Genomic DNA, 57,671 nt, shown 5'->3' on the forward strand with positions numbered 1-57,671 from the left:
GTAATAATGATAACTTCATAATTGAAGACTAGCAACATGCAGACTTTAAGTCTGACAACCAAATCTATGGACTTTAAGTCCATAGTGGTTTAGTTGTTTCAGGGTTTCTAAAAGAAAAATAAAGATACCATTCTTTAGACAGAGCTTCTTTTTGTTCAGCTTTAGAGAGTTTGTTCCATCGTAAAATGTCAACTCCTCCAGTGTAGAATTTAGGTTTGTTATGGTTAGGTTTCATAGGCAAATCGTGTACGGAAACGTGTACGGCACGTAAAAGTAGTGAAATTGATTGCATAAAAAAAGCGGCTTAGTGTACACTAAGCCGCTTTTCCATTGAGTTTAATCTTGTAGCGAGAACGAGATTTGAACTCGTGACCTCAGGGTTATGAATCCTGCGCTCTAACCGACTGAGCTACCTCGCCAAATGCAAAGAACGACTGTTGTTCGTTGCGGGTGCAAAGATAAAACTTTTATTAAAACACACAAGCAAAAAATGAAAAAAATAAAATAAATTTAAAAACGTTTTTTTTTCGCACATATAATGTATATATTCGAAAAAAATTAAATTACCTCATGGATCAGAAAGTACGTTACGAAATTGAGTTCCCAATTAATTCATCTCCACAGTTATTGTACCAATATATCTCTACACCTTCTGGATTGTCAGAGTGGTTTGCAGACAATGTGAATTCTCGTGGTGAGTTTTTTACTTTTATTTGGAATGATTCAGAAGAAAAAGCTAGATTAGCATCAAAGAAGTCTGGAGAAAAAGTAAAATTCAAATGGGTAGATGATAATAATAAAGATACCGATACCTTTTTTGAAATTCATATACTTGTAGATGAATTGACAAAAGACGTTTCTTTGATGGTCGTAGATTTTGCTGAAGCAGATGAAGTGGATGAAGCAAAGTTATTGTGGGAAAATCAAATATCAGATTTAAAACATCTATTAGGTTCTGTCTAGTATAGTACTATATTAAAACTTATATTTGCCCTGAACAAAATTCAGGGCTTTTTTTATGATTAATTTTAATGGAACGATTGTGGCAGAGGATGCCAATATTTTAACGCAAAACCGTGCTTTCTTATATGGTGATGCAGTTTTTGAGACAGTAAAAATAGTAAAAGGTGTAGTTCTTTTTCTAGAAGATCACTATTTTCGATTAATGGCTTCTATGCGTGTGGTGCGTATGGAGATTCCTATGAATTTTACCATGGAACATCTCGAAGAGCAGTTGCTTTCTGTTGCGTCTGTCAATAATATGTTGACTTCTGCTAGAGTGAGAATAACCGTGTTTAGAAACGATGGTGGCTATTATTTACCTACAACCAATGACGTGTCCTATCTTATTCATGCTAGTGTATTGGAGCAGCAGCTCTATAGTGTAGCATCAGGCGACTATGAGGTTGATCTATTTAAAGACTTTTATATCACGAAGCAATTGTTGTCTTCAATAAAAACGACCAATAGAATCCTTAATACAACGGCTAGTATTTTTGCTTTCGAAAATGAACTCGATAATTGTTTGTTATTGAACGATAGTAAAAATGTTGTTGAGGCTATTCAAGGAAATATTTTCATGCGAATAGGTGATAAATTGATTACGCCTCCTATCTCAGAAGGGTGTTTGAATGGTGTGATGCGAAAGCAAATTTTGGCTTTAGCCAAAAAGACTGCCAATATAGAAGTTGTAGAAGATATTATTTCGCCTTTTGATCTTCAAAAAGCAGATGAATTATTTATTACAAATGTGATTAAAGGAGTTCAATCTATAACAAAGTATCGTAAGAAGAATTTTAGTTCTGATTTAGCTACTGCATTAGTTGAAAGGCTAAATGATCAAATCATGCCAAGCTAGTCTAGGTTTATTAAATTATTTATTTTTGAATTAAAATAGAAAATAACTAATTCACTGATAATACTGTAGGAGGTTTTTGGTGATTGATTATAAATAAAAAAAGGTTAAACAGCAATTGTCGTATGCAATTGAGTTTAACTTTTTTTTGTATATAAAATAAATTTGTTAATTCAAATATGGGTTTTCTGGAGCATTGGACCAAATGAGGTAGTCGCCACCAAGCTCTTTAATTTGATCTTTCCAAAAATGAGTAGGAGATTTACCAATAATCTTGTTCTTATAAGTATTGGTAGTTATGATCCAAGAATTAGTACTCATTTCTGTTTCCAGTTGATTTTCATGCCAACCAGAATATCCTAGAAAAAATCGAATGTTATTTTTTGTAATAGTTCCTTCATTGATCAGGTTTTTGGCAGAATCAAAATCACCTCCCCAATATATTCCATTTGAAATTTCTACACTATTTGGTATCAATTCTGGAACATTGTGAATGAAGTAAAGGTTGTCCTGTTCAACTGGTCCACCGTTGTAAATTCTAAATTTAGAATCTATCTCGGGTACAAGATCATTAATGGTATATTTTAATGGTTTATTGATGATAAATCCTACTGATCCTTCTTTGTCATGATCTGCTAATAAAATCACAGATCTATTGAATGATAAATCTCCAATTATAGAAGGCTCAGATATAAGCAGTTGTCCTTTTATTAATTTTTCTGAAATCATAGCGCTGTAATTTTTTATTAAATTTAAGAAAAAAAACAAAAAAAAACCAAGTTTTTACGAATAAATGAAAAAAAAACCCTCCATAAGGAAGGTTTTGTTTCTATAAGAGGGAAACGTGTATTAGTTTACAGCTCCTTCTAATTCTGCACCAGCTTTGAATTTTACAACATTCTTAGCAGCGATTTGGATAGTTTTTCCTGTTTGAGGATTTCTACCGTCTCTAGCAGCTCTAGCTGATACTGACCATGATCCAAAACCTACTAGAGATACTTTACCTCCTTTTTTTAAGGTATCACCTACGTTTCCTAAAAATGATTCTAAAGCTAATTTTGCAGCTGCTTTAGTGATTCCTGCGTCTGCAGCGATAGCATCGATTAATTCTGACTTGTTCATAATTTAAAGTTATTAATTGTTGGTTAATGTTTTCTTACTATACAAATTTAGCAGGAAATCCCTAGCACGCAAGTGTTTTGCTTAAATTAGGACAGTTTTGTTGATAACTTAGTTTTTTTGTTCATAAATAAGCTTGTTTTTATTGGGAAAACTATAATAACCAGTGTTTTTGGGGGTTAAAAAGCTTTTGCGTCTTCAGAAAATGTGATTCCATTCAGTAAGTCCGCCGTTGTCATTCTCTTTTTACCTGGGAATTGTAAGCTTATTATCTGTATAAATCCATTTGCTACTGCAATTTTCATTTCTTTCTTTGTACAAACAATGGAACCTACATTTAGTTTGTGCTCCTCATTAATAATTTGAGATTCATAAATTTTAACATTCAATTCTTCATTCTTGTCTGCGATAATTCCCCACGCAGCAGGATATGGACTCAAGCCTCTTATGTGGTCATGAATTTCTTTTGGAGATTTTGTCCAGTCTATTTTACAGTTCTCTTTGTTTAGTTTATAAGCTGTTTTAATTTCAATTGAATCAGTTTGAATGGTTGTGCTTGGGTTTCCTTTTTCGATTAAAGCTAGGGTATCAATTACGGTACTGCTCCCTATGGTCATTAGCCGGTCGTGTAGTTGACCTGCACTTTCATTTGGATCGATTGTTATTTCACTATTTAAAATCATAGCTCCAGTATCAATCTTGTCGTCTATGAAGAAGGTTGTGACCCCCGTTTTTTCTTCACCATTGATGATAGCCCAGTTAATAGGTGCGGCTCCACGATAATTGGGTAATAAGGAAGCATGAAGGTTAAAGGTTCCTAAGGCAGGTATTTCCCATACTACTTTTGGTAACATTCTAAAAGCAACTACTATTTGCAAGTTGGCATTCAAAGCTTTTAATTCGGCCAAGAAACCTTCGTCTTTTAGGTTAGTAGGTTGTAATAGGTTGAGGTGGTGTTCTAAAGCATATTCCTTAACGGCAGAATATTTTAATTTTTGTCCACGACCAGCAGGTTTGTCGGCTGCGGTAATGACACCCACTACTGTATAGTTGTTTTGGATGATGGTGTCCAGAATCCCTACTGCAAATTCAGGAGTTCCCATAAAAACAATTCGTAAATTTTCCATTATAATTTTAAAGTATAGGTGTTGTTGGGTTGTATTTGAATCTCTTCATTGGTCAAGAGTTCTTGTAAGGCAAAGATAAGCGTGTCTGGACTTGTATTTGTACTATTTTGCAAATCTCTTGAAGTTAAATCTTGATTTCGCAATAAATCTTTTATGTTTTGACTAACAGATTTAAGGTCTTTTGATTTTGGTTTCTTGCTAATACAATAAGAACAAATTCCACAATTATCGGCCTCTTTTTCTCCAAAATAAGATAGGATGAGTTTGCTTTTGCAAATATTGTCTTCTTTTACATAGTGTAAAACGGACTCTAGTTGGGCTTTCTTTAAGTTGTTTTGTTTTTCAAGATATTTGGCAACACGACTTATTGTGCGTTCGTCTTCTCTTATTTCGTTAAATGTAAGTGAAGCGTCATTGTTTTTAGAATGGTAGTCAATTACTTGTTTTTCATGTAGTTTCTCTAAAATAGTAACTACTTGTTTTTCTGTTTTTTTTGATTTTTTTGCAATGAGTGAACAATTAAAAGCAGTTTCTATTTCGTAAACCCCAGGGTAGGTTCTTAAAATGGCCAAAATAATTTCTTCGTCATTAGGATTTAGACTCAGGTAGCGTAACACTTCCTTGGAAGAAATTATAAACTGTAGGCTAATTTTTTGAGAGGATTCTTGTGCTAAAGTCAAAATCCCTTGTTGGTCTAGAAACTGAATCGCATTATAGGTCTTGAGAACAGGATAATTGTATTTTACACAAAAATGGTTCAGGTTGAAGCTAAATTTTTCATCGATACCTTCTCCGTATGCAATTTGAAAATAGGTATTTAACTTTCGGTAAATTATGTTGAGATACTCTTTGTCGGGTAAATTTTTGATAAATTGATTTTCTGCTTGCTTTGTGTCTGAAGGACTAGTTAGTAAAACAGCAAAAGCTTTTTCTTCATTTCGTCCTGCTCTCCCAGCTTCTTGGTAGTAATTTTCAATGTTTTCGGGAAGCTGAATGTGGATGACTGTTTTTACATTTGCTTTGTCAATTCCCATTCCAAAGGCATTTGTAGCAACAATTACTTGCACTTTCTCATCCATCCAGAGTTGCATATTTTTATCCTTTTCTCTCGAGGGTAGGCCACCATGATAATAAGTGGCTTTAAAACCTAAAGATTGTAATTGTGACGAAATATCTAAGCAGGATTTTCTATTGCGAACATATATAATGGAAGGTTGTGGATTTTTCTTTAAAATTTGTCCAATTTTAAAAAGCTTGTCTTCTGCTTCAAAAACCATGTACGCAATGTTTTTTCTAGCGAATGATTGCTGATAAAGGACAGGATTTTCTAATGCTAGTTCTTTTATAATATCCTCTTTTACGCGAGCGGTTGCCGAGGCAGTCAGTGCCAAAAAAGGGACCTTTGGGAAGAGTGTCTTTAAATTCGAAATTTTCAAATAGGCAGGTCGGAAATCATGTCCCCATTGAGAAACACAATGCGCTTCGTCAATAGCAATCAAATTGATATCGAGATTTTTTATGCGTTCTATGATCCAGTCAGACTGTAATCGTTCGGGGGAAAGGTATAAAAATTTATAATTTCCAAACTCACAATTATCCAAGAGATCTATCATCTCGTTGGATTTTATTCCTCCCGTCAAAGCAATAGCTTTGATGTCTCGCTTTTGCAAATTGGCTACTTGGTCTTTCATCAAAGCGACTAAAGGAGAGATAACCAAGCAAATTCCTTTGTTCATCAAAGTAGGAACCTGAAAACAAATTGATTTTCCACCGCCGGTAGGTAATAAAGCAAAAGCATCCTTTCCGCTCAAAACGGTATCGATGATATCGTTTTGAAGAGGTCTGAAACGATCGTGTTTCCAGTATTTTTTTAGGATTTCTAATGCTTCAGACATAGGCAGTGGGTTTTATAGTTCGTGTTTAAGGGCATTTAAGATAAAAGCAGTGCGGTTTTCAATCGTATCTTTTGGAACTTCGATTGGGGTATAGCCAAATGATTTGTAGGTATCTACAATATGTTGGTGTACTTCTTGAGCTTGCTCGTAGGTCTCATAACGAGCATCATCAATTTTGTAAATGGCTTCCCAAGGGGGTAGCATGAAAATTTTGGTGTACTTGTGTTTTTGACAAGAGGTAGTAAAATGTACTGGGTATTCTTGTTTAGCAAAATGCATATAAGCAAGAATATCAGGCAGACCACGATCTATAAAGACATTGAGGTGAGGTTCTTGATTTGCTGCATCAAATTGTTTTTGACGTCCTTCGAGTAATAATTGACTAAAAAGAAGCGGATCCTCCAAAAAAAGTTGATCTATTCCATTTTTTTTTGCTTCTAGAGTTATTTCTCTCGAAATTTCGGGGTAGCAACAAAAGCCTTTGTCTGTCAATTCGTTAATGATTGATGATTTTCCTGTTCCAGGTCCTCCTATGAGTACGATAATGTTTTTTTGCACGATTTTGAAATAAGATTCAAAATTAAGGAAACTATTTGGTATTAGAAAAAAAATGAGCGCCGTTATTATGTTAGTTTTGACAAAAAATCAGATAGGATAGTTATTATTTTCCATTTGAAAACGTATATTTGCTAATATTTTAGAAACAAGGATGGAAAAGAAGTCAGAAGAATTCTATGAAAGGTTACAAGCAGAGTTAGAAAGAAGTAGTTCATGGCCTGCCTTGTATTTATACAAATTTATAGTCCCTACGGATGCCGCTAAAATTGGCAAAATTGAAGAAGCCTTTGATTGTATGGGTGCTGTAATCAAAACGACACAATCAAAAACTGCAAAATTCACAAGTATTTCTATTGATGTACAAATGAAAAATCCTCAAGAAGTTATTGAGAAATACATAGAACTATCTGCAATCGAGGGAATTGTTTCTTTGTAGAAACAAATCATAATGCCTTGGTTTGCTTTATACCTCAGATAAGCTTTTTTACCAATAATGGCCAGCGCTTTAGATTCAAAATTTAATTCACTTATGAATTCAAAATACCAAAAAGAAAATGCAAATGATGTGGTGTACCACCTAGAGTACAACGCCGAAAGATCGCATTTGATTATTCCAGAGTATGGTCGTCATTTACAAAAATTGATCGATCAAGCAACGGCAATAGTAGACGTAGAAGAACGTAACAAAGCAGCAAAATACATTATTCAAGTAATGGGAACTTTAAATCCTCATTTGCGTGATGTACTTGACTTTCAACACAAACTATGGGATCAATTATTTATTATGTCCGATTTTAAATTGGATGTAGAATCACCTTATCCTATTCCGTCAAGAGAGGTTTTACAATTAAGACCAGATATTCTTGAATACCCACAAAACTACCCAAAGTACAGATATTATGGAAATAATATAAAGTACATGATTGATGTAGCCAACAAATGGGAAGATGGTGATATGAAAAGTGCCTTGGTGAAAGTTATCGCCAATCACATGAAAAAATCATATTTAAGTTGGAATAAAGACACGGTTAAGGATGATGTCATTTTTGAACATTTATACGAATTATCAGACGGTAAATTGAATTTAATTCAAAGCGATGAGGAATTACTTAATACGACTGATTTATTGCGAACCAATAAAAGAATGTCCAATAAAATCAATACCGGAATAGTGCCAAAAATTCAAACCAATAAGAAGAATCAAAGCATTAAAAAAACGTATAACAAAAATAACAATCAAAAATAGGAATATATTTTCAAATTTTTTGAGGGGAGAAAAAACTAAAAACAAACAAACTATAAATTTAACGCATACCACAAATGGGAGTATTCAAAATTGAAGGAGGAATTCGTCTTAAAGGTGAAATCACGCCACAAGGAGCAAAAAATGAAGCATTACAAATATTGTGTGCCGTATTGTTAACTCCCGAAAAAGTAACGATAAATAACATTCCGGATATTATTGATATTAATAAATTGATAAAACTTCTAGGGAATTTAGGTGTGAAAATTCATAAAAACGGAAAAGGTTCTTATGATTTTCAGGCGGACGAAGTAAATATGGGGTACCTAGAAACGGAAGCTTTCAAAAAAGAAGGTGGTTCGTTAAGAGGTTCAATCATGATCGTTGGGCCACTTTTAGCTCGTTTTGGAAAAGGATATATTCCAAAGCCAGGTGGAGATAAGATCGGTAGAAGAAGACTAGATACACACTTTGAGGGGTTTATCAACCTTGGAGCAAAATTCCGTTATAACAGAGAAGATCATTTTTATGGTGTTGAAGCCCCAGAAGGATTGATTGGAACAGATATGCTACTAGACGAAGCATCTGTAACAGGAACTGCAAACATTGTAATGGCTGCTGTACTTGCCAAAGGAGTTACTACAGTTTATAATGCCGCTTGTGAGCCTTACTTGCAACAGTTGTGTAAAATGTTGAATTCTATGGGAGCCAAAATTACGGGTGTAGGTTCTAATTTATTGACTATAGAAGGAGTTAAAAGTCTAGGTGGATGTACACATAGAATTCTACCAGATATGATCGAGATAGGTTCTTGGATTGGACTTGCTGCCATGACAAGAAGCGAAATTACAATCAAAAATGTAAGTTGGGATAATTTAGGTTTGATCCCAAATACCTTCAGAAAATTAGGGATTACCATAGAACGTAGAGGCGATGATATTTACATCCCAACTCATGAAAATGGTTACGAAGTAAAAACAGATATCGACGGTTCAATTTTAACTATTGCAGATGCGCCATGGCCAGGATTTACCCCCGATTTATTGAGTATTCTTCTTGTAGTTGCTACCCAAGCTAGAGGTGATGTTTTAATTCACCAAAAAATGTTTGAAAGTCGCTTGTTCTTCGTTGATAAATTAATCGATATGGGGGCAAAAATTATGTTATGTGACCCGCATAGAGCAGTAGTTATGGGACATGATTTCAAATCTACCCTAAAAGCAACAACAATGTCTTCACCAGATATTAGAGCGGGAATCTCTTTGTTAATAGCAGCACTTTCTGCAAAAGGAACTAGTACGATTCAAAATATTGAACAAATAGACCGTGGATACGAAAATATCGATGAAAGATTAAGAGCTATCGGTGCAAAAATTATTAGAGAAGAATAAAATCATATAAATAGTATACAATCGTTTAAATAATCTTTATGAGTTTCAAAGAGGTTATTTAAACGATTTTTTTTTGAATAAAAATGTCAAATCAAGACCAAGCCATACAAGCTACCTATTTTAGTATTATAGGAAATACCATTTTGTCTATCCTCAAGGGGTTGGCTGGGTTTTTTGGAAATTCCTATGCCTTGATTGCAGATGCAATTGAATCTACCACAGATATTTTTGCTTCTTTTTTGGTGCTATTTGGTATCAAATATGCTAGTAGGCCAGCCGACAAAAATCACCCTTATGGCCACGGTAGAGCCGAGCCTTTAATTACTTTTCTAGTAGTTGGTTTTCTCATCGCATCAGCCGTTGTTATTGCCTACGAGAGTATAATCAATATCAAAACACCACATGAATTACCCAAACCTTGGACTCTAATCGTTTTGGGAGTCATCATAGTATGGAAGGAATATTCTTTTCGATTAGTGATGAAAAAGGCTATTCAGACCAACAGTTCTTCTCTTCGCGCAGATGCTTGGCATCATCGCAGTGATGCTGTTACATCAATAGCCGCATTTATTGGAATTACGATAGCTTTGATTTTAGGAAAAGGGTACGAAGCAGCCGATGATTGGGCAGCTCTTTTGGCTTCGGGATTTATTGTGTACAATAGTTATATGATCTTCAGACCTGCATTAGGCGAAATCATGGACGAGCATTTTTATGATGATTTAGTCCTAGAAATTAGAGAAATATCCAGTCAAGTTAATGGTATCTTGGGGACCGAAAAATGCTACATTCGAAAAGCCGGAATGGTCTACCACGTGGATTTGCATGCGAGGGTGAGCTCCGAAATTACCGTGAGAGAAGGCCACGATTTAGCCCATCAATTAAAAGACCATTTAAAACACGAAATTCCAAAATTAGGGAATATATTGATTCATATTGAGCCGGATTAATTAAAGATAGGATTAGAACTTGGGCGTGCCCCGCTGAAAAACGCGGGTCAGGCTTTCCGTTTCAATCTTTTTTGGAGCAGAAAAAGCTCCAAAAAAGGATTTTCACTACAATCCTTCACGCAAAACATTCAGGATTGCAAAAAAAATAGTATAATATAGGTTAATATCGTTTTATAATTGCAACGCCAGCTTAGTTTGTCCTTCTGAAAATCTTACGTATAGTCACTGGAAAATAAAAAGCCTAGATGAAAGTAAATCACTTTTTAATGTCCTGTAAAATCCAATCCAATTCAGGGTCTTTTTCAGTAAGAATTTCATTAAGTTTAAGATTAATTTCTTTGTCAGGATAAATCCCGTGTCCTTTGATAGGAGTGGAGAAATAGGGTTTCATGTCCATAATACCTATTCGGATTTTTAAATGCGAGTTGGGCAATTGATATATAGGCATAAAACCAGCAACGGTTCCGTTATAGGAACCACCTGTTTCTGTTCCAACAAAGGTAGCTCTTTTGGACCCTTTTAAATTTGATGAAAGAATACTAGCGGCAGAAAAACTTCCACCGTTGGTTATTACATATATTTTTCCTTTAAATACATTTTTGCTGGCTTTGTGTTTGCTAGTTTCAGTAGCATAATAGTTTTTACCATTTTTGTTTTTATGAACGGTAGCCAAAATATAAGAATACACTATCGGTGTAAGTAGTACTTTTAATACTTTTATCGGTAAAGAACCACCATGCCAGTAAGCACCTTTGAATAAACTACCTCTAGATACAACTTCCGATTTTTGTAAGAACACAAATGAAGAATCAGATAAATAGGAATATAAATATGCTACTTCACTTAGGCGTCCACCGCCATTGTCTCTTAAATCTATGATTAGTGTCTTTGTTTGATATTTTTTGAGTGCTTCAAAACTTTGTTTATAAAAGCGTTTATAATTTCCATTAGTAAATGTTCTTATTTTCAATAGCGCAATAGTACTGTCTTTACCGATGAAATCTAAATTTCGATTATAGTCTTCACTTTCTTTATTATAACCGTTGGTCTTTTTCTTTTTCTTCAAAGCTTTGAGCGCTTTTCTTTCGACTGCTGTTATTTTTGGTTGTTTTTTTGAGGGAGTAATTGATGCAAATTTCTTTTCGGGAGTTACTGTTTTGAGTCTACTTATTGTGATTTTTTTTAAACTGTCTTTGTATTGAAATTGGTATTCCAAACTGTCGTGAATCCCATTTTCAATGGTGAAAAAAGTATTAAATCGTTTGCTCGATTGTAGTTTTTTTAATGTAGTATTATAGCCGTCAGACGTATAGAAATTATTGTATTCTGTAATTAAATCAATGGGTTTTATGTGGTTTATACCAATAACTTCTGTACCTGGTTGAATGCTTCTAGTAGTAGATTTATTTTTTATAACGTATAGTTTGTCGTTAAGGTAACTGAATTCAAATTGTGAAAGTGGTCCTATCCCTCTTTTGAGTATTGCTTTGGTTTCTCTTTTTGTAAAAAGAGTAGTAGGACCATAGACTACAGAATGTCCTTGTTTTACGGCTGCAACGATGGGACTTAACTTTTTGTAGAAATCAAGTGGTTTTAGAGGAGTATTGATTGTATTTTTTAGGCTATCAAATTTGTGATCCAAAACAACTTTATCAATGTACTCATATAAATTTGGGTGTAGTTGCTGTAGTTTTCTATAAGTGAAATCAACGTCTGAGTGTAGTTTGTCAATAGGGATAAATTCTTGTAAAAGTTCGTTTTTCTTTTTGACGGAAGTGCATTGAGTAAAAAACAGAATGCTAAAAAACAGTAATATTAATTTTCTCATTGACCGTATTTCTTTTTATGTAGAGTATAAGTAATAAGTGTTTTGAAATTATATTTAGAGTAACGAAGTTCGCTTTTGTCGAAAATAATTGAAGGGCTGTGTGCGAATTTACTAAAATAAAAAAAAACAGCTAGAACATCTTATTGCCCCTGATGGCAGTGACAGCCCCGATTGAAAAAAGGCTATTTTTTGCGGGAAGTACAGAGCGACCGAAGGAAGCTCCTGTACTGACCTAATAAAAAAAGCCTTTTGAAGGAGGGCTATAACGAACAGCTGGATTAGGCACAAAAAAAAACGAGCTTAAAATATTTTCGAACTCGTTTTGTCTAGTTGTATGATGATTTACAAAAAGGATTGGATAGCCAAATCGTAACTTTTTAATCCAAAACCAAGTACTACTCCTTTTGCATTACCCGAAATATAGGATTGGTGTCTGAAGCTTTCTCTTGAAAATGTGTTTGATATATGAACCTCGATCACTGGAGTGGTGATAGCCTTGATGGCGTCTCCAATGCCAATGGAAGTATGTGTGTAAGCTCCAGCGTTCAAAATAATACCGTCATAAGTAAAGCCAAATTCTTGAATTTTGTTGATTAATTCGCCTTCGATATTGCTTTGGTAATAAGCAAAATCAATATTTGGATATTTGGCTTGTAGACCTGCGAAGTATTCTTCAAAAGTAAGACTGCCATAGACTTCGGGTTCTCGTTTACCTAAAAGGTTTAAGTTTGGTCCGTTAATGATGCAAATTTTCATGTGTAATGTTTTTGTAAAAATAAAAAAACCGTTCCAATTACAGAACGGTTTTTCATTATTTTGTTGGGTTTCTTTTTAGAAAAGAATACCAGCGGAAAGTTGAAAGGTAGAATTTTTAGTTTGAGCATCTTTACTAGCTTCTGTAAGTCCTAAACCATAACGAGCTTGTAAAAATAGGTTTTTAGTAAGGTTGAGTCCCAAACCTACAACACCAGCAAATTCAAAAGTTTTTGAATCTTTGTAGTCAAATTTATTTCTTTCACTCATTAAGAAGGAAGCTTGCGGACCTGCTTCTAAAGTTAGGCTTTTATTCAAAAATATTTTGGCAACAACAGGAATAGAAATGTAACCTAGTTCATTTTTGAATTCTTGGGTAGCATTTTTGTAAGTTGCTCCTTGAGTAGAATACAAAAGCTCTGGCTGAATAGCGAAATTTTCAAATAATTTTACTTCAGCAACCAATCCAGCATGGTAGCTAGTAATAGCATCTGTTGAATTATAGTTTTGATTATTCAATGTGATATTAGTACCGTTTTGATTGGCATAATTAATCCCCCCTTTAATACCAAATCGGATAGATTGTGCTTGTGTAATTGTAGCCATTCCTAATAGTACTGCAGCGAATAAAATAGTCTTTTTCATGTTTGTAAATTTGAAGTTTTATATCGTGCAATTTAAAACTCTTTATTTTGATAGTTGTTGTATAATTATTAAAATATTTTATAGAATACCAATGTTTACGGTGTAGTAAATTTTGATATTATAGAATCATACAGTGTTATAATCGCTCCTTTACTAAGACAATCCTTTAATGTTAATTATTAAAACATTAAACTTATGTAAGAATTAACAAAAATTGTGTAAGAGCAAACTTGGACGTATATTTTATTTTTGTAGAACAATTAATTTATAGAAAACATCAACAATTAAGGTAGGCTATTTATCTAAAGAAATGTCAGAATAAGTGATAGTAGATTTTAAAAGCAGAAGTGTTATTTATAAATAAAAGAACCCTAATTATTTTATAAATTTAAATTCAACAACATGAAGAAAATTATCACAATTTGTGCGTTGGCATATTTTGGAATCAACGCAAATGCTCAGATGAAAGATGTAACAGTTACATTGCAACCAACTGCAAGTTACAATTGGTTTGATAAAAATTCAGCAATTGAGGATGGTGTTTTGTACGGAGCGAGATTAGGTTTTGGTTTTGGAGAGTCAATCGAATTAAGAGGAGTTTATGAAAAATCTGCTGATATAAAAAATACGGTACGTAATTTTGATATATTTTCTAATGATTTTGTTAACAATTTTAATTCACGTTCCGTAGGTATTGAACGTTATGGTGCTGAATTTAAAGCTAATATTCCTACTAGAGGAACATTTGTACCCTATTTTACTCTAGGTGCAGGGGTTCAAAAATTAACTGTAGACATTAATGCAGATAGTGCTCCACAGACAAAGTTAAAATCGGATCAAACTTATGTAAATGTAGGTTTAGGTACTCAAATTAAATTAGGAACAAGATTATTTCTAAACTTGGAGGCTAAAAATACGGTGTTTAATCTAAACCCAAATTCTATTTTATACCAAGATGGACCAAATCAAAGTGAATTTGAGGGATTATTAGGAAGTAATAATAACACTAGAATGTCAAACTGGTCAGCCTTGGCTGGATTACAGCTTTACTTAGGAGGTCGTGTTCCAGAAGAATTAAGTCCATTAGATAGAGCTTATCGCAATAAGTATTCAGGAGGATTAGGAGGTTTTAAATTGGTAGTTGAGCCTGCTGGGGCGTATATTAATTTTGATAATTCTACTAATTTAAGAGATACTTACTTACTTGGGGGTAAAGTTGGTTTTGATTTGAATCAATATGTTGGAATTAGAGGGTATTATTACAGAGCAACTAATAATAAACAATTATCATTTGACTTTGATAATTTAGAAATGTATGGTGGTGATTTTGTTGCCAAATTAAATGTTTCTCGTGGAGTAGTACCTTACATAACAGTTGGTGGTGGTTACTTAAATGTAAATCAAAATAGCTATATAGGTAAAGATGGTTTAACAGGAGCAAACTCAGGTTATTTTGCAAAAGGTGGAGCAGGTTTAAATATACCAGTAGGAAGAAATGTTGAGTTATTTGGGGATGCTAGTTTAATGTTCACATCCGACCGTACAGGTAATGATTTGGTAAATACTATTTCTCCGGATGAATTGAAAAAACATGTTATGTATACAGCAGGAATTCGTTTTCAGTTAGGAAAGAAAGCTGATGATACTGATGAAATTTTAAGAAATGAAATTGATCAGAAAGTTAAAGCAGAAACGAAAGTTTACGAAGATAGAATCAATGATCTTGAATCTGAATTGGCTAAAGCTTATAAAAATAATGATACTAAGAAAGCGGTAGAAATAATTGAAGAAAAGAAAGAACTTGAAAGATCTATAGAAGCACAACAACGTAAAAGTAATGACAAGGATTTAGACAAAAATAAAATGAAAGATTCTAAATCTAACTCCGAAGAAGATAAAAAAACTCAAGAATCTAGAGTTGAAATGACACCGAAAGAATTAGAAAATATGATTGAAAAAGTAATTCAAGGTGTGGATGAAGATTCTCGTAAAGCGCAAAGTACGGATCAACGTATGGATCGTTTAGAAAAATTATTACTAGAGATTAATACTGGTACTTACAGAGAGAATTTATCTCCTGCAACTCAAGATGAAGCTTCTCAAAAAATTCTTGATAAATTAAACCAACTTAATTCTAAAATAGATGCTAATACTGAAAAAATCAACAACCTTGGTGCAATGAATAACCAAGGTCAAGATAAAACAGTGGTAATCTCTGCAGGTCAACAATCACCAGTTTTGCCGCAAACAATTCAACAATCACCTAATAGAATTGAAACTGATGTAAATGGTAATTCTACAGTTAAAGCAGATAATAGTAGTCAAGGTGTTGTAACTGGATTAGTGGTTAACGAAGGAATGTCATTGTTTACTGGGGCAGTTATTGCTGATAAAGCAGCTATGATTGTTGGGATTAGAGGAAATTACAATTTCACTAATTCAAATTTTAGATTTATGCCAGATTTATATATTGCTCCTGGTAAAGACACAGGATTTGGTATTAATGCAAACGTTGTTATGCCGTTTGCAGTAAATAGGGGAGCTATTGCGGAGCCATATTTAGGATTAGGATTAGGGTATAATCATGCAGTGGGAGAAAGCACTTTTAGTCCCAATGTAGTTTTAGGAACAACTTTCAATGTGCTTGGTGGTAAACTATATGCAGATTATACAGCGCATAATTTTATCAGAATACACCAAATATCTGTAGGGTATAAATTTAATTTTTAATAATATGATGATATCTAGTATAGTAATAAAGATGAAGACAATGGTACCCTGCATTTGCATCTTATTTTCATGTAGTCTTTTCGCACAAAGCGATACTACTTCTACAGAAAAAAGTACCATCGTTATGACAAAAACAGAATTGAGCTCATTTTTGAGTACGGTTGCTGAAGCAAGACGATCTCAATTGAAAGAGAGAGAAAATAGACAAGTGAAACAAGATTTAGCAGATTTGAGACTTAAGTACCAACAAAATAATCAATTTGAAAGTTATACTAATAACTCAATCTCAAATCAACAACTAGTTAGAGAGTTAAATTATTTAAATCAGAGAATTGATAATCTAAGTTCTTCGAATCGAACATTACCCACTACTGGTAGAAATAGTTCTACTATAATTTTACCTAGTCAATCTAACAGTAGTCCTATGTACGCACAAAAACCTGTTGAAACTAGAACGGTAGTAGCTAGCCCAAATACTTCTAGAATTAAAGAGTTGGAGGCAAAAATTGACTCCCTTAGAAATGTAAAACCGGTAGTTTCTAAAAGTAGAATCAGTAGAATGACAAATGATAGTTTAAATACAATGCGAAATCAATTGTCAGAAGCTAAAAGTCAAAAGGCAAATGATAGTTTAAATGCAATGAGAAATCAATTGTCAAAAATTAAAAAGCAAATGAATGACTTGCAAGCAAAAATTAAGGCTTCAGAAAATAAAGTTTCTACTGTGAATGTGTCAAATAAAGAGAAAACCTATTGGAAACAGCAAGTTTATTTTGCTAATAACTCTGAAACGTTAGCTAATGAATACTATAAATACATTCAAGATTTAACTCAAATATTAAATGAATATCCAGAAGCAAATATTTTATTAGAAGGTTGGGCAAGTCCAAGTGGTAATTCAGCATATAATAAACAACTTTCTATGCGCAGAGCAGATGCTGTGAAAAATGCATTTGTGAATAATAGAATTGATGCTTCTAGAATTTTAGCTACTTTCAAAGGTGAAGATAAGACCTCTACTGCGCAACATGCTAGACGTGTTGATATGTCTATAACAGTTAAATAATAATGATGAAGAAGGGTAGGGTACAGTTGCAAATTGTATTCATATCTCTTACAATGCGTGCTGAATTGTTGTTAATGATTAAAAGATAATTCATTAAAATTCAATTGCAGTAGATAATTGTGTTTCACAATGTTTCAAATAGTTTTATAAAGACTGTACATTTTTAAATCCCAGATCAATAATTGATCTGGGATTTTTTTTATAAAAGAGGGTTTAGCTTTTGTGATTCTCAAAATAAGATAGAATTAATTCTCATTTCTAAAGTAATTTAAAGACGCTTCATTATTCATTGACTTGAGGAAAGAATTCTTAAATGTTTAAAAATGAATTCAATACTAATTTAAATTATAGAAAGTTATGATGACGATAGCTAATCATTTGGTAGATGATTCTTTTAAAATAAGAGCCAAATAATATCTTTTACGAATCAAATTCAATATTCTATGTAGATGGTTAAGTATCTTTTAGTTATAAAATTGTTAATGCAATTATTTAATGTTTGTGGAAATTATTGAGCTATAGCTTTTTACATTTAAGAGATGTTTTTCTTAAAGTTAAATAAGTGTTTAATTTAATTTCGGCAGGTATCTCCTTGAGTAAATAGTTATAATTTTGCTTTAAAAATATAATAATCATGAAAAAAGTAATTTTATTAGCCATTGCATTACTGGCAATTTCATTCGCAAACGCACAAGATTCAAGTGCCAAAGAGTATGGTTTCTCAAAAGGAAATGTACTTGTTGAAGGGAATTTAGGTTTCAATTCGTCCAATAACAATAATACGGAGGTGAAAACTAATTCTTTTAATTTCGCTCCAAAAGTTGGTTATTTCCTATCAGATAAATTTGCTATTGGTGCAGAATTAGGTTTAGGAACAAATAAAAAAGAAACAGCTGGAGTAGATACTTCAAAAAACACTACTATGTCAGCAGGTGTTTTCGGTCGTTATTATTTCTTAGAACTAGGACAAAGATTTAAAACGTATGCAGATGCTAATGTGGCGTATGGACATTCAAAAGATGGTATTGGATCTGCAGCATCAAAAGCAAATGGTCTTGGAGCAGGTATTGGTTTAGGGATAAACTACTTTGTAACTAAGCGTTTGGTTTTGAATTTTGCATTAAAAAACATATTGAGCTACAGTACTGCTAAGGTGGATGCTCCTGGACAAAAAAGTGTTTCAAACTTTGGTTTTGACTTAAGCGGAAATATCGCAAACCCTTTCGCTACAGGAAGTTTTGGTATTGGATACATTTTTTAGTCAATTACTTATCATTATAAAGAAACCTCTCTAATCGAGAGGTTTTTTTATGCCTTAAAATGTCGTTAATTTGTAATATGAATTGGAATATCGATATTAAAAATTACCAATCTTATCTACGTATAGAAAGAGGTCTGTCAAAGAATACAATTGATAACTATACTTTTGATATTGAAAGATTGTGTCTGTTCTTGGATGCCAACCAAATTGTTGTTTCTCCTATAAAAATTACAGAAGAAACGATTCAGCAATTTATTTATGATGTTTCCTCTCAAGTTAATGCGCGCTCTCAGGCGAGAATAATTTCGGGTTTAAAAAGCTTTTTTAGTTATTTAATTTTTGAGGACTATCGTACAGATAATCCTTTGGAATTGATTGAAAGTCCAAAAACAGGTCGGAAACTACCAGGTACTTTGGCAATCCAAGAAATTGATGCTTTGATCGCTGCAATTGATTTGAGTACGCAAGAAGGTGAGCGTAATCGTGCGATGTTGGAACTGCTATATGGTTGTGGTTTGCGCGTTTCAGAATTGGTTGCACTTAAGATTTCAGACTTGTTTTTTGAGGAGGGATTTATCAAAGTTACTGGAAAAGGGAATAAGCAAAGGTTTGTCCCTATTGGAGAATTGGCACAAAAGTACATTCATATTTATAGAACTTCTATTCGCTCTCATATCACGATAAAGAAAGGATTTGAAGATACATTATTTCTCAATAGGAGAGGAGGGCAGTTATCACGTGCCATGATTTTTACTATCATCAAAAACTTAGCTGCTGAAATCGGATTGCAAAAAAAAATTAGTCCACATACGTTTAGACATTCCTTTGCGACGCATTTACTAGAGAATGGTGCAGATCTTCGCTCGATACAATTAATGTTGGGTCATGAATCAATTACGACTACAGAGGTCTATTTACACTTGGACAGAAAATATTTGGCTGAGGTAATGAATGCTTGTCATCCTAGGAAATAGTTTATTTATAGTTTTTGATTGAATAGAATAGACTCTTTCTATTAGTTTTAAGAAGAAATTTTTAACAAAAATACATCTGCAAGAATTGACTCTTTTGTGATTTTAGATCAATAAAAAAGACCTATTGAATATAAGATTCAATAGGTCCTGTCAATTATTTACTTCCTTTGGAGGGGTTAGGTGAGGACTATTTAGCGATATTTACCGCTCTAGTTTCTCTAATTACTGTTACTTTAACCTGACCTGGATATGTCATCTCTGTTTGAATTTTTTGTGAAATTTCAAAAGATAGATTTGCAGCGTTATCATCGGATACTTTTTCGCTTTCTACAATTACACGTAGTTCTCTACCTGCTTGAATAGCATAAGCATTTTTAACACCATTGAATCCGTATGCTACTTCTTCAAGGTCTTTTAAACGCTGAATGTATGAATCTAGTACTTGTCTTCTAGCACCTGGTCGTGCACCTGATATAGCATCACACACTTGGATAATTGGAGAAAGTAATGATTTCATTTCGATTTCGTCGTGATGCGCTCCAATGGCATTACATACTTCTTCTTTTTCCCCATATTTCTCAGCCCATTGCATTCCTAGTAATGCGTGAGGTAGGTCACTTTCTGCATCTGGCACTTTACCAATATCGTGAAGTAAACCAGCTCTTTTAGCCAATTTAACATTCAGTCCTAGTTCAGCAGCCATTATTCCACAAAGCTTTGATACTTCTCTAGAGTGTTGTAATAAGTTCTGCCCATAAGAAGAACGGTATTTCATACGACCAACTACTTTGATTAATTCTGGGTGTAAACCATGAATTCCAAGATCAATAACGGTACGTTTTCCAACTTCAATAATTTCGTCATCGATTTGTTTGGCTGTTTTAGCAACTACTTCTTCAATACGAGCTGGGTGAATACGACCATCTGTAACCAATTTATGAAGTGCTAAACGAGCAATTTCTCTACGTACAGGATCAAAACAAGAAAGGATGATAGCTTCGGGTGTATCATCAACAATGATTTCTACTCCTGTAGCTGCTTCTAGTGCACGTATGTTACGACCTTCACGTCCAATAATTCTACCTTTTACATCATCAGATTCAATGTTAAAAACAGATACACAGTTTTCAACAGCTTCTTCTGTTCCAACTCTTTGGATCGTATTGATGATAATTTTCTTAGCTTCTTGTTGTGCAGTAAGTTTAGCCTCTTCAATTGTGTCTTGTATATGAGACATCGCTTTTGATTTTGCTTCGGCTTTTAATCCTTCTACCAATTGGTTTTTAGCATCTTCTGCAGATAAGCCAGAGATTACTTCTAATTGTTGTAGTTGGCTTTTGTGTAGTTTTTCAACTTCAGTTTGTTTTTTCTCTAAAAGGTCAATTTTAGAGCTTAATTCTACTGTTTTGCTTTCAAAATCATCGTTGATTTTTTTAGCTTTTGATAATTCATTTGATATTTGAGACTCTTTGTCTCGTGTTCTTTTCTCTACTTCGGCAACTTTTTTGTCTCTAGACAAAATTACTTGTTCGTGTTCTGATTTTAATTCGATAAATTTCTCTTTTGCTTGAAGAATTTTATCTTTTTTTATGTTTTCAGCTTCTAAATTTGCATCTTTTAATATAGAGGAAGCTTCTTTTTTAGCGTTTTTAATTAGGTTAGAAATATTGCTTTTTTCTATCAATTTGGCAATGCTAAAACCCACTGCAATACCTATAATCCCTGAGATGACGATTGTTACTATGTCCATGTTTGTTTAAAATTTATATATAAAAAAAGCCTACATTAATTGCTTGAATAAACTCGAATATGACAAGTTTTGAGCTAACTCACTGTTCAAGTTTTCCTGACGAATCAGGACGTACTCTAGTAGCGATGACTTGCTCATTCTAATTTGTTAGTGTTGAGTTTACCAATTGTGAACTAATGTAGGCAGTATCTTAGTTAATGTAAAGAACGTCTTTTAATCGAGATATTCGTCTAGTAACGCATTGATTTTATTTAATCTATCTATGGTTTCGTCTCCGTTGATAGTTTTGTCAATTTGTTTCTGTTCTACTTGTGAGGCAAATTGCAAGGCACACATGGCCAATACGTCTTGCTTATCACGAACAGCATAATTTTCTTCAAATTGCTTAATCATGGTATCAATTTTTTTTGAAGCACTCCTAAGGCCTTCTTCCTGAGAGAATTCTACCGTTAGCGGGTAGACTCTGTCTGCAATTGATATCTTTATTTTAAGCTTTTCGTCCATATGTATTATTAGTCTGCTAGCTGTGCTATGCAATAATCAATTTCGCGAATTAATGAATTTATTTTAAGCTTTGTATCTCTTTTGTTTTCGTCGCTGCCGAGTAATGAGTTGGCAATCTTGAGTGTTTCATATTGCGCTTTTAACGCTTCAATCTCAGTACTTTGAGCTTGTATGGTTTGTGCAGATTTTTTTAATTCGATATGTAAATCTTGAGTATTTTTTTCTAAATTTTTTATTTTTAGAACCAGTTTTCCAACTTTATTTTCAAGAGTATCAATTATTGCTGCAATTACACTCATTCGATTTCCTAATTCATTACTTAATATTACAAATTTAGTATTAGTTTTTATTATTACAATATTTTATTGGTTTTTTTATTATAAAAAAGACAATTTGTTGTAATGTAAATGGTTACGATTTCTATTTTTTTTATTTAGCAATCCGAATTACTTTTTTTATCTTAGCAAAAATGTAAAGGATGAAATTTTATAATTTATTGTTGTTGTTTTCCACTGTATTGCTAGCTCAGACGGATTATCCAAAAGATTATTTTGGGGTTCCAGTTGATATTCCGATCTATCTTTCGGGTAATTTTGCAGAGTTGAGGCCCAATCACTTTCATGCTGGTTTTGATATAAAAACCAAGGGAAGAGAAGGTGTTGAGGTACACTCTGTAGCAGATGGATTTGTTTCTCGTATAAAAATATCTCCGTATGGTAATGGAAACGCAATCTATATTGACCATCCCAATGGTTATACTTCGGTGTATTGCCATTTGCAACAAGCAGAAGGACCTATTGCCGATTATATAAAAAATACGCAGTACAAAGAACATTCATTTGAAATTGAATTATTTTTGAAACCCAACGATTTACCGATTAAAAAAGGTCAATTAATTGCCTTGACTGGTAATACAGGTTCTTCTCAAGGTCCTCATTTGCATTTTGAATTTCGTGATACCAAAACCGAGAAAATTATTAATCCATTGCATTTTGGATATGATAAATTCTTTAATGATACTAGAAAACCAACTGTTGCAGCTTTATATGTTTATCCTTTGGATGATAAAACGACAGTTAACAATTCTAAACGTCCCATTTTACTCAATCTTTCTTTGCAAAAAGATGGTACCTACTTAGCAAATAAAGTGAGCGCCAATGGTAGAATAGGTTTTGGTGTAACTGCAGAGGATTATGATGCAGCATCGTACAGCAAAAATGGAGTCTATAAAATACAATCTTTTCTTAACGGGAAAGCTAGTTTTGGATATCAAATGGACACCTACTCTTTTGACGAAATGAGGTATATTAATGCCTTAATTGATTATCCAAAATACAGAAAGACGGGACAACGTGTTCAAAAATTATTTATGACTACTGCTTATCCATTGAGTATTATTAAGGCAGATGTAAATAATGGAATAATTGACGTAAAACCAAATTTGTCGAATGTATATCAGTTAGATGTTTCCGACTTTTTTGGAAATACAACAACGATTAATGTTCCTATAAGTTACGACATGACAACTACGATTATTGATAAAGAAGTCGTGGAGTCCAATTATTATGTAAAAGTGAATCGCGAAAATATTTTTACTAAAGGAAATTGGACGGTTACTTTTCCTGCAGGAACATTTTATGATAATTTTGATATGAATTTTAATGTTCGTGGAGATAGTTTGTATTTACACGATGAGATGACACCTGTACACTCTAGTTTTACGATAGCAGTTGATGATGCTAAATATTCTGATGCCGATAGTGAGCAAGTTTATATCGCTGATGTAGATTCGAGAGGAAGATTAGGGTATAATTATACTACCAAAAAAGGTACTGTATACACAGCTAGAGTAAAATCATTAGGTAAATATACCTTGGCTAGAGATACTACAAAACCAAGTGTATCAATAGGGAAATCAATTGAGGGCAAATGGATAAGTTCTCAAAAATCTGTGCAGTTATCTATAAGTGATTCTGGAAGCGGAATCAAATCATACAACGGATATTTGAATGGTGTTTGGGCATTGTTTGAATATGATTATAAAACAAGAAAAATAACTCATAACTTTAATGAAGGGATTGTTGTTGAAGGGGCAAATGAGTTAAAAGTAGTAGTTGTAGATAATGTAGGGAATTCAACTACCTTTGAAACTCATTTTTTTAGAAGTCAAAAATAAATAGATATACTTTGAGCATTAGTAAAATATTTTTTGTTGTTATCGCATTTGCGATGAGTCTAAGTACTTACGCTCAATTGGCTATAGTAAAAGGTTTTATTTTAGATAAGGATAATCAACCCGTGAGTAATGTAAATGTTTCTTGTTCGAATGCCAAAACCAATTCAAAAGCAGATGGTTTTTATTCGATTAGGATTGCTGCCAATCAAAAAGTGATTCTTTCTTTTACCCATGTATCCTTCAAGAAAACAGTGGTAACTGTAAATTTAAAAACAAACGAAGTCTATGAGTTTAATGTGGTAATAAGTGACCGACAGGAGCAAATGGGTGAAATTATTGTTACCAATAATAAGAGGCAAGTGCAAGGTGTGGTTACTATTGAGCCAGAGTTAATTAGGAAAATGGCTGGTGCCAATGCAGGAATCGAAAACATTTTGAAAACCTTGCCGGGCGTCAATTCCAATAACGAACTAAGTACTCAGTATGCTGTACGAGGTGGGAATTATGACGAAAATTTAGTGTATGTTAATGAAATAGAAGTGTATCGTCCCTTTTTGATTCGTTCGGGTCAACAAGAAGGTTTAAGTTTTACGAATACTGATCTTGTGCAGAATGTCGAATTTTCAGCTGGTGGTTTTCAAGCTAAATTTGGTGATAAATTATCTTCAGTTTTGGATATAACGTATCGAAAACCTACCAAATTAGCGGGGACTTTTGAAGCAAGTTTTTTGGGAGGAAGCGCTTCCTTAGATGCTATTTCGAAAAATAAAAAATGGACTGCTGTTACTGGAGTGCGTTATCGCAATAACAGTTTGCTAGTGAATAGCCAAGATACGCAAACCAACTACAAACCAACTTTTGTAGACGTACAGACCAATGTGAATTTTAACGCATCAGATAAATGGAATTTTAATTTTTTAGGGAATATTTCTCAAAATAATTACTATTACCAACCTTTATCGCGTCAAACAAAATTTGGTACTATAGATAAGCCTATGGCTCTAACGGTCAATTATGAAGGTCAGGAAAAAGATAAATATGCTACCTATTTTGGTGCAATTAAAACGACTTTCAAGGCCACTGAAAATTTCACAATTAAGTTTATTAGCTCTCTTTTTCATACTACGGAGCAGGAGCATTTTGATATTTTGGCACAGTACCGTTTGGGTGAAGTGGATGCTTCCGTAGGAGGTGATACTTATGGAGACGTAAATTTTACTAGAGGATTAGGCTCTGAGTTGCACCATGCTCGTAACGATTTGGATGCTTTGATTAGTAATACTGAATTAAAAGGATTTCATGACTGGAAAAAAAATATAGTTGAATGGGGGGCAAAATATACTCGTGAGTCAATAAGAGATCGTGTAATTGAATGGGAAGTTATCGATTCTGCTGGATTTGCAGTGAATCCTTCAGATAAATTTTTGCCGGTTAATAATCAGCCGTATGTTTCTTATTCAGGCCCTTTAGTTCCTTATAGTTCCATTCGAGCGGCTAATTTTAATACAATCAATCGTTTTTCAGGTTATTTGCAATGGAGTCGAAAAGATAAAATAGGAAGTGCAGATGTTTGGTACAATGCTGGTGCGCGTATTCATAATTGGTCGGTTACCGGAACCAATGCCAATGGAAATTCGCAAACGGTGTATAGTCCCCGAGGTCAATTTGCTATCAAGCCAGATTGGGAGAAAGATATGGTATTTAGAGCCTCTGGAGGTGTTTACTATCAGCCGCCTTTTTATCGTGAATTGCGTGATGCTTCAGGACAAGTTCAGGCTAATGTAAAAGCGCAAAAGTCCGTTCATATGGTCTTGGGTAATGATTATAGTTTCAAAATGTGGGATCGTCCTTTTAAATTAGTTTCAGAGGTTTATTATAAATCATTAACCAATGTTAACACATACACGGTAGACAATGTTCGCATTCGATATGCTGCCTCCAATGATGCGGTAGCCTACGCACAAGGATTGGATTTGAGATTGAATGGTGAATTTGTCCCAGGAACAGAATCTTGGGTAAGTTTTGGTTATTTGAAAACAGAAGAAAACAGTGCTGGTAAAGGGTATATTGCAAGGCCTACAGATCAACGTTTGAAATTTGCATTGTTATTCCAAGATTATATGCCCAATATTCCATCGGTGAAATTATATCTTAACTTGGTCTATAATACAGGGTTACCTGGGGGTTCTCCTGCTTATGCAGATCCTTATTTGTATCAAAATCGTTTGCATGATTATAGAAGAGTAGATATTGGTTTCTTTAAAGCCTTTATTGACGCTACAAAACCAAGACCTAAAAGTGGAATGTTTAAAGCCTTTAAAGAATTGGCTCTAGGGTTCGAAATATTTAACCTTTTTAATAATCAAAATGCAATTACCAATACTTGGGTCCGAGATGTATATACAAAATCAGAATACGGAATTCCAAACTATATGACTACTCGAGTGTTTAACATTAAGTTGACAGCGAAGTTGTAAGCAAGGAGCTTAATTAAATTATAAAAATGAATAATAAACAGAATTTCATTTTTTAAATTGTTTACATTTGGTTTTAATATTTACAATATTATGAAAAATATAAAGATAGTTGTTTTATCCGTTTTAGTCTTAGTTGCTGCTAGTTGTAAAGAAGAGGTTGAAAAGCCAAAGGTAATTTATGATAGCGCAAGTAAAAATAAGGCTTATGCTAAAGTTGATTCGACTCAGATTTCTATAGCCGATTTACCAATACAAATCGATGGAACGGATTATTTAATCCATCCCGTAGGTGATTTAAGAGTGTACGAAAAAGGAACTAAATCTCGTTACGGATCGTCTAGTGTAATTGATTTAAGTTTTACCATTTCTAATTTTGGTGATAATGAAATCACAGGATATTTGCAAAACCTTAAATTTCAAAAGGTGAGTTCAGACTCTATAAGACCCTTAACAGATAAACCTGTTTTGATTCAAACTGCCTCTTATTTGAAAGGTGTAGCCGATAAAACTAAGAATAAGATTATGGTCTATACTTTGTTTGATATGGACTCCAATAGAGATGGGAAATTAGATGCAAGTGATATTAAAAGTTTGTATTTGAGTGATATTAGTGGTGCGAATTTCACTAAAATTTCTGTTGATTTGGAAGAGTTAATTGATTGGAGTTTAATAGAGTCTCAAAATCGTTTGTATTTTAGAACTGTAGAAGATACCAATAAAAACGGACAATTTGATAAGAATGATGTAGTACACTACAACTATATCGACTTGTCACGAAATGATTGGGAAGTGAAAAGCTATGAACCAATCTAGATCAAGATATTACTTTCTAAATCTGATTTTTCAATTTTAAAATCAAATCCAAGTTCTTCTACCAATTGAATTACTAGGTTTTTATACCAGTTCTCCGACTTGGGGTGGATGTATATTTTTTCGATCAATTGATTGATGTCTACGTTAATTTTTAGCCCATCATTCAATTTTAAATTATTTCCCGTTACATCGGTAAGAATACGGACTTCTCTTTCGTATTGAAAACTTTTTCTTTTGAATAGAAAAGGGAAAAACATATCGTCAAAAGGAATGTATTCTTTTTTATAATCGATATAATTAACTTCTCCAATATGTTGAGTAAAGTTTTTTTCTTCTGTCAAGCATTCTTGTAATCGACCAATAGTGGACTGTATTGCCAGACCCTCACTATTTTGAGTGAAAATTTGCCACATCGCAAACGATTCGTATTCGTTAATATGCCAACTACTAATTGCTACTTTTTCACGATGTTTTTTGTAATATTTTAAAAAATTAGGTTTATCAATAGATAATCTTTTGATTTCCTCGTAGGTAGGCTCACTGAAAGTTCCTTCATATTGATCTTCAAATTTATCTGAACGAGACATGAAAAGTTTTTTTGAAAGTAATAATTCCAAAAATTTAGAGAGGTCCAAGTATTTCCATACTATGGTGTCATTATCAGAGGGTAATTTTATATTTGGGTTGTGTATATACATTTTTTATAACTAGCTGTTAAAAGGCATTATTAATCGAATTGATTTGTCAAAATTAATACATAAGTATTGTAAATGTTCTACTTATTATTCCAATATATATATAGCAATAAAGAGACTAAGCAACTGAGCTTTTTGTTCAAAAAGTGACGCTTTTATGTCTTCACTTAGTAGTCCTTTAATTAACATCAAATATAAGCAACTACCTTAGGATTCAAAGGATTGCATAGTTACCAATTTGTTATATGTTCCGTTGAGTAAAATCAATTGTTCGTGGTTACCTTGTTCTACAATCTTACCTTTTTGCATCACAATGATGATATCGGCTTTTTGAATGGTAGAGAGTCGATGTGCAATCACAATCGAAGTCCTATTTTGCATCATGTTTTCTAAGGCGACTTGAACAAATTTTTCGCTCTCGGTATCCAGTGCAGATGTTGCTTCATCCAAAATCATAATAGGAGGGTTTTTTAGAACAGCTCTAGCAATTGATAAACGTTGCTTTTGACCTCCAGAAAGCTTGTTTCCACTATCACCAATGTTCGTGTAAATTCCTAAGGGCAATTCATTTACAAAGTCAAAAGCATTAGCAATTTTTAGTGCTTCAATAATTTCTTCATCAGTAGCGTCTAGTTTTCCTAATGAAATATTGGCTTTGATAGTATCATTAAATAAGATACTGTCTTGTGTTACCAATCCCATCATTGATCGTAGGGACTGAATATTTAAGTCCTTAATGTTTATTCCGTCGATTTTGATGCTTCCCTCGTTAACATCATAAAAACGAGTTAGTAAATTGGCAATGGTACTTTTTCCGCTTCCTGATTGTCCAACAAGAGCAACGGTTTGTCCTTTTTTTACTTCTAATGAAAAATCTTTCAATACACTTTCATCTTCGTATTTAAAATTGATGTTTTGAATACTAATATTCAAATCAAAACTAGCTTTTAAAGCTGCATTCTCTTTGGAGGTAATAGTATTTTTTTGATCTAAAATTTCCAATACACGTTCTGCTGCAGCATTTCCTCTTTTGATACTATAGGAGGCTTTAGAGATCGATTTTGCTGGAGTTAGAATGTTGTAAGCCAATCCCATGTAGGCGATAAAAGAAGCTCCGTTTAATGATTTTTCTATTAAAACCATTTGCCCTCCATACCATAATAGGATAGTAATTACCATGATGCCCATGAATTCACTAGCAGGAGAAGCTAAGTTTTGCCTGTTACCAATACTATTGGATAAAGTGAAAAAGCGTTGTGTAGACTCTTGAAAAATGCGATTGAAATAATTTTCAGAATTATATCCTTTTACAACTTTAAGGCCACCCAAAGTTTCTTCAATTGTAGAAAGAAAAATACCCTGTTCTTCCTGTGCTTTCGTTGATTTTTTCTTTAATTGTTTTCCAATAATCGAAATCACATAGCCCGAAACCGGAATGAATATAAATACAAATAAGGTAAGTTGAGTACTTATGGTAAGCATCGCGATAATAGTAAACACAATCGTCAATGGTTCTTTTACTACTAGTTCAAGAATAGATAAGAAAGAGGTTTGGACCTCATTGACATCTGCCGAAATACGGGCGATAACATCTCCTTTTCTTTTTTCAGAGAAATAAGCCAAAGGTAATTCTAATGTTTTTTTATACATCGCATTACGCATGTCTCTTAATATTCCATTTCGTAAAAAGGTAATAAAAAACAAAGCCAAATAATCAGATAAGTTTTTTAATAAAAAGATAGCAATGATCACTGCTACCATAATGCTTAGCGTTTGACTCACTCCATAAGTTGCAGTAGTATGTGTTATAAAATAGCTCAAATAATCTTCGGCGTAGGTTTTAAACTCCCATATACCGGTATAGGTAGGGACGATGGTATTTTTTTTGGTTTGATCAAATAAAACCTGCATCATCGGAATTAAGGACATGAATGAAAGTGTGCTAAAAAGAGCGTACAAAACATTGAAAAAGATGTTCAGGTAAGCGTATTTTTTATAAGGAATTATAAAAGAGAATATTTTTTTAAAATTATCCATTTAAGGTTGTATGTTGTTGTTTAAGTACCGAAAAGTATTTTCTTTGCCACTAATTTATCTCACTGGTAATCATGTTGAATTACGTTTGCTAATTTCAATTCATGTATTCAAACGAATATATTATTTTCTGCTCAAACTAAATTCATGAAATAAGTCTTTTTTGATTTTTAAAGTTTTGGCAATGTGTAAAATTTGTTTTAACTTTTTTTGAGGAAGTTAAAAGTAACTCCCTTGCTCATGATTGCTCAAATTAAGACCCGACTGCAAATTTAGTAAAACTACAGTCGGGTCTAGGTATTTTAATAAAAACTTATGAATGCTAGTTCAATTGCATTGCTGTAATGATACTTTGTATTTTCTCATTTAGATACGCTTCTGCTTCGGGGAACTTGTCAACTGATTCTAATTCGGTATTTACACTGATGTAAAATTTAATTTTAGGCTCTGTTCCACTAGGTCTAGCACATATTTTCGATCCATCTTCTGTATAATAAATTAATACATCTGCCTTTGGTAATACTAAAGTCTCCACTTCTCCAGTCAATAAATTTTTGGCTGTCGAAGCTTTATAATCTTCAACCATGACCACACGTTTACCACTGATTTCTTTAAGCGGATTTTCACGTAAATCCACCATCATTTTATTGATTTCAGCAAGTCCGTCCAATCCTTTTTTAGTTAACGAAATCAAATGTTCTTTATAGAAACCAAAGTCAACATAATGTTGCAATAATTCTTTGTAAGCCGAGCTTCCTTTAGCTTTTGCTTGAGCGGCAACTTCACATATCAATAAAGTAGCAGCAACGGCATCCTTATCGCGTACGGCATCACCAACCATGTAACCAAAGCTTTCTTCACCACCACCAATAAATTTAGACTCTGGAAAATCTTTTACCATTTTGGCAATCCATTTAAAGCCTGTCAAACCACTTTTGTATTCTACACCATAAGCTGATGCCAGTTCCATCACCATCGGAGTCGATACAATCGTAGAAGCTACAAATTGTTTTCCATCTAGTTTGCCTGCTTTTTTCCATTTTTCCAGTAAGAAAGCAGTCATCAAAATCATTGATTGATTACCGTTCAATAACGTCATTTTACCTTCGTTGTTACGCACTGCAACTCCTAGACGGTCACAGTCAGGGTCCGTTCCAATCACAATATCGGCGTTGATTTTGTCAGCCAATTCAGTCGCCATTTTCAAAGCCTCTGGCTCTTCTGGATTTGGAGATTTTACCGTAGGGAAATCACCATTTGGCACTGCTTGCTCTTCAACAATATTTACGTTTTTGTATCCAGCTTGTGCCAAAGTTTGTGGAGTAACCGTAATCGATGTTCCGTGCAAAGAGGTAAAAACAATTTTCAAATCATCTTTTGCGGCAGCAGGTGTATTAAAACTAGCATTTTCAACAGTAGAGTCGATAAAGGCTTTGTCTACCTCCTTGTCAATATAGTGAATCAAGCTTTCGTTGGCTTCAAACTTGATTTGGTTGTATTTTAAATTTTCAATTACATTGATAATAGCACCATCTTCTGGTGGAACAATTTGTCCACCATCTTGCCAGTACACTTTGTAACCATTGTATTCTGGTGGATTGTGTGAAGCTGTCAATACAATTCCGCACTGGCAACCCAAATGTTTTACTGCAAAAGATAATTCTGGAGTAGGACGCAAAGAAGAAAATAAATATACTTCAACACCATTTGCCGAAAATACATCCGCGACCACTTTGGCCAATGTGTCACTATTATGACGACAGTCATAAGCAATCACCGCTTTCAAGGGTTGGTTTGGAAATGCAATATGCAAATAGTCCGCAAGACCCTGAGTACTTTTTCCCAGTGTGTATTTATTAATTCTGTTATCACCAGGACCCATAGTTCCGCGCATTCCGCCCGTTCCAAATTCCAAGCTTTTGTAAAAACTCTCTTCTAGTTCTTTTGGAGAATTAGCGATCAATGCGTGTACTTCTTCTTGTGTTTTTGCATCAAAAACGGGATTCAACCATTCGTTGGCAGCATCCAAAATGTTTTGTTTGATTTCCATTTGTACTATGTTTTGTTGTTGTTAGTTTCTTTTTAGGAGCTTAATCCTGCTATCCGTTTCAATCTTTTGGGGGCAAAAAAAAGCCCCCAAAAGGATTTTTACTACTATCAGGGCTAGGACATTTGTTATAAATTAACCATTGTCGCTACCTTATATCTTTCTTCATTGTTTTTAGTTCTCAAAATAATTTCACCCAAGAAACCAGCCAAGAATAATTGTGTACCCAGTACCATTGTGGTCAAGGCAATGTAAAACCATGGATTATTAGTCACTAAGCTATACCTCATGTCATTATACATATGATATAATTTTGAAACTCCAATAAAACCCGCAGATAAAAACCCAATAAGGAACATTATAGATCCCATGGCGCCAAATAGATGCATCGGTCGTTTGCCAAATTTAGATAAAAACCAAATAGTAATCAAGTCCAAAAAACCATTTACAAAGCGTTCCATCCCAAATTTTGTTTCTCCGTACTTTCTAGCTTGGTGAATCACTACTTTTTCGCCTATTTTGCCAAAACCAGCATTTTTTGCCAAAACAGGGATATAACGGTGCATTTCACCTGAAACTTCCACATTTTTGACCACAATATTTTTATACGCTTTCAATCCACAATTAAAATCATTCAATTGTACACCCGAGGTTTTGCGAGCCGCCCAATTAAATAATTTTGATGGAATATTTTTGGCTACCACAGAGTCATATCGTTTCTTTTTCCATCCCGAAACCAAATCGTAGTTTTGTTGCACAATCATTTCATATAATCCTGGAATTTCATCTGGACTATCTTGTAAATCAGCATCCATGGTTATAATGACATCACCTTTTGCTTGTGCAAAACCTGCGTGCAAGGCCTGTGATTTACCAAAGTTCCTCATGAAACGAATTCCTTTGATGTTTGGATTAACCTGCGAAAACCCTTCGATAATAGACCAAGAACTATCAGTGGAACCGTCATCCAAGAAAATTACTTCGTAGGTATATTGATTGGCTTGCATCACCTTGATGATCCAGTGGTATAATTCTTTAAGAGATTCTTCTTCGTTCAAAAGAGGAATTAGGATAGATAAATTCATTCGTTATCTTATGATGTAGTTTTTGATTTGAAAATAGCAGCCATTATTACACCTAGTATGGCGCAAAAAAAGAGATTAACTACAGAACCTTTTAGTTGTTCTACTATAGAAAAAGGGTCTGTTTTTCTTAAATTGTCAATCATTTCGTTTAAAGATGCAGCAGGAACTCCAAATTTATCAGAGGTACTTTTTAAATAGTTTATGGTTAAATCTAATAATGAAGTTTTAATAGAGGGGTCAATAACATTGAATAATACCATTTTAAACGCTACTGAAATAAATAATCCAATCATAGCAGTGATAAAGTAAGCTGTAAAAGCATCTTTAAAAGGGAAATTATTTTTTAGATCTGCTTTCGTTTTAATAAGCATAATCACAGGGACTATGATAAAAATAGAAAAACTCAAAAAAGTGGTCCACCATGCGATAAACAACTCTAGGTTGACAATGTACATTAGAGTGGTTATTAATGACAAAGTAATTCCTGTTATAACTCCGTAAGTAATACCGTTTCTTTTTATTATTTCATTAATCATTTGACTGTGTCTTTTATTTAGAGTGCAAATATAACAAATCCCTATTGATGAAGGAGTATATTTCTATTTTTGCAGTTGAATAAAAAATAAACCAATAAAGATTTGATTATTGAAAAATAATTGTACTTTTGCATCCTCAAATTAATACAATAAAATAAAAAGTTATAAGGCGTTTATACCTTGTCTGTAAAAAAGAGAAGCCGCAAAGCAAATTATAATTAAAACCAATAAAAGATTTACAAGATGAAAAAAGGTGTACACCCAGAGAATTACAGATTAGTTGCTTTTAAAGACATGTCTAACGAAGAAGTTTTTATTACAAAGTCAACTGCAGATACTAAAGAGACAATTACACACGAAGGTGTTGAATACCCAGTTGTAAAATTGGAGATTTCTAGAACTTCTCACCCTTTTTACACAGGTAAAAACAAACTTATTGATACTGCAGGACGTATTGATAAATTTAAAACTAAATACGCTAAACATATTAAATAATTTTAATTTGTTTTCAAAATACAGGAAGCCTCGCAATTTGCGGGGCTTTTTTATGGTTAAAAACTAATGTTGTTATCTACCGTTGATTTGATTATCCTTTGGGGATAAATAGCTCAAGAAAATAAAAATTGAAAAACCTAAAATTCAATTAAATTCTTGCTGATTGTAATAAAAAATTTCTTTAAAGTTTTAAAAGGGTTTGACTTGGTCGATAAACCAGCCAAAAACTTTGTAACTTTGAGCTTTATAACTTTGAAACTCTATAAAATGAACTATATTCTTTTTGACGGACCTTCTCGAAATGCTTTATTGCCTTTTACTTTTACCCGTCCTGTAGCTGATATCTTAATTGGAATTATTACCATTCGTCAGAAATGGGAAATGTACTTGGGCTCAACCACTACAACATTGACTGAAGAATATTTGTCAGACAAATATCCGATGGTAGAGTTAGAAGAAAATGTAATGATTAATGCTTCTTTTTTACCAAACGAAGAGTTAGTAGAATTAATTAGAGATCTAGGAGTAAACCAAGCCATCTTTAAAGGAGAAGAAGTTGTCGCTTTCTATTCTGGTGAAAATCAAGAGGAAATTAATTTTGATGATTATGAAATTATCGAATTTGAATATGATGTTATATCGGTGAACCATCCTTGGGATATTTTCTCGAAGAATGATGCTGCCATTCGAGCTGACTATGAATTTATAACCGAAGATAGAGCGTCACAACCAATTCCGAAAAGTGTGAACGCAATATCACCCGAAAATATTTTTATAGAAGAAGGTGCAAAGTTAGAATTTGTGACACTAAATGCTTCTAATGGACCGATCTATATAGGTAAAGACTCCGAAATAATGGAGGGGTCTGTAATTCGTGGACCTTTTGCTTTGTGTGAAGGCGCAGTAGTCAAATTAGCCACCAAAATTTATGGCGCTACAACGGTAGGGATACAATCAAGAGTCGGCGGTGAGGTGAATAACTCGGTAATATCCGCTTATTCAAATAAAGGACATGATGGATTTCTTGGGAATTCAGTACTTGGAGAATGGTGTAATATTGGCGCAGACAGTAACAACTCTAACCTGAAAAATAATTATGAAGAAGTAAAACTATGGAATTACGAAACCGAAGGCTTTGCAAAAACTGGCTTGCAGTTTTGTGGTTTGATGATGGGCGATCATAGTAAATGCGGAATCAATACGATGTTTAATACAGGGACTGTTATCGGGGTGAGTACTAATATTTTTGGAAGCGGTTTTCCTCGCAATTTTGTTCCAAGTTTCTCTTGGGGAGGAGCTTCAGGGTTTACTACTTATGTTACTAAGAAAGCATTCCAAACGGCAAAAATCGTGATGAAACGTAGAGATGTAGAATTTGATGCACAAGAAGAAGCTATATTGGAGCATGTTTTTGAAGAAACTAAAAAGTGGAGGAAGGAATAATTTCAATATTTACTATAATAGCCACTAACGTAAAGAAATACATCTTTAGGGTAGTGGCTTTTTTAATTTGAACACTTAAAAAAAATAAAATAACACTATTCTTGTTTTATAGTATGTTTAAGTGTGTATTTTAGTTATTATATTGTTTTTTTGCTTTTTTACTGCTTATAATGTTGCTTTTTGATTGAATTGTTCTTTATAGTAGAATTATGTTTTTTGCAGTATAAAATCCTCTAATTCCTTTATTTTGAATTTTTAGAAGATTTATTTTGAAAAATTGTTTGAAAAATGAATGTTTTGTTGTTTTTTTGATGATAAATTAAAAAATACCCTATGGAAGAAGTAGTCGGTTTATTGAATGATATTATTTGGAGCAATGCTTTAATCTTTTTATGCTTGGCCTCAGGGTTGTATTTTTCAATTCGTACGCGATTTGTGCAAGTACGAAAAATCAAAGAAATGGTTCGTTTGTTATTTGATGGAGAAAGTACCGACTCTGGAGTTTCTTCCTTTCAAGCCTTAGCAATGTCACTTGCGGGTAGAGTAGGTACGGGTAATATTGCGGGTGTAGCTACTGCAATTGCTTTTGGAGGACCAGGAGCTTTATTTTGGATGTGGATAGTAGCTTTTTTAGGAGCCAGTACTGCCTACGTCGAAGCTGCTCTGGCACAAATCTATAAAGAAAAACATTTAGGAGAATTTCGTGGAGGTCCTGCTTATTATATAGAAAGAGGTTTGGGAGTTAAATGGTTCGCAATTGTGTTTGCTATTGTTTCCGTCATTTCAGCAGGTTTGTTTTTGCCAGGAGTTCAGGCCAATTCTGTAGTAGTAGGAATTGAAAATTCTTTTGAGATTGCAACTTGGAAGACTGGTTTACTTGTGGTAGTAATATTTGCTATAATTGTTTTTGGTGGAGTCAAACGTATTGCCAAGTTTACAGAATATGTTGTCCCATTTATGGCTGTAGGATATATTATTTTGGCTTTAATAATTCTAATTGTAGATTTTCATCAATTGCCTTCATTGTTTGCTTTGGTTTTCAAAAGTGCTTTTAATATGGAGGCAGGATTTGGAGCTGTTTTTGGGTTAGCGATTCAATATGGAGTAAAAAGAGGAGTGTATTCAAATGAAGCAGGTCAAGGTACTGCACCTCATATTGCAGCTGCAGCAGCTATTTCACACCCTGCAAAACAAGGATTGGTTCAAGCTTTCTCTGTTTATATTGATACTTTGTTTGTGTGTACGGCTACTGGTTTTATGTTGTTAATTACAGGAATGTATAATGTTCAAAATCCTAATTTCGGTACGGCAGGTGCTCCTGAATTTTTATATGAAGGGTTACCAAATGTGGCGGTAGGTCCTGTATATACTCAAAGTGCTATGGATACTGTTTTTCCTGGTTTTGGAGGGTATTTTGTTGCGATAGCATTATTTTTCTTCGCTTTTACTACCATATTGGCTTATTATTATATTGCAGATTCGAATGTGTCTTATTTGACTCGTAAGTTTGAGTCGCCAATTTATTCACACATTTTGAAAGTGGTGATGATGGGCGTGATTATGTATGGGTCTATCAGTCAGGCTTCTTTGGCTTGGGGATTGGGAGATATAGGAGTAGGGTTGATGGCTTGGTTTAATATCATTGCGATACTCTTATTGCAAAAACCAGCACTGGATACCTTGAAAGATTACGAAAAGCAATTAAAAGAAGGAAAAGATCCAGTTTTTGATCCAGATGATATTGGGGTATCCAATGCTCATATTTGGCATACAATTAATAAAAAAAAATAGGGAATATGAAGGTTTAGTTTTCAGATTACCAAGGTGTAAAGCTTTTCATAATCATATTTATTTAGATTATGAGAAGCTTTTATTTTTATTGGATTTCGAAGATTAAATCCGTTATCTTTGCCGCTTCAAAAAACGATACAACTCTTTATAAATATAGCATGATTACAGTTAACGATATTTCGGTACAATTTGGAGGAACAACCCTTTTTAGTGATGTTTCTTTTGCCATAAATGAAAATGATAAAATTGCCCTAATGGGTAAAAATGGTGCTGGAAAATCGACACTATTGAAAATTATTGCAGGTCAAAGCAAACCATCTACAGGAAATGTTTCTGCTCCAAAAGAGGCTGTTGTGGCTTATTTACCGCAACATTTATTGACTACCGATGGTGCCACTGTAATGGAGGAAACCTCAAAAGCTTTTGGTGAAATTCTAGGCATGAAAGCTGAGATTGATGAAATTAATGAGCAATTGACCATTCGTACTGATTATGAAAGCGATGGCTATATGAAATTGATCGAAAGAGTTTCTGACTTAAGCGAGAAATTTTATGCAATTGAAGAAGTAAACTATGAAGCAGAAGTTGAAAAAATATTAACTGGTTTAGGTTTCGAAAGAGAAGATTTTAAACGTCAAACTTCTGAGTTTTCAGGAGGTTGGAGAATGCGTATCGAGCTGGCCAAAATTCTATTGCAAAAACCAGATTTGATTTTGCTAGATGAGCCAACCAACCACATGGATATCGAAAGTATTCAATGGCTAGAAGAGTTTTTGATTAGCGAAGCGAAGGCTGTAGTGGTGATTTCGCACGATAGAGCTTTTGTTGATAATATCACCAATCGTACGATTGAGGTTACGATGGGGCGTATTTATGATTATAAAGCTAAATACTCTCATTATCTTGAATTACGAAAAGACAGACGTGTGCACCAACAAAAAGCATACGATGAGCAACAGAGAATGATTGCTGATAATAGAACATTTATTGACCGTTTTAAAGGAACATTCTCAAAAACAGATGCCGTACAATCTCGCGTTAAAATGCTAGAGAAATTGGTTATTGTTCAAGTTGATGAGGTGGACAATTCGGCATTAAAGTTGAAGTTTCCACCAGCAGCACGTTCAGGTCAGTACCCCGTAATTGTGAAAGATTTGGATAAGGCATACGGAGATTATGTGGTTTTTAAAAATGCCAATATTGTAATCGAAAGAGGAGAAAAGGTAGCCTTTGTTGGTAAAAATGGTGAAGGAAAATCGACTATGATCAAAGCAATTATGAAAGAATTGCAAATTGATAGCGGTGTTCTAGAAATTGGTCACAATGCTCAAATTGGATATTTTGCCCAAAATCAAGCGTCCTTATTAAATGAAAATGCTACCATTTTTGAAACGATAGATGATATCGCTGTTGGAGACGTGCGTACACAGATTAAGAATATTCTAGGTGCTTTCATGTTCCAAGGAGATGATATTACCAAAAAAGTAAAAGTACTTTCGGGTGGAGAGAAAACGCGTTTGGCAATGATCAAATTATTGCTAGAACCGGTAAATTTATTAATACTAGATGAGCCTTCGAATCACTTAGACATGAAGACCAAAGATATTATCAAAGATGCACTACGTGACTTTGACGGAACATTGATTTTGGTTTCGCACGATAGAGATTTCTTAGATGGATTGGCTACTAAGGTATTCGAATTTAAAAATAAAAGGGTTATCGAACACTTCGAAGATATTACTGGTTTCTTGGCCAACAAGAAAATGGAAAGTATGAGCGAAATCGAAAAATAGCAATTGAAAAAGATATTTTTAGCCCCAAATTAGACTTAACGTTTAATTTGGGGCTATTTGTTTTTATAGTCTAATTCCAGGAGGTAAAAGTTCCTTATACACAGAATTCTTTTTGAAAAAAGTGACGATCTCTGGTAAAATAGGCACAACCTTAAGTTTTCGTTCAACAGCAATTGCCAAAATATCCTTCAAGAATTGGTCAATTACGGTTTTGTTGTTGTAGTCTTCGGGCTTGTGAATTTTTGTCAAAAATATTTTTCTCTCCTGTAATGAGTATTCTACGATTAATAAACCTTCTTCGACTGTAGTTTCAAATTGTCTAGCAAAGGCATTGTCTTTTATTTCTAGTGTTCTTAAATTTTCCATTGTAATTGTATAAAATCTATTTTAAAAGTGCACGCAACTCCGGTTCATTTTGTAGTTAAGTCTCCGAATATAAATGTTGCGTTTTGCGTTTTGTATAGAAAAGGTTTGTTTTTTTAAATCGAAAGTTGATTCCATACAAAGTTAGTCATTTGGTTGTCAGTCTACAATGATTGTATTTTATTTAACAATGTGGTTTTTATTCGAATAAGAAAGGTTCAAATTCGAAAAATAAATGCTGTATACTAGAAACATAAAGTAATCATAATTCCAATTTAAATAGGTGCAATTACGAGATTAAAAGGTATTTTTATAATTCGAAAAATAATAGATCTTGTTTCTTTTCTTATGACAAAAATTCCCGTTTATTTTATGCCAGGATTGGCAGCCAGCACAATGATTTTTGAACGCATAGCACTTCCAGAAGAATTTGAAGTCGTTTTATTGGAGTGGGAAATTCCGTTAGAAAAAGAATCTTTACCTGATTATGCGTTGCGAATAACACAAAAAATAAAGCATCCAAACCCAGTTTTAATTGGGGTTTCGTTTGGTGGTATCTTGGTGCAGGAAATGGCCTTGCATATTGCAGTCAGAAAAGTGATTATCATTTCGAGTGTCAAAAGTAATCTCGAATTTCCGACTCGTTTCAAATTTGCTAAAACTACCAAGGCCTACAAACTTATTCCGATGAACCTGATTTTAAGTATCGAAAACTTAGCTCGCTTTTCATTTGGAGAAAAAATAAACCAACGAATAAAATTATACGAAAAGTTTTTGTCTGTTCGTGATATTGGCTATCTACAATGGGCAGTAGAACAAGTAATTTTGTGGAACAGAACCAAACCCGCGGACGGAATTATACACATTCACGGTGATGCGGATGATGTTTTTCCAATCAAAAATATCAAAGAATGCATTCGAATCAAAGGTGCAACACACATCTTAATTTTGAGCAAATATAAATGGCTGAACGAAAATTTGCCTAAGTTGATTATGAAGGATTAAAACTTCAATTGATCTCATTTAAATCCATTGGTAACCCCCAAAAGTACTCCAATTTTAATCTCTTTCTCTAATGAATCGTCTTGTAGTGTACTATGGCAAAGACTTGCGCCCCTAGTAATTTTACTAAGCGAATATTTAACAACATCATTTACTTCAATTTTTGTGAACCTGCGCATGCCATTGGAGATACACAATAAAGCGTTTCCGAAATTCGTATTGTAACTTTTTGATGACTCTGGAAAATTAAAGATAGGAGTAATGGCATCCATGACGGTATCGTGATTTGATGCAACATTTGTTCTCAGTAGGGCAATAGGGCAATTTTCGAATAATGTTTTAAAATTTTCAAAATCAAAACTAGTATTGCGATACTGCGTGATAGCATCATCATGGTATATGATTTCATTGAAACCAATATCTGAAAACGTAGCTTTGGCGCAGATTAGAATCAGTGAGTCAAATTGACTTTTACTATTTTCTATTTCAGCGAGAAACAATGCTTCAGTATTTATGAGGTCAAATTGCTCGGGAACAACTAAACATCCCAAATTCAAACTCTCCTGATTGTTGAAAATCCGAATTGAAAATACTTTATCCGTAGCATGCTGAATAATAAGGTGCGAGTTTATGGCATCAGCAGGAATCAAATGGCTATCGATTAATGTACGTTGCTCCCATTTTTCTTGCACTTTTTTAAAAGCTTCTAATCTTGTTTGATCCATTCTCTTGTGCATGTTTTTATAATTTAAATTGGCTGTTGTAAAGTGTTTTCTATCGAAGTTTCAAGTTTTCTGCTGTTATCACTGTAATTGCAATAGCATCACCGAGATTATCGTCTTCGCTTACCATCATTACAATATGGGCATCAAATCCCGACTTTTCTTGTATAAAGTCGTTGATAAAGCCAACTTCAGCAATGCTTATTTCGGTGTAATAAGATGACATAAATAAATAGATATTCTTATGGAGATTCACTAAAAGTGGTAAAAGTGCCAATTCAATTGCTTTTGTAGCTCTATCATTTCCTGAAGCAATGGAAAAACCAATAAAAACAGTTTCTAGGGTTTCCTTGTTGTCATTTGATACAAGTATTTCATTGTTGTTTGCGAATCTTGTCTGTAAGAGAGATTTATGCATGTTAAAAAAATCTTCTTCGAAATTACCTTCGAGATTGATTTCTAGAGTCATTGAAGCGGAAAAATAATTGCTGGTCTGCTTGTTGTTTGTGTTCATCTTGTTATTTTAAAACACAAAGAACGTTAGGTAGTGCGCCAAAGTACGACGGGCTAATTTTTATATTTTTAGAAGAAGGATTTCTACATTACAATTTTGCACATTTTAATTTTAAATAAAATCCTCTAAAAAATAAGGCCAGTTACTTATTTGGAATTTCAGTATTCGATTTTTTTGCGGATTATCTATTTTAATGCTCTGAATTTTGTCACAGGTGATTTTCAAATTCGCTAGTTTTTTATTTACTTTTATTCTTTTGGTTTGAGTAAGATAGAGGTCACATACAAGTAAATGCTTATTAAGAACAAGCTCTCGGACTGGAGTTTCGGAGATACGTAATTCTTGTAAACCATCATTCAGATTAATTGTTGCTATTGAAGTCTCTCTTAATTCTAATGATTTTAGATTCTCATTTAAAATTATGTGATCTAAATCTTGCATCGAAAAACAAGCGGATTCAATATTTTTGCTTAGCACAATTGATTGTATCCCATTAGGTAAACATATTTCTTCTAAATAAAAATCACCATCATTACCGTAAGATCCATCAGACAGAAATAGTCTGGTAGACTGTTGCTCTTTAAACTTGGAAAGGGCATTATTATCTTCAAAAATATGATTCTTGGTTCTAGATAAATATATTTCGTTTAACTGGTTATGAAACGTGATCTGATTAGTTAGTTTTGGGTTTTGAGATTGTACCTCACAAAGAGTATTGTGCTCTTGTATTAATTTTTCGATCTCATTAAAATCGAGAACATGTAGCCGTGAGCTTTGAATAATTTTCCATTCAGTGGCCGAGAATTGCTCTTGCTTTGCGGTGCTATTCAAGTCTAATGTCAAAGTATAACTTTTAGGACAATAACCCATTCTGGCCAGTTCTAAATCGTTTAATTTTTCATCATCTTCAAAGGTGAAATCTTTAACACCTAGATTTAATTTTTCTAGATTATTAATTATTTTGGATTTGAAAAACACACGGATTTCTAATTGATTGGTGTTTGTTGATTTATAAAAGAGAACATTACATCCAAAGTAAATTTCTTTATCTGATTGCTGAATCTCATAACTTTTGTTGTTAGAGAACTTAAAAACGGTTTCCATATTTTGATTTTCATCAAAAATAACTGCGGATCATGACAAAGGACGTCGTTCTAAATAAATGATTTTAATTCATTTTAAAGTTCCAAAATAATTGGAGCATTTACCAACTGATAATTGATGTTTACCGAAGAAGCATTGACAAAAATAGTTTTGTCTTTTTCAACCATTCCGTAGCCTTCGTGTATGTGACCAAAAACGTGTAGTTTGGGCTTGATTTGATTTACTTTTTTGAACAACATTTCGCATCCCGCATTATAATTGGAAGCAGTTCGGTCTAAAATGCCAAAAGGTGGTCCATGAGTGATTAGTATATCGGTTTCTTTAGGAATTAGTTTCCAATGCTTATTGATTTCTGCACCTTTTTGGCGATTGAAAGCCCAATCCAAAAAAGTGGGCTGAACGGGTGATCCCCAAATTTTCAGCCCCTCAATTTCTACTCCTGAATCGTTCAGATAATGAATGTTTTTCGGAATTATTTTATCAATATACGTTTTCTCCTGTTTTTCAAAAAACCAATCGTGGTTTCCCGCTATGAAAATTTTATGTTTGTACGGCTGCTCTCCAAACCATTTCAAAAAAGCTAAAACTTCTCCCTCCGTTCCATGACCGCACAAATCACCTGCGTGAATGAGCATATCGCCCCCTTGCAATTGTAATTGGTAGTGACGGAAGTGGGTGTCGGAGATTAGGGTAATTTGCATTATTTATTTTTCAAGTGATTTTTTTAAATCTATAATTCTTAATGCTAATTCTTTATATATTTTTTTATTATCATTATTATTTAAAAAATAATTTTCTTTATTTATACCGACTTTATAATCTTTATATGTATTGAGATTATTTATTTTTGGCAAGGGGTTCTGTTGGGGTGATATTATTAGTAAATCTTATTTATAAATTCAACTGCTATCTCAATTCTATCTTTTTTTAAAGAATCTTTTAATAGAAATTTTTTATCTTTTGAGATCAAATTAAATTCTGAAATAATAGTTTCATCAATATTTTCGGCGATATCATCTATAATCCACCCATCATTTGAGCAAGTCATTGTAGATCCATTTTTTAGTATCAAAGGTGAATTTCCAGAATATTGTTGTTTACAATTATCCTCATCACATATTTGTTTATTATTTATTCTTTTACAAACAGTTAAGACGAAAGGATTTATATGATGTGCCACTAGAGGGTTTGAACCGTCAGTGCCCAATATTCTAATTTCAAAATCAGAAGGCCAAGCATAATAATTTAGGCCAGAAGTAAAATTATTATATTTTAAAAAATAATATTTCCAAGAACGGTTTTGCTCATTTTCTAAAAGCCAATTACTTACAATTTCCTCTAATTTTTCTTTAGGTGATGACTTTATACTTGCATTATATTTCAACAATAAAGTTTCAACAGCATTAGAAACATCTACATCATCTGTAGTTAAAACCCTTTTCCAATTATTGGTTTTTCCAAAATACCACATTTCACCCATTTTACAATTTTTGGTATAAATACCTTTAAAACCGCACGCGATCAGTGCCTGAATTTTAAGAGTATCAGTAATATTTTTATTCCATATATTATTAATCGTTTTGATATAATCTTCAAGTTCAGAAATATTTTCGTTTAATTTTAGCAAATGAATTAATCCTTCAAATTGATATATGTTTTCTAAGGAATTAATTTCATTCCTTCTTGTAGGATAATCAATAATCATTTGTACTTTATTTTGTTCGTTTTTAAGGGTCGTATCAGTTATAAAAGTTCCTTTAACCTGAGTGGTATCTAATAATGTTTGATATACATTTGATGTTGCTAACCTTTCAAAAAGAATCCAGTAAGACCCGAATCTATTGATACGAACATCTGTATTATATTTGGTATCATTTTTTTGCCTAGCATACTGCAAAAAATTTCTTACTAATCGTAAATACTTCTTCAATTCTACACCTACAAATTTTTGATCGTGTTTTATTAAATAATTTAACAAACAATAGAATATTATTTGATTATTATTGTCATTTTTATCACCATCTAATATACAATGTTCTAATAGATTTACTTTGCCTGAAGAATTCCAAAAAAGTAATACACCGTCATTCTCTTCATTTTTAAAAATTGATTCGAAAAAATCTTGATTTAAAGTTCTGTTTACTTTAAAATTATTACTAGAAATTTCATAAAGTTTGTCTAAGGAATTGAATAAAAACAAAATATTTGCTTCGACCTTAAAAACTTCTTTGTATTTGTCAAACTTATAGTCCTCTTGTTTGGCATTGATGTTATCTTTAAAGTAGCACATCTGAGCAATGAAAGTGAAATATTTGAGAAATAGGGAATCTATTACCGTTTTGTTTTCTCTAAAGGCCCACAATAAATCAGTCCATTCTTTTTCTATTTTGTATGAGAAATAACCCGCATATGAAATTTCTCCTTTTATCGGATGTTTTAATTTATTATATTTGAATTCATTCTCAATGAATTGAATAAAACTAGCTTTAAAGTTTTCAAATGATGTTAACTGCTTTCCTCTTGCATTCATCTTGATATAAAGCTCATCAGTTAATTCAAATCCCTTTTTACCTAAATCAAGAATTTGGAAGGAAATTATATTACTATTATTTGTTAACTTTTCCCAAATATTGCCGTCACAACTTTTAAATTTTTCATGAATAGCTTGCAACATGATTAGCATTGCTTTAATTGTTGGGTCTTTTAACCAAGAACTCCTGAACCAATATTTATTAGTTATTTCCTCAGTTAAATTATTCTCAATAGAAGTAAGCGGAATTTGAATTTCTTCGTCAAGAAGTGCTGCACAAAACTCACGAGAACTTATCCTAGTATCATAAATGAATTTTTTTAAAATAATTCTATCCGAAATATTTATATTTTCTTTTAAAGATAAATACCAATGGAGCAGAAACAACGTGGTAAGTCTTTGTTGGCCATCTATTGGGTAGAAAGTATCATTATTTACTCTACCATAAATAAAATCTAAATCTAAAGCGTTGGTTTCTTTACCTGTTAAATGCTTATGCAATGATTTTAAAAAACCATTTCTTTTTCTTTTTTCCTCCTTGCGTCCTTGAGCATAATCTCGTTGAATTATTGGGATGCATATTTTTTTGTCTGAAATTAAATTCCAAAATGTCATAGTATTTTCCATCTTTATTATTTTAATTCGATAAACTGTTTGTAAACATTCTCTATTTTAGTAAAATATGATTTCCTGTCTTCATTACTCCAAAAAATCATTTCATTTGGACTTTGTGAATAATATTTAGAGAAAACTCTTTGCGTAAAAATGGGGATGTATCTTCCAAACTTATTTTGTTTTAAAATTTCCCGTTTAATATCAAAAAATGAATTATTAAGGGAACTATTAGTGTCTTTATCAACGAGTGCTAGATTATAAAGTGTATCTACTTCGGAATCTTTTATATCGGATATTTCAGAATAAAGTTCAATAACGTCAGAATAAACAATTTTAAATGTTTTTGGATCAAAGTGTTTTATTAATTCATCGATCGTAAAAATTAGATTCTCAATTTTTATTTTTTGATCAGGATTGTTTGAAGTTAAATGTCTTAGAGAAACTGTATGTGACTTTAACCATGTTATACATCTACTTTCTTCTGTATCTATACTTTCAGGATTTTGAGGATGAATATGTTCCAAACTAGTTATCTTATCTATTTTGAAAAGATGAAAAGGAAATCTCGAATTTTCTTTATTTTGTTTAACTAGAACATCAATATTTAATAAAAGAAGTATTCTAATTAACTCTTTATTATCCTTACCATACGTTAATTCTGAAAGTGATTTTATTTCAATTGAATTTTTCTTTTTCTTTTTTATTTCAATTAGTTCACCTATATCTTTTTTAACCGAATGGATGAAGGCCGTTTTTGATAGTTTTCTTGATATTAATTTTTTAATTATACTTTCATTATTCCCAGAACTCATTGCTAGCAAATAACCAATGTAATGATATTGAGCGTGATTATTATACCATTCAAAGACGATATTATATTTTTCTTTAACTTCTTTCCAAATATCATTTATAGGTTTAATAATTTCTTCATTTGAATCAATTATTTTATCATATTCATCCCTTTTTTTATTTAAATATCGATCAAAAACTAAATATTCATAATTTTTAGGTTTACCATCAATTTCATCATAACTAATAAGAGACATATCTACATTCCATTCATCAGCTAAAATTTTAAAAATAAATTCAATTTTAGAAGAAGGACTATACGAAGTTTCATTTAAAAAATACCAAAATTTATCGTCTTGTAAATTAGCCTCAATCGCATCCCATTCAGAAGCAATTTCGAAAAGGCGCTGTGTAGTATACCGATTTTCATCATCTGGATAGCAATCATTTTGCAATAGCAGTGCTTTTATCAACTCTGCATCAGTCAATGGAATTTTCCCATCATTTAATCTTGTAAATAAATCAATAGAACTATCGTTATTATCATCAATACTATTATCTTCAGCTTCATACCAAATAATAGAAACATTATATTCTTTATCAAGTATTCGCTTTAAAAAATCTAATCTTATTGTAGGTTTATCTTTGAACCATTCAGCAACATAGCTATATGCTTTTGAAATATGATAAAAATCTACATTACTTTCGTCGATATTATCAACAAATTTTCTATTATTAAAAAAATCAATACAATCTTCTCTTGTTTCAAAATCAATAGAATAAATCTCTTTATTTCCATCATAAAATTGACGTATATCCTCTAAATAAGAAAGAATAATAAAAAGAGTTGTTAATCTTTGCTGACCGTCAATTAACTCCCATCCTGTCTTCCTTTTAACTACTCCATTGTCAATACTTTCCCATTCTTTTGATTTTACAACAATTGGTTGAAGACAGTAAAACTTACTAACTTTATTATCTTTATTTATTGATGATACTCTATTATGATATTGCAAAATATCATTAAGTAAATCTGTGATTTCTTGTTTGCCCCAACGGTATCCTCTTTGATACCTTGGAATGAAAAAATGATATCCAATTAATTCACTTAATGGTCTTATTCTAAGTTTATCTTCCATATTATTATTTTTTATATTTTCATATTTTAAACTGATTTCGGACAAAAGTTAATTTCCAACACCATCCAAATATATAGCTATTATAAAAACCACTTTATAATTATCAAGTGCTTGTTATAGTCACTATCAGTCTTGTTGTTAGTATTAAATTTAATTAAAAAATGAGAGATTTATATGTCTTCATTACCATGCTGATAGAAAAACACCAGAAATCTAGATCAAAATTTTTCGTTAGTTAACTACGATGAGTACCACAAACAGTGAATTCATCAGGTTTTTCATGATTTTTGTGAAATAAATTCCTTGCAAGCCCTCATATCACATAGCTCATTATGACCTAATCTCGCCTCAAATTTTTCGTACAAGTTAACTAATTTTGTCTTGTGAATATTATAAGTAAAAACAAATATTATAATTTGCTACTGCTAATCCATAATGCTCTAAGGCCTTGCTTAATACAGTAAAATCGATACGCTATATTGAACCAAAAAAAAGAAGGCCTTAGAAGTTACAATTTGTTATTCTATGCTTTCAACGTGAGCTTTACTTGATCCATATTAATCATAAATATTAATTTCACTCTTTGTATTGCACCTAATTTAAATCACGCTTCCAAAAACCTTTTGATATTCTCGAAGTCCTATTTCGCTAATAGGAATTTTCGAAATATCTTCAAAACCTTCATTTTTATCAAGAATTCCCGAAACTGCTTCTATCGTTTTAATTATTATTTCATCCATTTTTGAAAGAGATGCCTTTGTACTTATATTCCCGTATTTCCCCCTTACTTTATTATTATCCAAGAGAAGAAAATCATCAACTTGATGCTTCAAGTTTTGAATACTATCAAAAGCAAATTGATTTCGTTTTTCTCCTTCAAAGGTGAAAGGTGTGATTACAAAAGCCGCAGTAAAAATCCCTTTTTGTCGAATTATTTCAGCTATGGGGGGAAGAGCCAAAGTTGCAGTTTCTCCACCATAACCGGCAATCAGAAATACAATTTTGGTGCTTTTGGTAACGACTTCTTCTATTTCGGTTTTAACTGCTTCGTAGCTGATTTTAGTGCCAGCATCGGTAGCCAGGCTAGTAGCTGAAGCTATTTCTAACCGAATTTTGATAGGTAGGTTACTACTTTTTAATGCCTGCAGATTGGTATCAAAAGCAACACAATTAACTCCCTTTATATTTTGTTCGTAAATAGCAATTACAATATTGCAGCCACAGCCTCCAATGCCTATTACTGTAATGGGACTATTATTATATATGGTACCATTCAAATTTGATTTTACGTCAGTAGCACTTTTCATTTGTTGCTTTTAAGTTTGATATTAATAAAATAGGGGAGTTGGTATATATTTTAGATTGTATAAAGTTGTTTTTCCGTTTTCCACTCATGCGAATCCTCTTGGGAAAGACCTGAAGTAAAACGGACACTTTTCCGTAACTGATGTCAACGAATGATTCCAATTATTGATATAATTTTGTCATTTCTGCAATCTTGTTCTTTACTTTTATTTGTAAAGAGATAGGTGTGATAACTTTTACTTCTGCACCCAGTTTTAGAATCTCCATAATTATGTCATGGGTAGGATGCATAAAAATGGATAACAAAACGTGTTCTTCATTTTCTTCCAGGATATGTTGGGAATCGTGTAGGGGAAAGCTTTTTGCGTAGTTGCCTTGTACTTTGGTGAATTCTAATACAATTTTTGTGGCAGGTTCATAGGTCTCAACTCCAAAAGCGTCTTTAAATTCTTTTTCGACATTATAAGGAATGGGTTTAAAAGTGGAATCTGTAATAGTTAAATTTGAAATTCGATCCATTCCAAAAGTTTTAATTACGTCATCTTTTATATCAAGAGCAACCAAATACCAGCGTTGCTGTGACTCTTTGATGGCAATAGGCTTTACGATACGCTGGGTTTTGAAGTCTTCCCAATGTTTTTGGTGGTTAAATTTTAAAATAAAATTGTTTTGGATGGCGTGGATGATGCCATGAATATGCTCTGTTCCTAACGATTTTCGTTTTTCTAGGAATACGCTTGGTGATAATTTGTCACCTTCTTGCAAAGCATGATGAATAGAAAAAGCATCAATCATACGCGTTACCGATTGGTCTTCGATTTCGTCTTCGTCAATAAAATAGGTTTTATCTTTTCGATCGTACTGAATTACAATTCCGAAAAGTGACTCTATGTCTTTTTTGTCCCGCTCAAAAGTTCTGATAGCGTACTCAAAATCAGTATCAACTTCGTCTTTTTGGAGTTTGTCAATCACATATTTTTGTAAAGCGGCAAAGCTCGAAGGACGACTCCTTAAACGGTCTACAACATACAAATACCTTTTGAAATAGATTAATTTTGACATCTTAGTGGGATTAATTTTGTCAAAGATAAATCTTTAGTCTGCCATAGGATGACAGTGTAGTAAAAATTAAATACTATTTTACTTCCATTTAATTCCGCAACCAATACTCGGTCTTTGGTTAGGGTTCATAGTACGATTGTACAAAACGCTGTCTATCGCACCTCGCAGGTCAGATCCACTTACCGGAATTCCGTTTCCAGGTCGGCTGTCGTCCAGTTGTCCGCGATATACTAATTTGTCTTGTTGGTCAAATAAATAGAAATCGGGAGTACAGGCAGCTTGATAGGCTTTGGCAACTTCTTGGGTTGCATCATATAGGTATGGGAATTCAAAATTATTTTCAAAAGCATATTCGGTCATTAGTGCAGGACTATCTTCCGGAAAATGGATCACATCATTGCTAGAGATTGCCACCAAGCCAAGACCTTGCACCCTGTAATCATTGGCAATCATAATGATTTCGTCAATGACATGGTGTACAAAAGGGCAGTGGTTGCAAATGAACATAACTAGGGTTCCTTTTTCACCTTTAACATCGCTGAAATTGAAATGGTTGGTTTCGGTAGTTCTATCATTTAAGTAAAAATCAGGAGCTTTGGTTCCTAGTGCAAGCATGTTAGATTCTGTTCGAGCCATAATGATATGTTTTTAGATTTTAAAGTTATAAAAAAAGCCTTGCTTTATGGGACTAAAAAAGTAATTTTAAATTTAAAAGTAGAAATGATGATAAATTGACAAGATTTCGAAAAAGTAGACATGCGTGTGGGAACCATTATAGGTGTAAATGATTTTCCCGAAGCTAGAAACCCCGCCTTTCAATTGCAAATAGATTTTGGAGTTGAAATCGGCATTTTAAAATCGTCAGCGCAAATTACCAAGCGGTATGCAAAAGAAGAGTTAATGGGGCGCCAAATTGTTGCCGTCATTAACTTTCCTAAAAAGCAAATAGGGAAATTCATGAGCGAATGTCTCGTTCTTGGTGCTATGGGTACAGATGGCGATGTGATTCTTTTGGCTCCAGATTTTAAAATCGAAAACGGACTGCGAATTGGGTAATTACAAGCTTTCGATAAAATACTTTAAATATTCTTGCCCTTCTTCCCAAAGTCCGAGGTTTGACGCACCATTGATATGCCCTTTTTCTCCAATGGATACAAAGGTGCTACCCCAATTTTTAGAAAATATCTCGGCTCTTTCAGTGCTGATGTAAGGATCGTTGGAACTGGTGATTACTAGGGATGGAAATGCCAATTTATTTAATGGAATTGGTGCAAAATGTCTAAGAATTTCTGGTGTATGCTCAGGAGAATCTACATCTGCTGGTGCGACTAGCAATGCGCCAATAATTTTGTGATGCTGAAATTGATTGGCCCAAAGTGTGATCAAAATAGCACCTAAACTGTGTCCAACCAGAATGGTGGGTTCTTGTATTTCTAGGATGGAACTATTTAATTTTTCTAACCATTTTTCTAGTTGTGGGTTCTCCCAATCCTCTTGGTTAATCATGATCGAGTTGGAGAATTTTTCATTCCAAAGGTTTTGCCAATGAGTATTTCCAGAACCTCCCAAGCCAGGAATTATAAGAAAATGTGGTTGCATAGTGTTTGGTGTTAAAAATTAAAATGGTTTTCGACAAAAATAAGAAATACTTTTTAGGATATTAAAGTTAAAAAAAAACGATTCCATAATCTAAGTCATTATTAAAACTAATATTTTAAATTTACAAAATGTAGTAATACTATTTTTGCAATTTTAAAGAATTAGAAATTGTTGAAAAGCGATATAAGATCTATTTGGGTTTTGCGTAAGGAATAGTAGTAAAAATCCTTTCGTGGGCTTTTTTTGCCCAAGAAAAAGAGTACTTCACATTACTTTTATCTTAATCGGATTTCAGTTAACTTCTTTTGAAACGAATAGGACGACCCAGAGTTTACGAAGGGTTATGTCCAAGATTTTATTTTGAAATTGTTTTTTGAGTATTACCTATCACTACTTATTTTTTAAATGTAAATTATATGAAGAATACTATTGCGGAACGTATTTATGATTTTCTAAAAGATTATCCACCCTTTAATTTGATTTCGAAAACGACCTTATTAGAAGTGGCACGAAATGTCGAAATTCAATATTTTGAAAAAGATACCATTATCTTCAATCAAGATGATGCTCCACATGAGCATTTTTATATTATTAATCAAGGTTCGGTGCGTTTGTACCGTTTTGTAAATAATGAGAAGAAAAATTTAGACATATGTGATGAAGGAGATTTGTTTGGACTTCGACCATTGATTATGAATGAACATTATTTAATGGGTGCTGCTGCCAATGAAGAAGTGATTCTTTATGGTATTCCGATTGGATTATTTCATACTATTATTGCCGAATCGCCAAAGGTAAGTCAGTTTTTGATTGCTAGTTTTGCAACGAATACCCGAGACCCCTATTCGGACAAACACAAAGGGAAGTTGTTTGCCAATGTATCTTCTGTTCAAAAATCAGACAGTAGCTTTGCAGAAGTTCAGTCGGCAAAGTACACCAAGAATCCTATAATGTGCACCGAAGAAATTACAATTAAGGAGGCTTGTCAAATTATGACAGCAGCCAAGGTAAACTCAATTATTGTGGCTATAGACAAAATTCCTATTGGGATTATAACCGACAAAGATATTAGGACAAAAATAGGTACAGGTTTGTTTTTGATAACTGAAAAAGTGAACAGTATAATGACTTCGCCTGTGGTTACTTTTCCGGAAAAAATTACAGTTGCCGAGGCGCAAATTGCCATTTTAAAACATAAGGTTTCTCATATTTGTATTACAAAAGATGGTACTCCAGAGACTGAAATTGTTGGAGTTCTTGGAGATCATGATTTGAATATTGTACAAGGGAACAATCCTATATTTTTGACTCGTGAAATTAAATATGCTACTGATGTTGAAACCCTACGTCACATAAGAGTGCAAGCGTCGGAATTGACCAGTCGCTATTTGGAACAAGAGATTCCGATTTATTTTATTACTAAAGTGATTTCTGAAATAAATACAGCAATTACCAAAAGAATTATTAAGTTGAGTATTACTGAAATGGGAGAAGAGCCTCCTGCAGCTTATGCATGGCTGGCTATGGGTAGTCAAGGTCGAAAAGAACAATTGTTGATTACCGATCAAGATAATGCATTAGTTTTTGAAAATGTTCCAGAAGAAGATTATGTACGCGTACAAGATTATTTTTTGAGATTATCGACAAAAGTGACTGAAAAGCTTAATACTGTTGGTTTTGAGTACTGTCCTGCTAATATTATGGCAAGCAATCCAAAATGGTGTATTTCTTTGAAAGAATGGAAGAAACAATTTAAGGATTGGGTAAACCATCCCACTTCTGAAAAGATTTTGTTGAGTATCATTTTCTTTGATTTCGAATATATTGCTGGGGACCAAGATTTGTACCATCAAATGTCAGATAGCGTTTTTCGTTATATTGCAGATAAGGAGATATTTCTAGGTTTTTTGAGTAAGGCAACTTTGAATAACCCTGCGCCACTTGGGTTTTTTAAACAATTTTTGGTAGAGCAAGATGGTGAGCATAAAGACCAATTCGATATAAAAAGTAGGGCAATTCGGCCTTTGGTTGATGCAGCACGTATTTTTTCATTACACCATAACCTGAAAATAAACAATACAATTGCACGTTATGAAAAGTTGATGGAAGTAGAACCTCAGAATCGAGATTTTTTTGAGTCATGTGCCAATGCTTTTAAAATTTTATTACAGTTTAGAACACTGCAAGGTTTGGCCAATCATGATGCCGGTAAATTTGTAGACATTAATAGCCTGAGTAAAGCAGATCGATTGAAATTGAAAAGTTGTTTTAAACCGATTAAGAATGTACATGAATCTTTGTCAAATCGCTTTAATATATCCCTAATCCCGTAATTTATGTTTTCATTTTTAAAAAAGAGTAAGTATCCCGATTTCTGGAAAAAGCATATTGAAACTGTACGGAATACAAAGAAGTATAATAGTTTTGAAGACATTCGTTTTGTGGTTTTGGATACCGAAACTACAGGCTTTGATTATGAAAAAGATCGCATTCTTTGTATAGGTGCGGTGGCTATTAAAAATAATAAAATTCAAGTTGCAGACTCTTTTGAAGTATATATAAAGCAGGATGTTTTTAATAAAGATACAGTCAAAATCCACGGTATTCGCCGAGATGGTACCGAAGTAAAAGTTAGTGAAGAGGAGGCTCTCATTCAGTTTTTGGATTATTTGGACGATGCCATTATAGTAGCACATCACACCAAATTTGACATCACAATGATCAACAAAGCATTGCGTAGAATAGGAGGAGGTACCATCAGATCAAAACAGCTAGACACTAATTTTATTCATAAAAAAATGGCGCCTGGTGATAATTTCCAAAAAATGTTTTCTTTGGATGAATTATGCGAAATATACAATGTCAAAAAACAGGACCGTCATACCGCCTTGGGAGATGCTTTGATTACGGCGTATCTCTTTTTGAAACTTACCTATAAATATAAAAAAAATAACGTACTTGATATTGACGGTTTGGTCAAGACAAATTATAAATTGTATTCTTAGTTTTTTATAATAGTTCAGAATATTTTTTTACGATATGTAATATTTGGAACCTAGAGAAGTGGAGCAAAGAAATCACTCAAAAGCCTTTGATCTTATTTTGTTTTACTTCTCTTTAACCATTTGTAGATTTCGATCCATAAAACAGAAATACTGCTAACTTCGATACAAATTGAAATGTGGCTCCAATCTAAAGGTACTACTTTGAAAAAAGTAGCTACAACTGGAGTATAAATGATAATTGCAAGTAGGATTATTGTCAAGCCATTCATGAAGATCATCATGTTATTTTTATTTTTCAAAGATGTTAAAACAGAATAGTAAAAGGAGCGATTGACGAGCGACAGCATACTATTTGATAAAACAAGAGTAGTAAAAACTAGGGTTCTTGTCAAATTTTCATTTCCACCGTTTTGCACACTTATTTGATATACGGTCAAAACACCTATTGTAATTACAAGTCCTTGGATGACGCTCAATCCCATCTCTTTTAAGGATAAAAAAGTACTGCTGATTTGCCTTGGAGGTTGCGTCATGCTATTTTTCTCTACGGGTTCATTTTCATATACTATGGAACACATAGGTCCCATAATCATTTCGAGGAAAATTACGTGAACAGGAGTGAAAATATCGGGATAAATCCACCCCAAGAATAAAGGTAGTGAGACGGTGAGAATAATAGGGATATGGATTGAAACTATGTATTGTACTGCTTTTTTTATATTGGTATAGATGCGACGTCCGGCAGTAACAGCTACAATCATTTTGGACAAATCATCATCTATCAAAATCATATCTGCAGCACTTTTTGCAATTTCGGTACCCTTTTTTCCCATTGCTATTCCGATGTGGGCCGATTTTAAAGCAGGTCCATCATTAACACCATCACCAATCATGGCAACAATTTGATTGTCTTTTTTGAGAGCATTGATTACGGTCAACTTTGCTTCGGGAAACATGCGAGTAAATAGTACATTTTCATGAATGGCAGTGATAAGTTGAAGGTCGGCGAGTTTCATAATCGCTTCGCCTTCGATGATTTGGGAGGTATTGGCAATTCCTGCACTATTAGCTATGCTTTGTGTGGTAGGACTGTTATCACCTGTGATAACTTTTACTTGAATTCCTGCTTCGTAAAATTGTTTGAAAACCGCTTGGATATTGGCCTTTGGAGGATCAAAAAAGGCAACCAATCCAATAAAATTAAAAGGCAATTCTTGTTGGTTATCTGGGAAGTTCAAAGAGTCAAAGTGTGATTGTGCAACACCTAATACACGATAGCCCTCTAATGCCAATTTGGTAATGGTTGTCTGGATTTTTGTTTTGTCACTTGCAGTTAGGTTGCTTACTTTTAAGATGGTTTCTGCTGCTCCTTTTGCTGCAATTATGTGTTCTCCTTGTGCATTGGCAAATACATGAGTCATCATAGGTGGTTTGCCGTCTAGTGGATATTCATGGATGATATTAAATTCTCTGCGGTTATCAGTTGTTGCGGTATTTTCATAAACCTTGTGTAGCGTTTTTTCCATGGGATCAAAAGGTACGGGTTCGCTTGCCCACATCGCAATTTCGATTACTTTTTTGGCTTCCGGAATATTCCAGTTTCCCTTACCGTATAATTGATTAGTCGCAAAGACGTAAACGGAATGTAAGACCATTTTGTTCTCAGTGATGGTTCCTGTTTTATCGGTACAGATCACGGTGGCGCTGCCTAGAGTTTCTACCGTTCTAATTTTCTTGATAATAATTCCTTCTTTCATCAATCTCCAGGACCCCAATGCCATAAAAGTAGTGAAGGCTACTGGGATTTCTTCTGGTAAAATAGACATGGCTAGCGTGAGTCCTTTAAGTAAACTATTTAGAATAGCATGCGTTTTATAGAAATAAACACCCCAAACCAATAAAAAAATAATAATCCCGATGATTGCCATTCCTTTTACAAAACTTTCAATTTGAATTTGTAATGGTGTAGGTTCGTCTTTTGCATCTAAAAGAGCCGTTCCTAATTGTCCCATTTTGGTATGATTTCCAACCGCAGTCACTCGAAAAATCGCCAAACCAGTTGCTACTAATGTTCCGCTGAAAACATTTTTGTTTTCGGACTTATCCGATTTATATACGCTATAGGCTTCACCAGTTAGGTTGGACTCATTTACCGAAAAATCATTGCTATGTACAATTTTACCATCGGCATTGATGGTTGTTCCTTCTTCGGCTATAACCAAATCGTTGATAACAATATCTTTGGTCGGAATTTTTAAGGAGAGTCCGTTGCGGTACACGGTACTGAGAGGTTCTGTTAGTTTTTCTAAAGCTTCAATTGCTTTTCGACTGCGATTATCTTGAAAAAAAGATATGCTAGAAACAGCAATAATGGCAGCCAACATAAAATAGGCTTCACTGTTTTCGCCCAAAACAAAATAAATAACTGTCACGGCAATTAGCAACAGCAACATTGGTTCTTTTAATATATCAATAATAGCACTCCACCATTTGTATTGAGATGTATGCACTTGCTCGTTTGCCCCAAATTCTTTTCGAGAATGAAGTACTTCGGCATCAGTAAGTCCGATGATATTTTGAGGAATATTAATTTCTTTTGCCATCTTTACCAAGGAATTGTATTACTCAAATATACCTATTTATTGGCGGTTGAGTTGTGTTGCAATGGGAGCTGTTTGAAATTGATATTCAGACTAGATATAAATAAAAAATTAGGTATGGAAATAATGGTGATACAGATCTAATGAAAAATTATGATTTTTTAAAAAGTATGAGCAATATAAAAGCCTATCAGACTTTCAAAATATATTTCTTTTTCTTGCAATAAAGATTAGTGGAATTCAAAAAAATAACAGAATGGATTATTTCCATTAGTACAATTCTTCTCC

General features: G+C 33.2%; 49 protein-coding genes, 1 tRNA gene and 1 pseudogene. 21 read left to right on the top strand and 30 right to left on the bottom strand.

The window, feature by feature from the left end; translation table 11 throughout:
• Positions 1–73 precede the first annotated feature (73 nt).
• Both M2326_RS10090 and M2326_RS10095 read right to left on the bottom strand, forming a co-directional pair.
• Positions 74–292 carry a hypothetical protein gene (locus tag M2326_RS10090; RefSeq protein ID WP_264619442.1) on the bottom strand — a complete coding sequence of 73 codons (219 nt, stop codon included), beginning with the start codon at positions 290–292 and terminating at the stop codon, positions 74–76.
• Positions 293–345: 53 nt separating this feature from the next.
• A tRNA-Met gene (locus tag M2326_RS10095) sits at positions 346–419 on the bottom strand.
• Between the two features lie 151 nt (positions 420–570).
• Between M2326_RS10095 and M2326_RS10100 the strand changes: the two genes are divergently transcribed.
• Together M2326_RS10100 and M2326_RS10105 are read left to right on the top strand one after the other, a co-directional pair.
• Positions 571–963, top strand: a complete 393-nt coding sequence (locus M2326_RS10100; RefSeq protein WP_264619443.1) for an START-like domain-containing protein — start codon at positions 571–573, stop codon at positions 961–963.
• A gap of 55 nt (positions 964–1,018) precedes the next feature.
• Positions 1,019–1,858: an aminotransferase class IV gene (locus M2326_RS10105; RefSeq protein WP_264619444.1), complete on the top strand. Its 840-nt coding sequence runs from the start codon at positions 1,019–1,021 to the stop codon at positions 1,856–1,858.
• A gap of 165 nt (positions 1,859–2,023) precedes the next feature.
• On the opposite strand, the gene M2326_RS10110 is transcribed toward M2326_RS10105, so the two are convergent.
• The 5 genes from M2326_RS10110 to M2326_RS10130 all read right to left on the bottom strand — a co-directional run bounded on the left by M2326_RS10110 (position 2,024) and on the right by M2326_RS10130 (position 6,554).
• Positions 2,024–2,584 carry a YqgE/AlgH family protein gene (locus M2326_RS10110; protein WP_264619445.1) on the bottom strand — a complete coding sequence of 187 codons (561 nt, stop codon included), beginning with the start codon at positions 2,582–2,584 and terminating at the stop codon, positions 2,024–2,026.
• A gap of 120 nt (positions 2,585–2,704) precedes the next feature.
• Complete coding sequence (locus M2326_RS10115) at positions 2,705–2,977, bottom strand: HU family DNA-binding protein (protein WP_108740556.1); 273 nt, start codon at positions 2,975–2,977, stop codon at positions 2,705–2,707.
• Between the two features lie 176 nt (positions 2,978–3,153).
• Entirely contained in the window at positions 3,154–4,101 is a 948-nt protein-coding gene (fmt, locus tag M2326_RS10120) for a methionyl-tRNA formyltransferase (protein WP_264619446.1), read from the bottom strand.
• A complete protein-coding gene (locus M2326_RS10125) occupies positions 4,101–5,996 on the bottom strand; it encodes a RecQ family ATP-dependent DNA helicase (RefSeq protein WP_264619447.1) in 1,896 nt (631 codons plus the stop codon). Before M2326_RS10125 ends, fmt begins: the two co-directional genes overlap by 1 nt.
• A gap of 12 nt (positions 5,997–6,008) precedes the next feature.
• Positions 6,009–6,554 (bottom strand): AAA family ATPase, encoded by a 546-nt coding sequence (locus M2326_RS10130; protein WP_264619448.1) that lies wholly within the window; start codon positions 6,552–6,554, stop codon positions 6,009–6,011.
• A gap of 151 nt (positions 6,555–6,705) precedes the next feature.
• Here M2326_RS10130 and M2326_RS10135 point away from each other — a divergent pair, with 151 nt between their 5' ends.
• The 4 genes from M2326_RS10135 (at position 6,706) to M2326_RS10150 (ending at position 10,138) form a co-directional block, all read left to right on the top strand.
• Positions 6,706–6,990, top strand: coding sequence for a DUF493 domain-containing protein (locus tag M2326_RS10135; protein WP_264619449.1), 285 nt, complete (start codon positions 6,706–6,708; stop codon positions 6,988–6,990).
• Between the two features lie 93 nt (positions 6,991–7,083).
• Positions 7,084–7,800: a DUF4290 domain-containing protein gene (locus M2326_RS10140; protein WP_264619450.1), complete on the top strand. Its 717-nt coding sequence runs from the start codon at positions 7,084–7,086 to the stop codon at positions 7,798–7,800.
• Positions 7,801–7,874: 74 nt separating this feature from the next.
• Positions 7,875–9,188, top strand: a complete 1,314-nt coding sequence (gene murA, locus M2326_RS10145; protein ID WP_264619451.1) for a UDP-N-acetylglucosamine 1-carboxyvinyltransferase — start codon at positions 7,875–7,877, stop codon at positions 9,186–9,188.
• 83 nt (positions 9,189–9,271) lie between these two features.
• Positions 9,272–10,138, top strand: coding sequence for a cation diffusion facilitator family transporter (locus tag M2326_RS10150; protein ID WP_264619452.1), 867 nt, complete (start codon positions 9,272–9,274; stop codon positions 10,136–10,138).
• Positions 10,139–10,394: 256 nt separating this feature from the next.
• Here M2326_RS10150 and M2326_RS10155 read toward each other — a convergent pair whose 3' ends face one another.
• The 3 genes from M2326_RS10155 to M2326_RS10165 all read right to left on the bottom strand — a co-directional run bounded on the left by M2326_RS10155 (position 10,395) and on the right by M2326_RS10165 (position 13,364).
• A complete protein-coding gene (locus tag M2326_RS10155) occupies positions 10,395–11,966 on the bottom strand; it encodes a S41 family peptidase (RefSeq protein ID WP_264619453.1) in 1,572 nt (523 codons plus the stop codon).
• Between the two features lie 342 nt (positions 11,967–12,308).
• Positions 12,309–12,722 carry a type II 3-dehydroquinate dehydratase gene (locus M2326_RS10160; RefSeq protein ID WP_264619454.1) on the bottom strand — a complete coding sequence of 138 codons (414 nt, stop codon included), beginning with the start codon at positions 12,720–12,722 and terminating at the stop codon, positions 12,309–12,311.
• Positions 12,723–12,797: 75 nt separating this feature from the next.
• The gene (locus M2326_RS10165; RefSeq protein ID WP_264619455.1) at positions 12,798–13,364 is read right to left on the bottom strand and encodes a porin family protein; all 567 of its coding nucleotides are present in this window, start codon (positions 13,362–13,364) and stop codon (positions 12,798–12,800) included.
• 402 nt (positions 13,365–13,766) lie between these two features.
• On the opposite strand from M2326_RS10165, the gene M2326_RS10170 reads away from it, so the two are divergent.
• The 4 genes from M2326_RS10170 (at position 13,767) to xerD (ending at position 19,395) form a co-directional block, all read left to right on the top strand.
• Positions 13,767–16,094, top strand: coding sequence for an outer membrane beta-barrel protein (locus M2326_RS10170; RefSeq protein ID WP_264619456.1), 2,328 nt, complete (start codon positions 13,767–13,769; stop codon positions 16,092–16,094).
• Between the two features lie 124 nt (positions 16,095–16,218).
• On the top strand, positions 16,219–17,160 hold the full coding sequence (locus tag M2326_RS10175; RefSeq protein WP_264619457.1) for an OmpA family protein: 942 nt from the start codon (positions 16,219–16,221) through the stop codon (positions 17,158–17,160).
• A gap of 634 nt (positions 17,161–17,794) precedes the next feature.
• Positions 17,795–18,421, top strand: a complete 627-nt coding sequence (locus M2326_RS10180; RefSeq protein WP_264619458.1) for an outer membrane beta-barrel protein — start codon at positions 17,795–17,797, stop codon at positions 18,419–18,421.
• 77 nt (positions 18,422–18,498) lie between these two features.
• Complete coding sequence (gene xerD, locus M2326_RS10185) at positions 18,499–19,395, top strand: site-specific tyrosine recombinase XerD (protein WP_264619459.1); 897 nt, start codon at positions 18,499–18,501, stop codon at positions 19,393–19,395.
• A gap of 187 nt (positions 19,396–19,582) precedes the next feature.
• Here the strand turns inward: xerD and rny are convergent, their stop codons facing one another.
• The 3 genes from rny to M2326_RS10200 all read right to left on the bottom strand — a co-directional run bounded on the left by rny (position 19,583) and on the right by M2326_RS10200 (position 21,948).
• Positions 19,583–21,145: a ribonuclease Y gene (gene rny, locus M2326_RS10190; RefSeq protein WP_264619460.1), complete on the bottom strand. Its 1,563-nt coding sequence runs from the start codon at positions 21,143–21,145 to the stop codon at positions 19,583–19,585.
• A gap of 213 nt (positions 21,146–21,358) precedes the next feature.
• Positions 21,359–21,649: a cell division protein ZapA gene (locus M2326_RS10195; RefSeq protein WP_264619461.1), complete on the bottom strand. Its 291-nt coding sequence runs from the start codon at positions 21,647–21,649 to the stop codon at positions 21,359–21,361.
• A gap of 8 nt (positions 21,650–21,657) precedes the next feature.
• Positions 21,658–21,948 (bottom strand): hypothetical protein, encoded by a 291-nt coding sequence (locus M2326_RS10200; RefSeq protein ID WP_264619462.1) that lies wholly within the window; start codon positions 21,946–21,948, stop codon positions 21,658–21,660.
• Positions 21,949–22,127: 179 nt separating this feature from the next.
• On the opposite strand from M2326_RS10200, the gene M2326_RS10205 reads away from it, so the two are divergent.
• The 3 genes from M2326_RS10205 to M2326_RS10215 all read left to right on the top strand — a co-directional run bounded on the left by M2326_RS10205 (position 22,128) and on the right by M2326_RS10215 (position 27,115).
• The gene (locus tag M2326_RS10205) at positions 22,128–23,825 is read left to right on the top strand and encodes a M23 family metallopeptidase (protein WP_264619463.1); all 1,698 of its coding nucleotides are present in this window, start codon (positions 22,128–22,130) and stop codon (positions 23,823–23,825) included.
• Positions 23,826–23,878: 53 nt separating this feature from the next.
• Positions 23,879–26,302 (top strand): TonB-dependent receptor, encoded by a 2,424-nt coding sequence (locus M2326_RS10210; protein ID WP_264619496.1) that lies wholly within the window; start codon positions 23,879–23,881, stop codon positions 26,300–26,302.
• Positions 26,303–26,392: 90 nt separating this feature from the next.
• Positions 26,393–27,115, top strand: coding sequence for a hypothetical protein (locus M2326_RS10215; protein ID WP_264619464.1), 723 nt, complete (start codon positions 26,393–26,395; stop codon positions 27,113–27,115).
• Here M2326_RS10215 and M2326_RS10220 read toward each other — a convergent pair.
• The 5 genes from M2326_RS10220 to M2326_RS10240 form a co-directional block, all read right to left on the bottom strand.
• Positions 27,112–27,813: a DUF2971 domain-containing protein gene (locus M2326_RS10220; protein ID WP_264619465.1), complete on the bottom strand. Its 702-nt coding sequence runs from the start codon at positions 27,811–27,813 to the stop codon at positions 27,112–27,114. The genes M2326_RS10215 and M2326_RS10220 overlap by 4 nt on opposite strands.
• Before the next feature lie 204 nt (positions 27,814–28,017).
• Positions 28,018–29,847: an ABC transporter ATP-binding protein gene (locus M2326_RS10225; protein WP_264619466.1), complete on the bottom strand. Its 1,830-nt coding sequence runs from the start codon at positions 29,845–29,847 to the stop codon at positions 28,018–28,020.
• Between the two features lie 319 nt (positions 29,848–30,166).
• Positions 30,167–31,894, bottom strand: a complete 1,728-nt coding sequence (locus M2326_RS10230) for a phospho-sugar mutase (RefSeq protein ID WP_264619467.1) — start codon at positions 31,892–31,894, stop codon at positions 30,167–30,169.
• Between the two features lie 125 nt (positions 31,895–32,019).
• On the bottom strand, positions 32,020–32,976 hold the full coding sequence (locus tag M2326_RS10235) for a glycosyltransferase family 2 protein (protein WP_264619468.1): 957 nt from the start codon (positions 32,974–32,976) through the stop codon (positions 32,020–32,022).
• Positions 32,977–32,984: 8 nt separating this feature from the next.
• Positions 32,985–33,512: a DUF4199 domain-containing protein gene (locus tag M2326_RS10240; protein WP_264619469.1), complete on the bottom strand. Its 528-nt coding sequence runs from the start codon at positions 33,510–33,512 to the stop codon at positions 32,985–32,987.
• 243 nt (positions 33,513–33,755) lie between these two features.
• Here M2326_RS10240 and M2326_RS10245 point away from each other — a divergent pair, with 243 nt between their 5' ends.
• The 4 genes from M2326_RS10245 to abc-f all read left to right on the top strand — a co-directional run bounded on the left by M2326_RS10245 (position 33,756) and on the right by abc-f (position 39,034).
• Positions 33,756–34,007, top strand: coding sequence for a type B 50S ribosomal protein L31 (locus tag M2326_RS10245; protein ID WP_264619470.1), 252 nt, complete (start codon positions 33,756–33,758; stop codon positions 34,005–34,007).
• Positions 34,008–34,274: 267 nt separating this feature from the next.
• Entirely contained in the window at positions 34,275–35,450 is a 1,176-nt protein-coding gene (locus M2326_RS10250; RefSeq protein ID WP_264619471.1) for a GlmU family protein, read from the top strand.
• A gap of 333 nt (positions 35,451–35,783) precedes the next feature.
• Entirely contained in the window at positions 35,784–37,241 is a 1,458-nt protein-coding gene (locus M2326_RS10255; protein ID WP_264619472.1) for an alanine/glycine:cation symporter family protein, read from the top strand.
• 158 nt (positions 37,242–37,399) lie between these two features.
• Entirely contained in the window at positions 37,400–39,034 is a 1,635-nt protein-coding gene (gene abc-f, locus M2326_RS10260) for a ribosomal protection-like ABC-F family protein (protein ID WP_264619473.1), read from the top strand.
• 63 nt (positions 39,035–39,097) lie between these two features.
• Here abc-f and M2326_RS10265 read toward each other — a convergent pair whose 3' ends face one another.
• Positions 39,098–39,400, bottom strand: a complete 303-nt coding sequence (locus M2326_RS10265; protein ID WP_264619474.1) for an N-acetyltransferase — start codon at positions 39,398–39,400, stop codon at positions 39,098–39,100.
• 345 nt (positions 39,401–39,745) lie between these two features.
• On the opposite strand from M2326_RS10265, the gene M2326_RS10270 reads away from it, so the two are divergent.
• Positions 39,746–40,402, top strand: a complete 657-nt coding sequence (locus M2326_RS10270) for an alpha/beta hydrolase (RefSeq protein ID WP_264619475.1) — start codon at positions 39,746–39,748, stop codon at positions 40,400–40,402.
• A 14-nt stretch (positions 40,403–40,416) separates the two neighbouring features.
• On the opposite strand, the gene M2326_RS10275 is transcribed toward M2326_RS10270, so the two are convergent.
• The 9 genes from M2326_RS10275 to M2326_RS10315 all read right to left on the bottom strand — a co-directional run bounded on the left by M2326_RS10275 (position 40,417) and on the right by M2326_RS10315 (position 50,815).
• Entirely contained in the window at positions 40,417–41,136 is a 720-nt protein-coding gene (locus M2326_RS10275) for an FtsZ/tubulin family protein (protein WP_264619476.1), read from the bottom strand.
• Positions 41,137–41,173: 37 nt separating this feature from the next.
• Entirely contained in the window at positions 41,174–41,635 is a 462-nt protein-coding gene (locus M2326_RS10280; protein ID WP_264619477.1) for an FtsZ/tubulin family protein, read from the bottom strand.
• Between the two features lie 111 nt (positions 41,636–41,746).
• Positions 41,747–42,739, bottom strand: coding sequence for a hypothetical protein (locus M2326_RS10285; protein ID WP_264619478.1), 993 nt, complete (start codon positions 42,737–42,739; stop codon positions 41,747–41,749).
• A gap of 74 nt (positions 42,740–42,813) precedes the next feature.
• The gene (locus M2326_RS10290; RefSeq protein ID WP_264619479.1) at positions 42,814–43,440 is read right to left on the bottom strand and encodes a metallophosphatase domain-containing protein; all 627 of its coding nucleotides are present in this window, start codon (positions 43,438–43,440) and stop codon (positions 42,814–42,816) included.
• A gap of 176 nt (positions 43,441–43,616) precedes the next feature.
• A complete protein-coding gene (locus tag M2326_RS10295) occupies positions 43,617–45,896 on the bottom strand; it encodes a DUF262 domain-containing protein (protein WP_264619480.1) in 2,280 nt (759 codons plus the stop codon).
• Between the two features lie 5 nt (positions 45,897–45,901).
• Positions 45,902–47,812 carry a DUF262 domain-containing protein gene (locus M2326_RS10300; protein WP_264619481.1) on the bottom strand — a complete coding sequence of 637 codons (1,911 nt, stop codon included), beginning with the start codon at positions 47,810–47,812 and terminating at the stop codon, positions 45,902–45,904.
• A 599-nt stretch (positions 47,813–48,411) separates the two neighbouring features.
• Positions 48,412–49,119 (bottom strand): FtsZ/tubulin family protein, encoded by a 708-nt coding sequence (locus M2326_RS10305; protein ID WP_264619482.1) that lies wholly within the window; start codon positions 49,117–49,119, stop codon positions 48,412–48,414.
• Between the two features lie 160 nt (positions 49,120–49,279).
• Positions 49,280–50,179 carry a helix-turn-helix transcriptional regulator gene (locus M2326_RS10310; protein ID WP_264619483.1) on the bottom strand — a complete coding sequence of 300 codons (900 nt, stop codon included), beginning with the start codon at positions 50,177–50,179 and terminating at the stop codon, positions 49,280–49,282.
• A 78-nt stretch (positions 50,180–50,257) separates the two neighbouring features.
• Positions 50,258–50,815, bottom strand: a complete 558-nt coding sequence (locus M2326_RS10315) for a thioredoxin family protein (protein WP_264619484.1) — start codon at positions 50,813–50,815, stop codon at positions 50,258–50,260.
• 102 nt (positions 50,816–50,917) lie between these two features.
• On the opposite strand from M2326_RS10315, the pseudogene M2326_RS10320 reads away from it, so the two are divergent.
• Positions 50,918–51,235, top strand: a pseudogene (locus tag M2326_RS10320) (tRNA-binding protein); the annotation flags it as partial.
• On the opposite strand, the gene M2326_RS10325 reads toward M2326_RS10320, so the two are convergent.
• Positions 51,236–51,778, bottom strand: a complete 543-nt coding sequence (locus M2326_RS10325) for an RBBP9/YdeN family alpha/beta hydrolase (RefSeq protein WP_264619485.1) — start codon at positions 51,776–51,778, stop codon at positions 51,236–51,238.
• A gap of 416 nt (positions 51,779–52,194) precedes the next feature.
• Here M2326_RS10325 and M2326_RS10330 point away from each other — a divergent pair, with 416 nt between their 5' ends.
• Together M2326_RS10330 and M2326_RS10335 are read left to right on the top strand one after the other, a co-directional pair.
• Positions 52,195–54,111, top strand: coding sequence for a DUF294 nucleotidyltransferase-like domain-containing protein (locus M2326_RS10330; protein ID WP_264619486.1), 1,917 nt, complete (start codon positions 52,195–52,197; stop codon positions 54,109–54,111).
• 3 nt (positions 54,112–54,114) lie between these two features.
• Positions 54,115–54,783, top strand: a complete 669-nt coding sequence (locus tag M2326_RS10335; protein WP_264619487.1) for a 3'-5' exonuclease — start codon at positions 54,115–54,117, stop codon at positions 54,781–54,783.
• A 92-nt stretch (positions 54,784–54,875) separates the two neighbouring features.
• Here the strand turns inward: M2326_RS10335 and M2326_RS10340 are convergent, their stop codons facing one another.
• The gene (locus M2326_RS10340; protein WP_264619488.1) at positions 54,876–57,386 is read right to left on the bottom strand and encodes a cation-translocating P-type ATPase; all 2,511 of its coding nucleotides are present in this window, start codon (positions 57,384–57,386) and stop codon (positions 54,876–54,878) included.
• Positions 57,387–57,671 lie beyond the last annotated feature (285 nt).

This window comes from Flavobacterium psychraerolatum (genome assembly GCF_025960985.1).
Classification (GTDB): Bacteria; Bacteroidota; Bacteroidia; order Flavobacteriales; family Flavobacteriaceae; genus Flavobacterium.

Excerpts from the sequence above, each read along its gene's own strand:
- M2326_RS10090 (WP_264619442.1), bottom strand. The coding sequence starts at position 292 with ATGCAATCAATTTCACTACTTTTACGTGCCGTACACGTTTCCGTACAC.
- M2326_RS10100 (WP_264619443.1), top strand. The coding sequence starts at position 571 with ATGGATCAGAAAGTACGTTACGAAATTGAGTTCCCAATTAATTCATCT.
- M2326_RS10105 (WP_264619444.1), top strand. The coding sequence starts at position 1,019 with ATGATTAATTTTAATGGAACGATTGTGGCAGAGGATGCCAATATTTTA.
- M2326_RS10110 (WP_264619445.1), bottom strand. The coding sequence starts at position 2,584 with ATGATTTCAGAAAAATTAATAAAAGGACAACTGCTTATATCTGAGCCT.
- M2326_RS10115 (WP_108740556.1), bottom strand. The coding sequence starts at position 2,977 with ATGAACAAGTCAGAATTAATCGATGCTATCGCTGCAGACGCAGGAATC.
- fmt (WP_264619446.1), bottom strand. The coding sequence starts at position 4,101 with ATGGAAAATTTACGAATTGTTTTTATGGGAACTCCTGAATTTGCAGTA.
- M2326_RS10125 (WP_264619447.1), bottom strand. The coding sequence starts at position 5,996 with ATGTCTGAAGCATTAGAAATCCTAAAAAAATACTGGAAACACGATCGT.
- M2326_RS10135 (WP_264619449.1), top strand. The coding sequence starts at position 6,706 with ATGGAAAAGAAGTCAGAAGAATTCTATGAAAGGTTACAAGCAGAGTTA.
- M2326_RS10140 (WP_264619450.1), top strand. The coding sequence starts at position 7,084 with ATGAATTCAAAATACCAAAAAGAAAATGCAAATGATGTGGTGTACCAC.
- murA (WP_264619451.1), top strand. The coding sequence starts at position 7,875 with ATGGGAGTATTCAAAATTGAAGGAGGAATTCGTCTTAAAGGTGAAATC.
- M2326_RS10150 (WP_264619452.1), top strand. The coding sequence starts at position 9,272 with ATGTCAAATCAAGACCAAGCCATACAAGCTACCTATTTTAGTATTATA.
- M2326_RS10155 (WP_264619453.1), bottom strand. The coding sequence starts at position 11,966 with ATGAGAAAATTAATATTACTGTTTTTTAGCATTCTGTTTTTTACTCAA.
- M2326_RS10160 (WP_264619454.1), bottom strand. The coding sequence starts at position 12,722 with ATGAAAATTTGCATCATTAACGGACCAAACTTAAACCTTTTAGGTAAA.
- M2326_RS10165 (WP_264619455.1), bottom strand. The coding sequence starts at position 13,364 with ATGAAAAAGACTATTTTATTCGCTGCAGTACTATTAGGAATGGCTACA.
- M2326_RS10170 (WP_264619456.1), top strand. The coding sequence starts at position 13,767 with ATGAAGAAAATTATCACAATTTGTGCGTTGGCATATTTTGGAATCAAC.
- M2326_RS10175 (WP_264619457.1), top strand. The coding sequence starts at position 16,219 with ATGACAAAAACAGAATTGAGCTCATTTTTGAGTACGGTTGCTGAAGCA.
- M2326_RS10180 (WP_264619458.1), top strand. The coding sequence starts at position 17,795 with ATGAAAAAAGTAATTTTATTAGCCATTGCATTACTGGCAATTTCATTC.
- xerD (WP_264619459.1), top strand. The coding sequence starts at position 18,499 with ATGAATTGGAATATCGATATTAAAAATTACCAATCTTATCTACGTATA.
- rny (WP_264619460.1), bottom strand. The coding sequence starts at position 21,145 with ATGGACATAGTAACAATCGTCATCTCAGGGATTATAGGTATTGCAGTG.
- M2326_RS10195 (WP_264619461.1), bottom strand. The coding sequence starts at position 21,649 with ATGGACGAAAAGCTTAAAATAAAGATATCAATTGCAGACAGAGTCTAC.
- M2326_RS10200 (WP_264619462.1), bottom strand. The coding sequence starts at position 21,948 with ATGAGTGTAATTGCAGCAATAATTGATACTCTTGAAAATAAAGTTGGA.
- M2326_RS10205 (WP_264619463.1), top strand. The coding sequence starts at position 22,128 with ATGAAATTTTATAATTTATTGTTGTTGTTTTCCACTGTATTGCTAGCT.
- M2326_RS10210 (WP_264619496.1), top strand. The coding sequence starts at position 23,879 with ATGAGTCTAAGTACTTACGCTCAATTGGCTATAGTAAAAGGTTTTATT.
- M2326_RS10215 (WP_264619464.1), top strand. The coding sequence starts at position 26,393 with ATGAAAAATATAAAGATAGTTGTTTTATCCGTTTTAGTCTTAGTTGCT.
- M2326_RS10220 (WP_264619465.1), bottom strand. The coding sequence starts at position 27,813 with ATGTATATACACAACCCAAATATAAAATTACCCTCTGATAATGACACC.
- M2326_RS10225 (WP_264619466.1), bottom strand. The coding sequence starts at position 29,847 with ATGGATAATTTTAAAAAAATATTCTCTTTTATAATTCCTTATAAAAAA.
- M2326_RS10230 (WP_264619467.1), bottom strand. The coding sequence starts at position 31,894 with ATGGAAATCAAACAAAACATTTTGGATGCTGCCAACGAATGGTTGAAT.
- M2326_RS10235 (WP_264619468.1), bottom strand. The coding sequence starts at position 32,976 with ATGAATTTATCTATCCTAATTCCTCTTTTGAACGAAGAAGAATCTCTT.
- M2326_RS10240 (WP_264619469.1), bottom strand. The coding sequence starts at position 33,512 with ATGATTAATGAAATAATAAAAAGAAACGGTATTACTTACGGAGTTATA.
- M2326_RS10245 (WP_264619470.1), top strand. The coding sequence starts at position 33,756 with ATGAAAAAAGGTGTACACCCAGAGAATTACAGATTAGTTGCTTTTAAA.
- M2326_RS10250 (WP_264619471.1), top strand. The coding sequence starts at position 34,275 with ATGAACTATATTCTTTTTGACGGACCTTCTCGAAATGCTTTATTGCCT.
- M2326_RS10255 (WP_264619472.1), top strand. The coding sequence starts at position 35,784 with ATGGAAGAAGTAGTCGGTTTATTGAATGATATTATTTGGAGCAATGCT.
- abc-f (WP_264619473.1), top strand. The coding sequence starts at position 37,400 with ATGATTACAGTTAACGATATTTCGGTACAATTTGGAGGAACAACCCTT.
- M2326_RS10265 (WP_264619474.1), bottom strand. The coding sequence starts at position 39,400 with ATGGAAAATTTAAGAACACTAGAAATAAAAGACAATGCCTTTGCTAGA.
- M2326_RS10270 (WP_264619475.1), top strand. The coding sequence starts at position 39,746 with ATGACAAAAATTCCCGTTTATTTTATGCCAGGATTGGCAGCCAGCACA.
- M2326_RS10275 (WP_264619476.1), bottom strand. The coding sequence starts at position 41,136 with ATGCACAAGAGAATGGATCAAACAAGATTAGAAGCTTTTAAAAAAGTG.
- M2326_RS10280 (WP_264619477.1), bottom strand. The coding sequence starts at position 41,635 with ATGAACACAAACAACAAGCAGACCAGCAATTATTTTTCCGCTTCAATG.
- M2326_RS10285 (WP_264619478.1), bottom strand. The coding sequence starts at position 42,739 with ATGGAAACCGTTTTTAAGTTCTCTAACAACAAAAGTTATGAGATTCAG.
- M2326_RS10290 (WP_264619479.1), bottom strand. The coding sequence starts at position 43,440 with ATGCAAATTACCCTAATCTCCGACACCCACTTCCGTCACTACCAATTA.
- M2326_RS10295 (WP_264619480.1), bottom strand. The coding sequence starts at position 45,896 with ATGGAAAATACTATGACATTTTGGAATTTAATTTCAGACAAAAAAATA.
- M2326_RS10300 (WP_264619481.1), bottom strand. The coding sequence starts at position 47,812 with ATGGAAGATAAACTTAGAATAAGACCATTAAGTGAATTAATTGGATAT.
- M2326_RS10305 (WP_264619482.1), bottom strand. The coding sequence starts at position 49,119 with ATGAAAAGTGCTACTGACGTAAAATCAAATTTGAATGGTACCATATAT.
- M2326_RS10310 (WP_264619483.1), bottom strand. The coding sequence starts at position 50,179 with ATGTCAAAATTAATCTATTTCAAAAGGTATTTGTATGTTGTAGACCGT.
- M2326_RS10315 (WP_264619484.1), bottom strand. The coding sequence starts at position 50,815 with ATGGCTCGAACAGAATCTAACATGCTTGCACTAGGAACCAAAGCTCCT.
- M2326_RS10325 (WP_264619485.1), bottom strand. The coding sequence starts at position 51,778 with ATGCAACCACATTTTCTTATAATTCCTGGCTTGGGAGGTTCTGGAAAT.
- M2326_RS10330 (WP_264619486.1), top strand. The coding sequence starts at position 52,195 with ATGAAGAATACTATTGCGGAACGTATTTATGATTTTCTAAAAGATTAT.
- M2326_RS10335 (WP_264619487.1), top strand. The coding sequence starts at position 54,115 with ATGTTTTCATTTTTAAAAAAGAGTAAGTATCCCGATTTCTGGAAAAAG.
- M2326_RS10340 (WP_264619488.1), bottom strand. The coding sequence starts at position 57,386 with ATGGCAAAAGAAATTAATATTCCTCAAAATATCATCGGACTTACTGAT.